Raw genomic sequence first — 57,671 nt, forward strand, 5'->3', positions numbered from 1 at the left:
AATATATGGGCGATTGCATCATGGCATTCTGGAACGCCCCGCTTGATGTTCCCCTGCACCCGGAAAAGGCCTGTGAAGCCGCGCTGGCAATGTTTGTATCCCTGCGGGCCTTAAATGCCGAACGCGAGGCCGAAGCCCATGCCGAGGGCCGCCCGTTTTTGCCACTGAATATCGGTATCGGGGTCAATACCGGCACCTGTGTTGTCGGCAATATGGGCTCGGACCAGCGGTTTGATTATTCGGTCCTGGGGGATGCGGTTAACCTGGCATCCCGGCTGGAGGGACAATCAAAAAACTATGGGGTCGATATTGTGATTGGGCAGGATAGTGCCGTCACAGTTTCCAACCGGTTTGCCGTTTTGCAACTGGACCTGATTGCCGTAAAAGGCAAAAGCGAAGCGGTTGAAATTTTCACCGTTCTGGGCGACCGCGATTTGCGCGATAGCAACGATTTTGCCGAACTGGCCCAAATGCATGACGCCATGATCAAGGCTTATCGCGGGCAAAACTGGGATCAGGTTGAAACGCTGTTGCTGTCGCTGCGGCAAAACCCGGTGCGCGATCTTTCAATTCTTTATGACATGTATGATGAACGCATCGCGGCATTTCGCAAATCGCCCCCCGGCCCGGACTGGGATGGTGTTTTTGTTGCCACAAGCAAATAAAGCACACTGCCCCTTGCCCCCGAACAGCAAGCCCGCCGCGTCATCCGCCGGCGGGTTTTGTTATGCTTGCATTTCAAACCGGTTGCGCCAATGCTGGATCAAATCTCGCCACCAGCTTCCAGTTCGAAAAACAGGCCCCCATGAATTTTTCATCTGACAATGTTTCACCGGTATGCCCGGAAATTCTTGCTGCTATCGCCAGCCAGTCCGATACAAGTGCCCTGCCCTATGGGCAAGACGATGAGACAGCCAAGCTTGATGCCGCCTTTTCAAACATGTTTGAAACCGATTGTGTTGTCGTCCCCGTTGCCACTGGCACCGCCGCCAACCTGATCGGCCTTTCCAACCTTGTATCGCCTTATGGCGGGGTGGTTTGCCACCACGAAGCCCATATCAACCAGACGGAATCAACTGGTGTCGCCTTTTATGGCGGCGGGGCAAAACTGCTGACAATGGACGGGCCATCCGCCAAAATCGAGGCTGACCGGCTTGATAAATTTCTAGCCGCGCAAAGCAACCGCGGTATTCACGCAGTGGACCCGGAATGTGTTGCCATCACCCAGGCCACCGAATTTGGCGCGGTTTACAGTGTTGATGAAATCAACGCTATTGGCCAGGTTTGCAAAACCCGTGACATGCGCCTGTTTATGGATGGCGCACGCTTTGCCAATGCCGTGGCATCGCTGGGCTGCCATCCAGCCGACATCACATGGAAGGCCGGGGTCGATGTGTTAACGTTCGGGGCGACCAAAAATGGCGCCCTTGCTGTGGACGCGATTGTCCTGTTTGATAAATCACTTCGCAAAAAAACCGAAAAAGCCCGCAAACGCGGCGGTCATCTGTTTTCCAAACATCGCTATCTGGCAGTGCAGTTGCTGGCTTATCTGGAAAATGACCTGTGGCTGAAAAACGCCCGTCACGCCAATATGGCAGCCAAACTTCTGGGGCAATCCCTGACTGGCATGGGTGCGCGCATGGCACACCAGCCCCAGGGAAATGAACTGTTTGTATATATGGACGACAACCTTGCCGCCATGCTGCAAGCGGCAGGTATTGTGTTTCGTCCATGGCCTGCGGTTGGGCCGGGGGCATACCGGTTTGTCACCGCGTGGAACAGCCCGCTGGATGCGATTACATCCCTGCCTGCCAGCCTGAACATGGCCTGACAAAATATTGCCAGTCACACAGCACGCGTGAAACAATAACACCAGTAATTGCCGTTCTGTGTATTGCCACCGGCATCAGCACGGCCCTTAACCCTATATAAAAGCGAGCCTTTGATGAATTTTGCGTCCGACAATGTAACCCCGGTTTGTCCTGAAATTCAGGCTGCCATCGATGCCCAGTGCCAGGGCAATGCCCCGGCCTATGGCGGTGATGATGTCTCGGGCACCCTTGACCGTGCCTTTTCCGAATTATTTGACCACGCGGTCGCCGTGGTGCCCGTCAGCACCGGAACAGCGGCAAACTGCATTAGCCTGTCAACGCTGGTGTCACCTTATGGTGGCATTGTGTGCCATCACGAAGCCCATATTAACGAAGACGAATCAACCGCTGTTGCCCATTTTACCGGCGGGGCAAAACTGCTGCCCATTGATGGCCCGTCTGCCAAAATCGAAGCCGCAACCCTAAGCCGCTATCTGGAAAGCAGGGTTGATCGCGGGGTACATTCGGTAACGCCGGAATGTGTTGCCGTCACCCAATCGACCGAACTGGGCGGGGTTTACAGTGCGGACGAAATTGGTGCAATTGGCGCTGTGTGCAAGCAGTTTGACAAAAAACTGTTTATGGATGGCGCAAGATTTGCCAACGCAGTTGCCGCCCTTGGCTGCCACCCCGCCGACATTACCTGGAAGGCAGGCGTTAACGCCCTAAGTTTCGGGGGCACCAAAAACGGGGCGCTGGCTGTGGAAGCCATTATTTTGTTTGACCCTGCCTTACGCGACAAGGCCGAACTGGCCCGCAAACGCAGTGGCCATTTATTATCCAAGCATCGCTATCTTGCAGCCCAGCTGGCCGCTTATATCGACAACGACCTGTGGTTGAAAAACGCTCGAACGGCCAATGCCGCGGCATCGGCCCTGTCCGACCTGCTGATCGGGCAAGGCGGTGAAATGTTGCTCGACAGTCAGGCCAATGAACTATTTGTTTCCCTGCCTGACAAAGCCGCACAAAATTTGCGCGATGCCGGTTTGCTATTTTATTCCTGGCCGTCCCTTAGCAAAAATGCCTATCGATTTGTGACCGCCTGGAATAGCGATACGAACGCAATTAACGATCTCAAAATAAAGCTGCAGGGATCGTAAGTTTCACTAATTACCTGAAACGACGCACGAATCCCTGTACGGTATAAAATATGAAAATGCGCCCCCGATCTACAGAGCGAGGGCGCATTTTTACGTGGTGGCACAAGCAGACCCGAAAAAAACACATGGCAGCCACCGAAAAAATTTATCGTCAATTTCATAAAAATAACAAACACTTGACATAAATTCATCTGTCGCGCGGTCGTGATCTGTCCGTAAAATCCCTCAGCAGGCGTTGACGGTACGCAAAAACCCTGATTACTTTCCCACGACGATTACCAACATGCGTGTTGGATCGGGTAAACCAGCCCGGACGGATCATGTGGTTTGCAAAGGGTGAGACTTGCAAATCATAAATGGCTGTTCGGGCCAGCCTTGAGGGAGGCATATAAATGAAAGCGACTTTCGTCAAAGCGGCTTTGGGCGCAGCCCTTGTTGCGACGACAGCCTGGGCCGCACCGACGGCCGCTTCGGCAAAAACCCTGGTTTATTGCTCGGAAGGAAGCCCTGAAGGTTTCAACCCGCAGCTTTACACATCGGGTACAACCTTTGATGCGACGTCAAAGAACGTCTATAACCGTCTGGTTCAGTTCAAGCGCGGCACGACAACGATCGTTCCTGGCCTGGCAACCAGCTGGGACATTTCGGCTGATGGCCTGGAATACACCTTCCACCTTCGCAAAGGTGTGAAGTTCCAGACCACCAAGGAATTCACCCCGACCCGTGAATTCAATGCCGACGACGTTCTGTATTCTTTTGACCGCATGTGGGACAAAGAAAACGCCTATCACGGTGTCAGCGGCGGTTCGTATGAATATTTCGACGCCATGTCGATGCCCGACCTGATCAAAGACATCGTTAAAGTTGACGATTACACCGTTAAATTCGTGCTGAACCGTCCGGAAGCCCCGTTCATTGCCAACATGGCAATGGATTTTGCATCGATCCTGTCAGGCGAATATGCCGACAACATGCTCGAAGCAGGCACCCCGGAACAGGTTGACCTTCTCCCGGTTGGCACCGGCCCGTTCCAGCTGGTTCAGTACCAAAAAGATGCTGTCATTCGCTATAAAGCCAACCCTGATTACTGGGAAGGCCCGGCCGCGATTGACAACCTGATCTTTGCGATCACCCCGGACAGCACCGTTCGTTACCAGAAGCTGAAAGCTGGCGAATGCCAGGTGATGCCGTATCCGAACCCGGCTGACCTTAAGGCGATGGATTCTGACGCGTCGATCAACCTGATGAGCCAGGAAGGTCTGAACGTTGGTTATCTTGGCTACAACACCCAGAAAGAACCGTTCACCAAAACCGAAGTCCGTAAGGCTTTGAACATGGCGATCAACAAGGATGCGATCCTTGAAGCGGTTTACCAGGGTGCCGGTTCCAAGGCGAAAAACCCGATTCCGCCGACCATCTGGTCCTATAACAACGACATCGTTGACGACCCGTACGATCCTGCAGCCGCCAAAAAGATGCTGGCAGATGCCGGTTATCCGGACGGCTTTGAGACCGATATCTGGGCCATGCCGGTACAGCGCCCGTACAACCCGAATGCGCGTCGTATGGCCGAAATGATCCAGGCTGACTGGGCCAAGGTTGGCGTTAAAGCCAAAATCGTTTCCTACGAATGGGGCGAGTATCTGGAACGCACCAAAAAGGGCGAACAGGGTTCGTTCCTGATGGGCTGGACCGGTGACAATGGTGACCCCGACAACTTCCTGGCCGTTCTGCTGGGTTGTGATGCCGTTGGCGGTTCAAACCGTGCACAGTGGTGCAACGAAGACTTCGACAAGCTGATTCAGCAGGCGAAGACCACTTCGGACGTTCTCGAACGCACCCGTCTGTACGAACAGGCACAGGTTGTGTTCAAGGAACAGGCTCCGTGGGCAACCATTGCACACTCTGTTGTTTTCGAACCGATCCGCAAGGAAGTTGAAAACTACAAGATTGACCCGTTTGGCGGTCACATCTTCTACGGCGTCGATATCAAGGAATAATCGCGCGCCCATTTTGTCGAGAGGCCCGGTTATCCGGGCCTCTTCGCATTCCCGGATAAAAATAAGAGAGAGAACGTTCAAGCGCGCAAACAGCGCCTGAATGAGCAAAAAAGGCCCCAAGGCATGCTAGGATTCCTTTTCCGCAGACTGGGTGACATTGTGCCGACATTCTTCGGCGTTACCCTGCTGGTCTTCTTCCTGATCCGCCTGATTCCTGGTGATCCCATCCTGATGATGGCCGGGGAACGTGGCGTTGATGCTGTCCGTTATGCCCAGTTAAAGGCACAATACGGGTTTGATCAGCCGGTCATTGTTCAATACTTCCATTATCTTCTGGGGGTATTCCAGGGCGACCTTGGCAAATCCTTTGTGACCAAAAAACCGGTCCTCGAAGAATTCATGACCCTGTTCCCGGCAACGGTCGAACTGGGTGTTATTGCCATTTTATTTGCCATTGTCGTTGGCTTGCCGCTGGGTGTTGTTGCCGCAGTGCGCCGGGGTGGCATTTTTGACTATACCACCATGACCATCTCGCTGGCCGGGTACTCGATGCCGATCTTCTGGTGGGCAACGATGTTGATCATGTTCTTTTCCGTATCCCTTGGCTGGACGCCGGTTTCGGGCCGTCTGTCGGTTCTGTATTACATTGAACCCACGACCGGCTTCATGCTGATTGATACGTTGCTAAGCGATCAGAAAGGCGCATTTGTCGATGCCTTGCAGCATCTGATCCTGCCGTCAATTGCGCTTGGAACCATTCCAATGGCCGTGATTGCCCGCATGACCCGATCCTCGATGCTGGAAGTTCTGCGCGAGGATTACATCCGTGTTGCGCGCGCCAAGGGCCTTAGCCCGACCAAGGTTGTGATTGTACATGCCCTTCGCAATGCCCTGATCCCGGTTGTGACCGTGATTGGCTTGCAGGTGAGTGTGCTGGTGGCCGGTGCCATTTTGACGGAAACGATCTTTTCCTGGCCCGGCATTGGCAAATGGATCGTCGAAGCGGTAAGCCGTCGCGACTATCCGACCATTCAGGGCGGTATTCTTCTGATCGCGATCATGATCATGATGGTCAATCTGTTTGTTGATCTGACCTATAGCGTGATCAATCCCCGCATTCGTCATACGCGCTAAGGGATGGCAAAGTTATGAGTACACAAACAAATCCCGCGACCACGCCCGATCAGGACGATGCAGCGCGCAAGGAACTTGAAGCAAGCCTGGTCGCCAAACCGCCCTCGCCGATGGCTGAATTCTGGCATTATTTCCGCCAGAATCGCGGCGCACTTGCCGGTTTGATTATTGTTGGCATTGTTGTTTTTTTAGCCGTGTTCGCCCAGGTCGTTGCCCCGTACGACCCGATCGTACAGGACCGTTCCGCCATCCAGATGCCGCCGGCATGGGAAGATGGCGGCAGCTCGCAATATTTGCTTGGCACCGATGCGGTTGGCCGCGACATGGTATCGCGCCTGATGTATGGCGCGCAGCTTTCGGTGTTTATCGGCCTGTTCGTTGTGATTATTTCGGTCATCTTTGGCGTGACCCTTGGTCTGGCATCCGGCTATTTCCGGGGCTGGGTTGAAATTGGCATCATGCGGGTGATGGACATCATGTTGTCCATTCCCAGCCTGGTACTGGCCCTTGCCATTGTCACCATTCTTGGCCCGAACCTGATCAATGCGATGCTGGCCATTGCCATTGTTCAGTTGCCCCATTACGTGCGACTGACCCGGGCGTCGGTGATTTCGGAACGTAACAAGGAATATGTCACCGCCTCGCAAATTGCCGGTGCCGGTGCCCTGCGCCAGATGTTTATCAACATTCTGCCCAACTGTGCCGCCCCGTTGATCGTGCAGGGCACATTGGGCATTTCCAACGCCATTCTGGATGCGGCTGCCCTTGGCTTTTTGGGCCTTGGCGCACAACCGCCGACGCCGGAATGGGGTTCGATGCTGGCAAACGCCCGCGAATTCGTTGGTTCCGCCTGGTGGATCGTTACCTTCCCCGGCCTGTGTATCCTGATCACCGTGCTGGCCTTTAACCTGATGGGTGATGGTCTGCGCGATGCCCTCGATCCCAAGATGAAGCGGTAAATCGTCATGGCATTGTTAGAAGTAAAAAACCTGACGGTCGAATTTGGCTCGGAAAACAACCCGTTTCGCGCGGTTGATTCCGTCAGCTTTTCGGTCGAACGCGGCGAAGTTCTGGGTATTGTCGGTGAATCCGGGTCGGGCAAATCTGTCAGTTCGCTGGCCCTGATGGGCCTGATCGACTATCCCGGCCGTGTCACCGCCGACAGCCTGACCTTTGACGGCGAAGACCTGTTGCGGATGCCCGCACGCAAGCGCCGCAACATTACCGGCAAAGACATCGCCATGATCTTTCAGGATCCGATGTCGTCGCTCAACCCGTGCTACACTGTTGAAACCCAGATCATGGAGGCCCTTAAGGTCCATGAGGGCGGCAACAAAAAGCAACGGCGCGAACGCACGCTGGACTTGTTAAACCAGGTCGGCATTCCCGACCCCAAATCGCGGATGAAGGCTTATCCCCACCAGCTTTCGGGCGGGATGAGCCAGCGTATTGTGATTGCCATGGCAATTGCATGTAACCCGCGCCTGCTGGTGGCGGACGAACCAACCACCGCACTGGATGTCACCATTCAGGCCCAGATCATTGACCTGTTATTGAAACTGCAATCAGACAGTGACATGGCCCTGATCCTGATCACCCACGATCTGGCCCTGGTGTCCGAGGCCGCAGACCGCATTCAGGTGATGTATGCAGGTCAGCTGTTTGAAAGCGGCCCGGCCGATGGCCTGTTTGCCGCCCCGCGCCATCCCTATACCCAGGCCTTGCTAGAAGCCTTGCCGGAACGCTCGGAAGGACATGACCGCTTGCGCACCATCCCCGGTGTGGTTCCGGGCGCTCATGACCGCCCGACCGGGTGCCTGTTAAGCCCGCGTTGCCGTTACGCCACCGATAAATGCGTATCGACCCAGCCGCTGGTAGAGGATTATTACGGCCGGGACGTGCGGTGTTTTTATCCGTTAGATGATAACGGGCAGCCCACCGGGAGGACTGTGTAAATGAGCTTTCTTGATACCAAACCCGGCGTTGCCCTGATGGAAGGTGACACCCTGGCGCGGCATTACACGGTGGGGGGCGGATTTGGCAAACCGACCGCATCGGTCAAGGCGCTGGATGGTGTTTCATTTTCGCTGGAAGCCAAAAAAACCCTGGCAGTTGTCGGAGAGTCCGGCTGTGGCAAATCCACCCTTGGCCGCCAGTTAACCTTGATCGAAAAGCCGTCTTCGGGCGCGCTTAAAATCAATGGCGAAGCTGTTGGCAATTTGTCAGAAAAAGACGCCAAGCTGTTTCGTCGCACGGTTCAAATGATTTTCCAGAACCCGTATGGTTCGCTTAATCCCCGCAAAAAGGTCGGCCAGATTCTGGAAGAACCGGTTTTGCTGAATATGGAAAAACTGAGCCGTAAGGAACGCCAGGAACGCGTGCGCGAGACCATGTCCAAGGTCGGGTTACGGTCGGAATTTTTCAATCGTTATCCGCACATGTTTTCGGGCGGGCAACGCCAGCGTATTGCCATTGCCCGTGCGCTGATCCTTGAACCCAAGGTCATTGTTGCCGACGAACCTGTTTCCGCACTGGACGTATCGGTGCAGGCACAGGTTTTGAACCTGATGATGGATTTGCAAGATGAAATGAACGTCGCCTATGTGTTCATTTCGCATGATCTGTCTGTGGTGCGCCACATTGCCGATGATGTGATGGTCATGTATCTGGGCCGGGTGGCCGAAAAAGGCCCGACCGAGGAACTGTTTAACCGCCCGCTTCATCCCTATACCAGGGCTTTGCTGGCATCAGCACCAAAAATTGACCCCGCACACCGGGTTAAATCCGACCCGCTAACGGGCGAGCTGCCATCCCCGATCAACCCGCCATCAGGCTGTGCCTTTCATAAACGCTGCCCCTACGCGACCGAGCATTGCGCCCAGGTTCGCCCGGAACTGCGCGTTATTGAAGGCCGAGAAGTCGCCTGCCATCGGGTTGAGGAAATCTTCTGATCCTGCCTTTCTTCGACAATCAACCGGTATGAACAAAGGGACGCATCCAAACAATGCGTCCCTTTATTTACAGGTTGTGCGCATATGGTGCCAGGTCGATAGAGCGTTCGTCGCCTTCTTGTGCCGCGCCGATTAACCGAAGGCTTAACCATCCAGCCATGCGGCAAGTCCGTCAAGAGTCTGTAGCCCGTATTCCACCGCACCGAAAGCAATAACCGCAGAGCGCCGTTCCCGAGTGGGATGGAGCTGGCGTAACGTAACCACAGTCTTGCCGTCGCTCTGCTCATCAAAGGTGACCGTCATGCGAAACCGTTCGGGGTCGTCAGGGTCAGGTGTGCCGTAATCCATAACGATCCGCTCGTTCGGCACGATCTCCAAAAAGCGCATATGGTTTTCGAAACGCTGCGGTTTGCCTTCAAATTCACCCACCATATCAAACCGCCAGACTCCTCCCTCCCGGATGTCCGCTTCCAGGGTCTCGATGTCGAGGCCGACCGGGCCATACCATTTCGCCAGCGCATCAGGGTCCGTCCAGGCCGCAAAGACCTTATGGCGCGGGTGGTTCAATAATTTGACCAGCACGATTTCCCGGTCAAGAGACCACGTCTCAATCGGATTTTTCGTATCATCCATCATCTACCTCCTTTTTGTCCAAGTAGACTTCCAGCTGATCCAGTTGGGCGGCCCAACGCCGACGCTCCGATTCCAGCCAGGTCACAGCCTCATCGAAACATTCCGGCACCAGTCGGCACCAACGGCTACGCCCGCGCTTCTCGCTGGTGATCAGACCGCAATCTTCAAGGACTTTAAGATGCTGCGCGAATGAGGGCAGGGCCATGTCGAAAGGTGCGGCCAGATCGCTCACGGGTGCCTCGCCCCGGGCAAGCCGCGAAACCACCGCCCGGCGAGTGGGATCGCTAAGAGCATGAAAGGCAAGGTCCAGGGGTGTAGAATGATAAGGCATATGCCTTAATAATCGACATTCCGGGCCTTTGTCAACAATACTAAGTCAATTACCTTAGTGTTTACACAAACATCAAAAGCCGACACCCCGAACCGATGAAACATCACACCCAGGTCGGTCCGGGGCTGCACGTTATTGAAGGTCGGAAAGTCACCCCGCATCGGGTAAAGGAAATTTGCTGATTTCTGCCCTCACTGGTGATGGATGCTATTTGCGTTGGGCATGCACCATCAGATCAATCTTTTCCTCAAAGGGGTGCTGCAAAATCTGCGCCCCTTCTTGCCGGGCTTTTGCTGCGCATGCACGCGGGAATGGTTATGTTTTCGGACCCATGAAATTTGTGGTTTCCCTGCACTTTCCTGTTTTCATAGAACCCGTTCCGGGTCATATATCCCCGGCATCGAGCTTCAAAACATAACAAAACAAAACAAACGCGGAGGATCATATGTTTATTATCTGGAGAGGATGGGGCATTTTGCTGCCCTTGGCTGCACTGATCGGTGCGCTGATTTCCATGCTTGTCTTTGGACTGGTCGAACAATACGTTCCCCAGCAAATGTTGCCTGCCTTCATCATGCTTGGCGCAACACTGGCTGTCTTTCAAACCGTGCGCTGGCTTGAACGTTCCGACAAGGGGCGCGAATTGTTAGATGAAAAAACCGGCGAAACCGTTTTGCTCAAGCGCGGCGACAGCATATTTTTCATCAAGGTGCGCTATTGGGCATATCTTTTTGCGATTTTAACACTGGTTATGTTTGTGACGTCTCTTTCAACCGTGTTTGGCAGCGGCAATTAAATCGCCGGTAAAACAACCACTCCCAAACGGGCTGCCCGCTTGCGCAGCCCGTTTTCATTTTGACATTAACATCAATAAAATACGCCAAAATCACCGACGTGCCACAGCCAGCAACGCCCCTGCCCCCATCAATACGCCACCGCTAACCCGGTTAAGAATGCGCAAATGGCGGGCAGACCGCACAAACCCCTTCACCTGCCCGCCCACCAGCCCGTAGGCCAGCAAAACGCAGGCCTCCATCAGCAAAAATGTCAGTCCCATAATGGCAAACTGTTCGCCATAAGGGGCTTGCGCATTTAAAAACTGCGGGAAAAAGGCGGTAAAAATCAAAATGGCCTTGGGGTTCCCCATCGCGGTCAAAAATTCACGCCGGGCCAGATCATAGGCACGCGGGCGGGCCTGAAATACCTTGTGCTCGCCCGAAATTGCCGCTTCTTCCGCCGATTGACCGGAAACCGGGCTGCGCCAGGTTTTAATGCCCAAATAAACCAGATACGCCGCCCCGGCATATTTGATAATGCCAAACGCCACTTCGCTTGCCGCCAGCACCACACCAAGGCCGGTTGCCGCAACCACAATCATAATAACAAAGGCCAGCAATCGGCCAATGCCGCCCGTGGCCGATGCCCCCACACCGTGGCGCGCACCATTAAACATCGCCATCAAATTATTGGGTCCCGGCGCCATCGAAAGCGCAAAGGCCGCCCCGGCAAAAACCAGCCACGTATCAAAGGACATCATCCACCCCGACAAATCATAATTTTGTTTGCCGATTGCGCCGCAAATTCAATCGCGCGTCAAGGCCGTAATCATGTCACGCGCATCAGGCCAGGTCGCCATCAGATCCGCCCGTTTGCCCATGGTAAAATCGGCAAAATCAAACCCCGGTGCCACCGTACATCCCAGCAGGGCAAATGCGCCGCCGGGTTTAAGGCGGGCCCCTTGCCACACATTTTTGGGCACCACCTGTTGCGGACGATGACCTGCAACTATGTCTGTTCCGATCTCGACCACCCGGTGGCTGCCATCGGCAAACAACTGTAATTGCTCTACTGTATCGCCCATATAGAAATGAAAAATCTCGTCCGAGGTTAAAATATGCATCCCCGAAAATGTATCCGCAGTCAAAAGATAATAAATCGCCGTGCCTGTCGCACGATCCGACGGATATCGCCCCTGCGGATTGGTGGGTTCCGTGGCGCGAAAGGTTTCGGCGTAATAGCCGCCCTCGGGATGGGGCAACAGGTTCAGCTTTGTGATCAGATCATCAATATTGGTCATGTTTCCCGCGCATCGCATTTTGGCAAAACACCATCATGACGGCAAAAGGGGCGCGGTTCAATCCGCACCCCTTGTCATTACCATTCATTCCTGACCGTGTTTTATACCTCAAACCGCGTGCAGGCCCAAAACGGAACCATACAGCGACCGAAGCTATAATCAGTTTTGCATTTGGCCCGCCCCGCCAGACGAACCACCCATGCCGTTTGATTTACCCATGGCGCCATCCTTGCCGGGTTTCATATCCATCTTCATCGCACCATGCTGTTTGCTGGCTGCATCCGACATGGAAATAACCGCGACCTCAACCGGCACCTCCCCGGCCTTTTCAAACTGCAAGGTCAGGGCAACATGCTGCCCGGCCTTTAACGGTTCGTGCAAATCCAGCATCATCACATGATAGCTGCCGGGTTTGAAGGCCAGCTCGCCGTTGGCAGGCACATCAACCCCGCCCTCGACCCGGCGCATCTTCATCACGTTATTTTCCATGATATGTGTATGCAGTTCGGTGCGATCAGCCAGATCCGAGGTCGCGCCAACAATTTTGTCTGCGCCCCCATCATTATGAATGACAAAAAAAGCCGCCCCGTTTGGCACACGACCAATGGATTCCTTGGCCCACGCATCGCTGATTGTGATGTCACCGGCAAATGCCGGAAGCGCAACTGCAATCCCTGCCACCATCGTGGCAATTCCCAAAAACCTGTTAAACATGATCTGGTCCATTTCTCTGATTGAAAATAAAACGCCGCCGAATTAATCGATCAGATGAAAACCGGGGGACCACGCGGCGCAAACCCGACAACGGCCAGAATAAAGCCTGCCTCCTGCCCCGCCGGAACAGGGGCAAACCGGGTTTGCAAAACCGGATGGGAATATATAAAGCCCGCTGCCAGCGCCGGGATGGCATGGCAAAAAGCACAATGGGCACAAAAAGCATGGGAAGGTGCGGCTTTGCCAGCCGAACCAGTGGTCGCAGCATTGGCATTAACAACGATATTATCATCGCTCGCCAGCGAAGATGATGACGCCGCAACACCACCTGCAACATTCGTGCTGCCAGCCTTTACCGGCCCAAGGCGAACCGGCTGAATACCACTTCCGGTGCAGATATAGATAATGTCGGACCTGGCCTGAAACGACCCGGGCCCGCTTCCACCGGCCCCATGCAACGCAAGCGGCACACCCGCCTGGGTCAGGGATGCCAGAATGACAACAAAAATCAGCCCCCACACCCGCAAACCAGTTCGCAGGGAGCCTTGAACACCGTTAAAGGTGCGGCGTAATCGTGCCATCGGCGCAGAAACCACCGTGGCAGGATACGGCAAAAATGCGGAATATTTTGCTGCCATACAGGATGATATGCCCAATCGCTGTTCAATCGGCAATGTTATATATCAAACCGGGCCGAGGAAAACCCGGCCCGGCCCATATTGATCACGTATTTTAACAAATCACCCCGAACGGATCGTCTGATGCTGCAACATCCCGGCACTTAACATGTTCTTGATACACCCGAAATCAGCTGATACGACAATTCCGTCACTCGGTATGTTCCGGGCATGATGGCAATATTTATGTCTCTGGACGTTCGAAAAAGGATCACCACGTGTCAAATGCAGCTGCTGTTCCGGTATCCTTGCCTCATATATCCTTTCCAACTGCCGACTGGGCCGATGCCTTCACAATCACAACGTCGGAGCACGGCATCACACCTGAGAATGCCGCACAAAAAATCATGATGTCGAGGCCGGACTGGATTATTCACCTGATGCGGTTGCGTGACCTTTTGGTAAGTCCGCTTGGTTTGAAATCGGGCGCAAATGACAGCGACAACCCGAACATTATTGGCATTTTCCCGGTGATTGACCGCACCGATACATCGATTACGCTGGGCCTGGATGACCGGCATCTTGATTTCAGGCTGGTGATTGAAATTGAACATATTGCCAATGATCAGACATTGATCCGTGCCATAACCCTGACAAAGCGCCACAACCTTTTTGGCCGGGCCTATCTGGCAACCATCATGCCCTTTCACAGGGTCATCGTTCCGACCATGCTTAGGGCTGCTTACCCCCGGTAAATTGACCGGGCGTCAAACGCCCGGCCAAATGTCGTTAAAACCGGTGCCGCAGCAAGGCACATCAGATCATATCGCGAGCCCGGACAAGTTCGTCAAATTTATCCCCGTCAAGAAAACCAAGCGCAAGGCAGGCTTCTTTCAGGCTGGACCGGTCCTTATGCGCCTTTTTGGCAACGGCAGCGGCGTTATCATAACCAATATGCGGAGCCAGGGCAGTTACCAGCATCAGGCTTTGTTCAACATAAAGATCGATCTTTTCCTGATCGGCTTCCAACCCCACAATGCAATGATCGGCAAAGCTGACGGATGCATCGGCAAGCAGACGAATGGATTGCAAAAGGTTATAGATAATGACCGGTTTGAACACATTCAGATCAAGGTGCCCGTTAGACCCCGCCACTGTTACCGTGACATGATTGCCCATCACCTGCGCGCAGACCATGGTCAGGGCTTCGGCCTGGGTCGGGTTAACCTTGCCGGGCATAATTGACGATCCCGGCTCGTTAGCAGGCAATATCAATTCGCCCAGCCCGCACCGCGGCCCGGAGCCCAGCAACCGAATATCATTGCCAATTTTCATCAATGATGCGGCCAGCACATTCATCACGCCCGACATTTCAACGCAGGCATCATGCGCGGCCAGGGCTTCAAACTTGTTGGCGGCGGTTTCAAAATTCAGCCCGGTCAGGCTGCTGATTTCGCGGGCGAACTGTTCGTCAAAACCGTCGGGCGCATTAAGCCCGGTGCCAAGGGCCGTGCCGCCCTGTGCCAGTTTGGACAGACGTTTAAGCGCATCTTCAATCCGCTCCAGCCCCAATTCGATCTGCATGGTGTAACCGGAAAATTCCTGCCCCAAAGTCAGGGGCACGGCATCCTGCATATGGGTCCGGCCAATTTTAACGATGTTTTCAAAGGCCCGGCTTTTGGCATCCAGCGTTTCACGCAAATGACGCAGGGCCGGTTTTAGCCGTTCTTCAATTTCAACCACCGCAGCAATGTGCATGGCGGTCGGAAAGCTGTCATTGGATGACTGGCCACGATTAACATGGTCGTTAGGATGAACCGGTTCGCGCTTGCCCAGCGGCGCCCCCATATATTCGCACGCCCGGTTGGCAATAACCTCGTTGGCATTCATGTTGGTTTGCGTGCCGCTGCCGGTTTGCCACACCACCAACGGAAAATGATCGGACAATTTGCCGTCGGCCACTTCACGCGCGGCTGCCTGAATGGCATCGGCGATTTTGGGTTCAAGATTGCCTAATACCCTATTGGTGCGGGCCGCCGCCAGCTTTTGCAAGCCAAAGGCCCTGATCAGGGCTTCGGGCATTGTTTCTCCGCCAATGCGAAAGTTTTCACGCGAGCGCTGGGTCTGCGCGCCCCAATAACGGTCGGCGGGTACGTCAATTTCGCCCATGGTGTCTTGTTCGGTGCGCGTTGTAGCGTGATCAGTCACGATATAAATCCTCCGTGTCAGAATAGATACTGACCGGGGCGGGAACCCGGCGGCATATGCGATACTGTTTGCGAATATGGGTGAGTTTCTTCGTCAGCGCAAAGCTGACAAGGTGAAAAAAAGCAAACCGGACCAATATTATGCAGCGGAAAAGATAAAAGACGGGACCGAAACAGGCAGGAAATGCCCAACAGAAGGCGGAAAGAAAAGGAGAGCAAGGGGAGAAAAGGAAAGACGACGGAGAAAGAAACTGATCTAGACAACAATACGAATATCGGAAAGCCCGGCTTCGGGATCGGCCACAATCACCTCGACACCGGCACGGGCCAGTTTTTCGCGTAAATTTTCCGGCGGGGCCTGATCTGTAATCACGCCACACAGGGTGCTAAACGGACCAATACTTTCCAGATATCGCTGTTCAAATTTGGTATGATCCACCAACAGCCATGTTTCGTCCGAACGTTCCATCATGGCACGTTTAACCGCCACCGCCTTGCGGTTTACATCGCTAAACCCGTGCGATGACAGGCCCGATGCGCCGATAAAGGCCCGGTTGGCATGAAAGCGGCGCAAAAAATCGACCGTATCATGCCCGTAAACCGCATTTTCACGCGGGTCAAACTGCCCTGGACACAAAATTACATCGTCGATCGCGGCCTGTTCGCCCATGCCATGCGCCACCGCATAACAATTGGTCAAAATGGTTCGATGCTGGCCCGGGTTATCACTGCTCAGATAAGGGGCAATCCGGGTTACGGTGGAGCCGGCATCAATCATGATAACCTCGCCGGGTTGCACCATTTTACCGGCTTGCGCACCAATGCGGCCAATGCCCGCAACCGCCCCTAACTGGCGTTGGGCCAAATCGGGCTGATGCCCCATTGGTTTTGCCGATGCCCCGCCAAACTGGCGCATCACCAACCCGGCACGTCCCAATGCATCCAGATCACGCCGGATGGTTTCCGTCGCCACATCGAATCGTTCGGCCAATGTGGCAACTCGCACATGGGGATGAATTTGCAATTCCTGCAGAATGCGGCTCTGTCGTTCTTTTTTTCCGATACGCAAATGCCAATCCTTCCAATAACTGGCCTGACTTCGGGGATTTTATGGATATTAGCAGTTGTTTTTGTAACTGTTTGTGACAGTTTTATGTTGCTTTCCAAACTTTTTAACGCTCTATAATGTTGGGAAAAACAACAATAATGCCAACAAAACCACTTTACGACGGCATAATTCAAGCGTTACAGGGAAGAAAGGCTCCACGAAAATGTTTTCACATCCGAAAAAAACAGAAACATCAAAAATAACCCTCATGCTGGCTGCACTTGGCATGATGGGCATGATGGGCATGATGACCCACACCGGCACGGCACGCGCCGCCGATGATTGCATTGCGCATGGCGATCTTGACCCGATGTATTGCGATATGGACGGCGATCTTGTGGCTGATGCCCCTGCCGCAGACCAGCAGGAAGACCCCGACACGCTGGTTTTCGCATATACCCCGGTCGAAGACCCGGCGGTTTACGCCGATATCTGGAAGCCGTTTCTGGAACATATGGAAAAAGTAACCGGCAAGGATGTGCAATTCTTTGCCGTACAATCAAACTCGGCCGAAGTTGAAGCGATGCGCAGTGGCCGCTTGCATGTTGCGGGTTTTTCAACCGGGCCAACCCCGTTTGCGGTTAACCTTGCCGGTGCGGTTCCCTTTGCCCTGATGGGTGGGGATGACGGGCGTTTTGGTTACACGCTGCAATTATATACCCGCGTGGATAGCGGCATTAACACGCTTGCCGATTTGAAAGGCAAACGTGTTGCCCATACCTCGCCCACGTCAAATTCAGGTAACCTTGCCCCGCGCGCCTTGCTGCCAGCCAAGGGCATAGTTCCGGAAAAGGATTATGAAGTTGTTTATTCCGGGTCGCACGACCAGTCGATCCTGGGGGTCGTTGCCGGCGACTATGATGCCGCCCCTGTGGCATCCGAAGTGGTTGAACGCATGGTTCAGCGCGGCCTGTATGACCCCAATGAAGTCAAGATCATTTACGAAAGCAAACCTTTCCCGACAACTTCGTTCAACTATGCCTACAACCTGAAACCCGAACTGATCGAAAAGATCAAGGAAGCCTTCTTTACCTTCGATATGAAGGGCACAGCCCTTGGTGAAGAATTTAAGGGTGTGTCGAAATTCATTCCGGTTACCTACAAGGAAGACTGGGATGTCATTCGCGAAATCCAGGCCGCCAACGGGGTTAAATACACCCCGGACAACCTGAAATAATCTTTGCCTTTTTATACCGGCCTGATGTTACCGGGGTCCTTTTGGGCCCCGGCCAGGTTGATTTTACCGGGGAAACGCAATGCTGCGTATCAAGGAACTTGTAAAACGTTATGGTGATGAAAAGGCAGTGTTGAAAAACCTGAACCTTGAAGTCCCTGGCGAAAGTGTTGTTGCCATCATTGGCGCATCGGGTGCGGGTAAAAGTACGCTGCTGCGCTGTATCAACAAACTGGTGGAACCGTCATCAGGTTCGATCGAGCTGAACGGCACCGAACTGACCAAACTTGAGGGCAAGGCCCTGCGCCTGGCACGCCGCCGTATTGGCATGGTTTTTCAGGGCTTTAACCTGATCAACCGCCTGACGGTGATGGAAAATGTGCAGTCTGGCCGCCTGGGGTATTTGCCCGCCTGGCGCGCCATGACACGTAACTATCCCCAACAGGATATCGACCGTGCATTCCATTTGATGGAACGTGTCGGCATTGCCCATTACGCCAACAAACGTGCCGACGAGCTTTCGGGCGGGGAACGCCAGCGTGTGGGCGTGGTGCGCGCCCTGATGCAGGAACCCGAAATTCTGCTCGCCGATGAACCAACCGCCTCGCTCGACCCGAAAACATCAAAACAGATTATGGAATTGCTGCGCGCCCTGGCATCCGAGCTGCACCTGCCGGTTCTGATCAACATTCATAACGTTAACGAAGCCAAGGAATATACCCAGCGCATCGTCGGCATGCGGTTTGGCCGCATCACATTTGACGGCGTCCCCGCCGATCTGAACAATGACGCCATGGATGAAATCTATGCCGGTGTCCCCGCCGAGGAACGCGGCGGTGCAGAAAGCAGCACCCATTTGCGCGAGGTAGCGGCAAGATGAACAGCACCGTTGAAACCACAACGGGCCGCACCTGGAAAAAACCGTCCTTTATCGCCAACCCGGTGTTGCGCTGGGCGCTGATTATCGGAACTGCGGCCTATATCTGGTGGGCACTGACCAGCCTGCCTTTCGACTGGGAGCGCATTCAGCAAGGTGTTCCCCGTGCGATCCGTATTTTCAAGGGCGCTTTCCCGCCCAGTTTTATCCGCGGCGAACTACTGTTTGACGGCTTTATGGAAAGCATCAAAATCGCCATTGTCTCGACCCTGCTGGGGTTGGGTTTGTCTGTGCCCATTGCTTTTGCCTCGGCACGGAATATTGCCCCGCGCTGGCTTTATATCATCGGGCGCGGCACTATCATTGTCGCCCGCAGCTTTCACCCGGTGATCGTCGCCATTATCTTTGTCAAGGCTGTCGGGTTTGGCCCGCTGGCCGGTATTTTAACACTGACAATCTATTCCATCGGTTTTGTCGCCAAAATGCTGGCCGAACGGATCGAGGAAATCGACTGGGGCCAGGTCGAGGCCATCAAGGCCGCCGGGGGTGCCACTTTTGTTACTCTGCTTTATGCCGTGATCCCGCAAATCATGCCCCGCCAGATCGGCCTTTCAATCTATCAGCTTGATAGCAACCTGCGTGCATCGGCCATTGTCGGCATTGTCGGGGCCGGTGGCATCGGGTCAACGCTTCTCAATGCGTTCGGGCGATACGACTATGATTTCGCCCTGGCAATTACGCTGTGCATCATTGGCGTCATTCTTGTCAGCGAGGCCATCAGCGGCCGGATCCGGAGGAACCTATGGTAGCTACCACGCAAAAATCCGGGCCGGATGCCATCGCACTGCGCGAATGGTCCCGATATACGTCGAAAGAACGCTGGACCCGCTTTGCCATGACCGGGCTGGTCGCCCTGGCTCTTGTCTGGTCACTTTCAACCATTAACATTATCTGGCCATGGCTATGGGATGCCCCCATGCAGATGGGTGATTTGTTTGCCCGCATGTTTCCGCCCTCGCTTGACGGCTGGAAGGATATTGCCTGGACTCTTCTGGAAACAGTCAACATCGCAACGATTGCCACGTTCTTTGCTGTCTTTCTGTCGTTGCCCATCGCCCTGATCGCGGCGCAAAACACCACCCCCAACAAGGCAACGCTGTGGCTGGGCCGGTTCATTCTGGTTTCGTCGCGTTCGGTGAATACCATCATCTGGGCATTGCTGTTTGTGGCTGTTTTTGGTCCCGGCGTGCTGGCAGGTATTCTTGCCATCATTTTTCGCTCGCTTGGTTTCCTTGGCAAATTGCTGGGCGAAGCGATCGAGGAAATAGACCGCGCCCCGATAGAGGCCCTTGAAGCTGTTGGCGCATCGCGCTTTAAAATCCTGATCTATGGGGTTATTCCACAGGTGATGCCGACTTTCTTTGCCGTATCAATCCTGCGCTGGGACATCAATTTGCGCGAAAGCACGGTGTTGGGGCTGGTTGGTGCGGGCGGCATTGGCATCATCCTTCAGGGCGCGATTGACACCTTTGCATGGCAAACCGTAGCAACGATCCTGCTGGCCATTATCGGCCTGGTGATCATCGGCGAGGCCATTGCTGCATATTTGCGTAAAAAGGTGATCTGACGTGTCTGAACATTACGACCTTCTGGTCGTTGGCGGCGGCATTAACGGGGCAGGTATCGCCCGTGATGCCGCCGGACGCGGCCTGTCTGTTCTGCTGGTCGAACAGCACGACCTTGCATCGGCCACCTCGTCATCCTCAACCAAACTGATCCACGGCGGATTGCGCTATCTTGAACATTACGAGTTTCGACTGGTTCGCGAAGCCTTGCAGGAACGCGAAGTGCTGCTGGCCGCGGCCCCGCATATCATTTGGCCGTTAACCTTTGTTTTGCCGCATCATCGGGGCCTGCGCCCCAAATGGATGCTTCGTGCCGGGTTGTTTTTATATGACCATCTGGCAAAACGAAAACGCCTGCCCGCCTCGCGCGCCCTGCCATTGCGCGGCACAAAAGAAGGCGAAGCCCTTAAACCCGCATTCACCAGCGGTTTTTCCTATTCCGATTGCTGGGTCGATGATGCAAGGCTGGTGGTGCTAAATGCGCTGGATGCCCAATCACGCGGGGCCGTTATTAAAACCCGCACACGCTGTATCGCCCTTTCGCGAGATGCCAACACATGGACATCCACCCTTTGCACCAGCGACGCTGGCAAGAATGGCAATTGTGACAATCGCCAATCCACCGTTACAGCCCGCGCCGTCGTCAACGCCGCCGGGCCATGGGTGACCGATATGGTTAGGCAGGCGGGCCTTGGTGACAAGGCGGCCGGCTTGCGGCTGGTTAAAGGCAGCCACATTGTTGTCCCTCGCATTCACCCGCACGATCATTGCTATATTTTTCAAAATGGCGACGGTCGCATTGCCTTTGCCATCCCCTATCAGGGCGATTACACCCTGATCGGCACCACCGATATTCCCTATGACGGCGACCCTGCCGACGTTAACATCAGCGATGGCGAGGTTGCCTATCTGCTGGATCTTGTAAACGGCTATCTTGCCAGGCCGCTAACACAGGCTGATGTGGTGTGGCATTATTCGGGCGTGCGTCCGCTTTATGATGACAAAAACAGCAATGCATCCGCCGTAACGCGCGACTATGTTTTTGACCTTGATACCGGCGGCCATACCGCCCCGGCAATCCTGTCGATCTATGGTGGTAAAATCACCACCTATCGCCGGTTAGCCGAACACGCCATGCAAAAACTGGCCCCGGTTTTAGGCAATAACAGGCCCGACTGGACAGCAACCGCCACCTTGCCCGGCGGCAACATGGCGGATGGCAATTTTCAGCATTTTTTAAACGATGTAAAAACCCGTTTGCCGTGGCTGCCCGGCCCAATCGTCGAACGCTGGGCGCATTGTTACGGCACCCGCCTGTTTGATCTGGTCGACACGGCACAAGAACCAAAAGACCTTGGCCCCCAAATCGCCCCCGACCTTTACGAGGTCGAACTTCGTTTTCTGGTACATCAGGAATGGGCCACATCCGCCGAGGATGTTTTATGGCGGCGCACCAAACTTGGCCTTGGCATGACAAACAAGGATATCGAGGCTGTTCGTAACTGGTTTTCCCGCAATACCGACCAGCTTGCGGCCCGGTAACACCGAATACACCAAGGTTGCAAAGACCTGCCTATTTGCGCAGGTCATCCCACTTCACAAATTCGTGGGCGATATAATCTTCCATCATGAAGCGCCACAGGCGTTCGGCGATGTTTTCATCTAACCCGTCGATTTTGCACTGGGCCTTAACCTTGGCGATCACGTCTTCGATGCGGGCTTCATCGCGTACAGCATCGCGCGATTGTTTAATGCGCGCAGCCTGTTCGATATAGCCCAGCCGTTCGGCCAGCAATCCGACCAAAACCCGGTCAAGACGGTCCACATTTTCGCGAACATCCTGCATGGTTTCGCACGGCACAGCTTTCATCGCTTGGGCATCCTTTTTTAGTGACAATCAGGTTTGATATCTTGCCTGATACAACAAGGGCGGTGGATTTACCACCGCCCTTGCACGTTTTTACGCCCTTGACAATCAGTAGGCGTACTCGCGAAACACCGGGTCAACCGATCCTTCCCAACGGGTTTCGTAAAGGTCCAAAAACTCGTCGGCAAGGGTGCGGCCACTTTGCGCCACATCTTCCAGACTTTCGATGAAATGGCTTTCATCGTCGCCATAACTGTCCAGCTTGGCGCGGTTTTTAAGGCCCTGTTTGGAAATCGCCAGGACTTCCTTCGCCAGATCCTGCATGGTGCCATTTTTAAACGGCGTCTGCATCCCCAATTTGGGCACATCATTGCGCAGGGCTTCGCGTTCCTCGGTGCTCAGATTTTTCACCAGGTTCCAGGCGGCATCAAGGCTGGCGCTGTCATACAGCAAACCAACCCAAAACGCCGGCAATGCACAAATACGGCGCCATGGGCCGCCATCGGCACCGCGCATTTCCAAAAACTTTTTCAGGCGCACTTCGGGGAAGGCCGTGGTCATATGGTCCGACCAGTCATTCATGGTTGGGCGTTCACCCGGCAGCACATCAAGTTTGCCTGCCATGAAATCGCGGAAGGATTTGCCCGACGCATCAATATATTTGCCATCGCGATAGACAAAATACATCGGCACATCAAGCATATAGTCCGTATAGCGTTCAAAGCCGAAACTGTCTTCGAACACGAACGGCAACATGCCGCAACGATCCGGGTCGGTATCGGTCCAGACGCGGGATCGCGCCGAAAGATACCCGCTGGGTTTGCCATCGACAAAGGGCGATGCGGCAAACAGGGCCGTTGCCACGGGTTGCAGGGCCAGCGAGGTTCTGAATTTGTGCGCCATGTCAGCTTCGGAGTCGAAATCCAGATTGACCTGGATGGTCGAGGTCCGCAGCATCATGTCCAGGCCCAGCGACCCGACCTTGGGCATATAATTGCGCATGATGTCGTAGCGGCCCTTGGGCATCCACGGAATATCATCGCGCGCCCATTTGGGCTGATGGCCAACGCCAAGCATATCAATATCCAGCCCCGAACAAACTTCACGAATTTCATGAAGATGCTGGTGCACTTCACCACAGGTCTGGTGAATGTTTTTAAGTGGCGCACCGGAAAGTTCGATCTGCCCGCCCGGTTCCAGCGACACCGAACATTTATCCTTGGAAAGGGCAATCACATTGCCGTTTTCCAAAATCGGGTCCCAGTCGAACCGTTCGGCAAGGGCGGTAAGCAGGGCCTTGACCCCGCGTTCCCCTTCATAGGGGATGGGGCGTAAATCTTCGCGGGTGAAGGCGAATTTTTCATGCTCGGTTCCAATGGCCCAGTCGCGTTTGGGTTTGCACCCGGACTCGAACCATTCAACAAGCTGCGCCCGGCTTTCAATTTCCGGGCTGTCCCCGGTAGCGGCACTGACACTCATAAGGGTCTTCCTTAATCTCTCGTAACGGGGCGGGCCGACCAGTCGCCAATCCGGTCCTGATAAACCGCCAATGCCGCAATTGCCGCCGTTTCAGCCCGCAAAATACGCGGGCCAAGGCTGACAGCCGTGGCAAAGGACTGTTTTCTGATCCGGTCAATTTCGTCTGGCGCAAAGCCGCCTTCGGGTCCAATCACGAGTGTATGGTTAACAACATTGTTGTTGTCGATAGCCGAGCCAGCGGCTTTTGCCAAGGATTCTGTCAGCACATCACCAATCGGTGATCCCGAACCTGTCTCGTCACAAAACAGCAAGTGGTTGTTTTCGGGCCAGTTTGCCAGCCAATCATACAATTTTACCGGCTGATCAATTTCTGGCACATCCAGACGTTCGCTTTGCTCGGCAGCCTCGATCACCTGGGCCTGCAAACGATCCAGTCGCACCTTGTCGGTAATGCTGTGTGCGGTAATGATCGGCATTAACCGCGACACGCCAAGTTCAACCGACTTTTCAATCAGAAAATCCAGCCGCTGTTTTTTGATCGGCGCAAAGGCCAATGCCGGGCCGTTGCTGTTTTGCTGATCGCGCAAACGGGTTTCAACGCTGACCATGCCTTTCTTTTTGCGCAACTCGGAAATGGTCGCCAACCATTCTCCATCCATGCCATTAAATATCTTTACCGACGTTCCGGGCTTGAGGCGCATGACATGTTCAAGGTAATGAGACTGTTCGGGTGACAGTGCAATTTCCGCCCCGGCGGTGATGGCATCGGCAACGAAAAGTCTTTGACGGGCGCGTGGTGTATCCTGATGCATCGATCGTCCCCGAAGCGGATTGAAAGTTTGTGATCATTTTGCAAGATGTAAAATCTTGCCAGCGTTAAACAGGGTTATTATGGCACAGGTCAACCAACCGTTAAATCAAACGAAAAACGATATGCCCGCCGATGGCTGGGTTGACAAATACATGCCCGTCCCTGTGCGCCCTTACCTGAAGCTGGCCCGTATGGACCGGCCCATTGGCACATGGCTGGTGTTGCTGCCCTGCTGGTGGTCCACCGCCATGGCATCGAACGGTGCGCCGGACTGGAAAATGTTTGTGTTGTTTGCCATTGGGGCCCTGGTCATGCGTGGAGCGGGTTGTGTGGTTAATGACCTGGCCGATCGCAATTATGATGGCAAGGTAGAACGCACCGCCACCCGCCCCATTCCATCGGGCCAAATTAAAATATGGCAGGCCTTTGCCTTTTTGGGGCTATTACTGCTGATCGGGCTTGCCGTGCTGGTGCAGTTTCGCATCGAGGCGATTATTGTTGGCATTTGTTCACTGCCGCTGGTCTTTACCTATCCATTCATGAAACGCATCACCTATTGGCCGCAGGCCTTTTTGGGGCTGACCTTTAACTGGGGGGCGTTTGTCGGCTGGGCGGCTGTCACCGGCACCATCGCCCCTGCCGCCGTTGCCATGTATGTGGCAGGTGTTTTCTGGACCCTGGGCTATGACACCATCTATGCCCACCAGGACAAAGAAGACGATATTAAAATCGGCGTTAAATCGCTGGCACTGCGCCTGGGCGATGCCACGCCGCAATGGGCCCTGGGGTTTTACTGTGTGACCACCGCCCTTTTGGCAGTATCGGGCGGGCTGGCCGGGCTACACTGGGTTTATTTCCCCCTGCTGGCCCTTTCCTGCCTGCATCTGGTGTGGCAGGTGCGCACGGTTAATATTGATGATGCGGCCAATTGCCTGAAACGGTTTAAATCGAACCGCGATTTTGCCTTGCTGGTTACAGCCAGCATTATCATTGCCAATATAGTTGGTCATAGCGGGGCATTTTAACGCCCCGCACCGGGCCCATATCCATCACGGCTGTTGCATGCCACCCCCAAAACACGTACTTGGGCGCAGGTTCATCGCGGTAACACAGGAAAACGCGCACAATGGAAAATGTCTTTGCCGATGCGCTGGTCCCCCAGGTTGACGACCCGCAATTTGCCGATCTGATTGCGACCTTTACCGTCCCTGCCCGCGTGCCGTTAACGCCCGAAATTGAAATGTACCTGGCAACCCATATCACCCCGCTGTGGCAAGCGACCGAGGATATTTTGGGCGTGCTGGACATTCCCCCGCCCTATTGGGCCTTTGCCTGGCCCGGTGGGCAGGCGATTACCCGATACATACTGGATAATCCCGACCTGGTACGGGGCAAACGGGTGCTGGATTTTGCCTGTGGTGGCGGCATGCAGGCCATTGCGTGCGTCATGATGGGCGCTGCCGACGTGGTTGCCAACGATATTGACCCGGTCGCCATTACCGCCACCCGGTTAAATGCCGCGCGCAATAATGTCGATTTTGTCACCCTGACCGACAATCTGGTGGGCACAAGCAGCCCTGAAAAACGCTGGGATGTGATTTTTGCCGGGGATGTTTGTTATCAGCAGGATATGGCCGATGCGGTATTGCAATGGCTGATGGCCGAGGCCCTTTTGGGCACCCGGGTTATTCTGGCCGATCCGGGCCGCACCTATGCCCCGACGCGCAATATCGACGAACTTGAAACCTATGACGTGCCGGTTGATGTCGCGGTAGAGGATACCGACACAAAATTCACCCGTGTATGGCAATTATTACCTGATCGCACCCGCTAGATTTCCCATAAAAAATCCCCGATCACCACACTGGCAATCGGGGATTTTTATACTGCGCCAACCGCTATTTATTCCGGTAACGGCTTGCCTTTGGTTTCAGGCAGGAACCACGGCACAATCAGGCCAATGACGTAAACACTGCCCATGATCAGGGCCGCATGGGAAAGACCGCCCATGGTAGAAACCATCACGCCTGCAATAATCGGGAATATCCAGGCGACCAGCCGGGCCGCGTTGAAAATAAAACCTGCTGCCGTGGCACGCACCACCGAGCTAAACAGTTCGACCAGATAAATCGCCATCCAGCTAAAGGCAAAACCAAGGGTGAAAACACCGTTGAAAAACGCGATCACCATAAAGGTTTCAAGGTCGCCCTGCCATGTATAGGTCAGAATGGAAAAACCCAGCGACCCGGCAAAAGTTAAAAACAGGTACAAACGCCGCCCCAAAGCATCGGCAACAAAACCCGACGCGACATAGGCACAAATAGCACCAATATTGTATATCAACGACATGCGCGGCGCCCACACCCCGGCCGGTTCGCCGTGCAAATGGGCCAGTTGTTCGGTATAGCCCGGCATCCAGCTTGAAACAGCCCACCAGCCAACTGTCGTTACAAATGACAGGATCGTGGTTAAAATCACCAGGCGGCGACTTTCGGCATTGCGGAAAATTTCGGCCAGGGTAAACGGCCGTGCCCCCTTGCCTTCCTTTTCGGCCTGGCGCTGCGCCTTGACCGCACTGGCCCATTTTTCAGACTCATCAAGCGCGCGACGTAAATACAGCACGCAAAAAGCCGGCAATGCGCCAACGGCAAAAATCAGACGCCAGCTTTCAGCACCCAACGGCTGATAATGCGACAGAAAATACCAGACCACTGCGGCAAGCAACGCACCGCCCCCAAAACCTGACTGCAAAAACCCGCAGCCCTTGGGGCGGGCTTTATCCGGCCATGTTTCCGAAACCAGGGCAATGCCCGTGCTCCATTCGCTGCCAATTGCAAGCCCGGTGACAAACCGCAACAATGCAAGGGTGGCGAAACTGGTGCTAAAAGCCGTCAGGCCGGTAAACAGCGCATAAAAGAAAATCGAAAACATCATCATGCGCTTGCGACCGATATAATCGCTTAACACACCGCCAATCAGGCCGCCAATGCCCCAGCCCAACAGGGTAATGCCAATCGCCAGACCGGCATAAAAAGATGGTGTTTGGGCCTGTTCCGGGGTCAGCAGGCTTTTCATGGCAAACGGCAATGACAGCACAAGGGCAAAGGCCTCGAAACCATCAAAAATCCAGCCTAGATAACTGCCCCACAGGGTCCGCCAGTGCTGTTTGGTCAGGCCGCGATACCAGGGCGAATTTACCCCTGAAGCATCCGGCGCTTGACCCTCTCTTTCCTGAAAATTCATCATCCTCCCTTTCATTCTCGCATTTGCGATTTTGTAGATTTGCGCCTTGCATGCACTATTTCTCTTAATATTACTGACCTTGATAGGTTATATTTCGGGCTGTACAAATGAAATTTCGTAACGCTAAATATGACAAATTTTCATACTTATGCCTGTCACTACAGCGAGGTTGCGCATGGTTAGCCGCTTGCCATCAATTGCCTGCCTGCGTGCCGCCGAAGCCGTTGCCCGACATCGCAGCTTCAGCCGGGCCGCGATTGAACTGAACCTTACACAGACGGCAATCAGCCATCAGATCCGCAAACTTGAAGAACTGCTGGGCACCGGGCTTTTTTTAAGGACCGGCCGCACCATTAGCCTCACGCCACAGGGCGAGGATTATCTGGCCGATATTCGCCCGTTGGTGGTGGGCATTTCCCATGCCACCGACCGCCTTGCCAGCGGCAAGCGCGACAATGTGCTTCGGATCGGGGCGCCTGGCACCTTTTTGCTTAAATGCCTGGCCCCGCGCATTGGCGAATTTATTGCCCTGCATCCCGATATTGATGTTCGGATGCTCACCCTTGACCCCTACCGGGTTAGCGACCGCGATGGCACCGGGGATTTCAAGGATCTAAGCCTGATTGTCCGCTATGGGCTGGGAACTTTTCCCGGCCATGACGCCTATAAAATCAGTACTGAACGGATTTTTCCGGTTTGCAGCCCGACCCTGATTGGCAACAGGCAGCCACCGCTTGACCCGGCTGAACTTTCGCGCCATCGGGTCATTCGCACCACAACCCCGTTATTACTGCGCGATGACTGGCCCTTGTGGCTGGAAACAGCAGGCGTGCCCGGCCTTGGCTTTGACAACGAAATTACCTGCGATTTATTGTATTCCTGCTTTGAGCTTGCCATTCACGGCGTTGGCATGGTGATGGGCCGCACCCCATTGATCGACGCAGACATCGCCGCTGGTCGCCTGATCGCGCCGTTTTCACAAAGTTTGCTATCTGCATCGGGGTATTTTCTAACCGCCCCCTATGGCAGCCGCGCCAACGAGCCGGTACGCCTGTTTCGCGACTGGTTTATGGGAACTTTTGCCAGCGAAGACCCCTATTTCAACAGTTCCGCCACCCCGGTCAGCTCCGATACCTCTGACGATGGGTTACGTTGAAACACCGAACAGGTCAGGGCGTGCGCAAACCATTTTGGGCAAAGCGAAATTCCGGGTCTTCGATCAGGCGGATGATAAAATCGGGATGCGGCACATGCCCGGCGCGCCTGGCAACATATTGCAGCATTTGCCACTGGTTGCGCGCCGGAAAACGCCGGTTTTGTGCTGCAATGTCGGCAATGGCAAACACATCGCCCGGTGAAAATTCGCACCCGTACCGCGCCACATAGGCACCAACGCGTGAAACAGCCTGCCCGCAATCAAGGGTAAGGCCCGCCGCCGGGATTTGCACATAGTCGTAATGTTTTCCCAGCGATTCAGTGGCGTGCATATGCGAAAGCTGGTCCGGGTTCAGCCAGTTAATTGCCACACGGACTGTTGCCCCCGCGCACGACGTTATGGTGGCAGGCACCGCGCCATAGCCGGTTAAATGGGCGCAATACACAATGTCGTGGTCGTGCATCCAGCCCTGCGTTACCGGTATATCGCCCCCCTCAAAGGGTTTGGCATATTTGCGCGCCAGTTGCAGCGGCGACCGGTTGGACCCGGCGGCCAAAACCGGCACCCGGCCATATAACAGTCTTTCAATGTCAGCGCCTGCATCGGCATCGGCATCGGCATCGGTGGCAAACCGGGTTACGGTGCCAGCGCGCAAGATAAAATCATAATCCGGGGCAGCATAAGGATATAAAAGCGCGCGCAGGAGGTCCTGCGCGCGCGGATGCTGTTCGACCTGCAAACGCAAATCGGCGTCCGCAATCAGGACGGTGTCAGAACGGGCAAACATCGACGGGATCAATCAGTTTTCGACGACCCGGTAACGGCAATTGCAGTTATCAACATTCTGCCATGCCAGCTTTGACCATTCCTTTTCGGCCTGCTCGAAGCTGGCGAAGGGGCCATGGCGTTCTTCCGAACCGCCAACCGGCTTTTCAAATTCGGTGTCTTCATATTCGCCACCAACAACCCAGTATTCGTCCAGGCGTTCAATGCGGTAACGTGAATTGGCATCGTCGACCGACTGCCAGGCCAGTTTTGACCATTCTTTTTCGGCATCTTCAAAGGTGCCGAACGGGCCTACTTTGGTTTCTTCGCCAACGGGCGCTTCAAAACCGGTATCCTGATAGGTGCCCCCGATAACCCAGTAATTGGCCATCTGTGCGTCCCTCGTTTTCTTGGTGAAGTGGAAATGCCGCATCTGTGGGCAATGCGACCGATTCTGCCCACTGTATATCCAATCGACATAAGAACCAAAACCGACAATTTCAATAATATTGCCATGCAACGGACGCATGACCGTCGTTTAATTGCCAGTTTTGGCGGCAAACCTGCTTTTCACGGCGCATTTGGGCAACCGCCCGCGCCCAAACTTGTTTCAAAACAGAACAAGGAGAACAACAATGCGAGCAAGCAAGATTAAAAACATCGGTATGGCCGGCATGATTTCACTGGGCGCGGCTTTGGCCCTGTCTGCCTGTGGATCAACCACCACGGTTAACAGCACCGATATCGATGTTGATAGCAACGACATGACCGAAGCAGGTACCGTATTGGTTAATCAGGGTTATCAGCCCTTAACCGGAACGTCGCTGGTTTCTGCGATTACCAATCATACATTTTCGTACCGCGATGGCGACAAGGACGCCAATGTCAATGTGACCTATTTTGAAAATGGTGTCGCCTCCATGACCTGGTCTGACGATGACGGCGACCGCGGGATGAAAAAACGCCTGTGGACGGTCGAACAAAGCAAATATCTGTGCCTGTGGGATAGCAGTGAGGAAGACGAGTGCGCCACGATATTTACCAAAGCAGGCCAGATCGCCACAATCGATAATGATGGTGAAATTCACTATATGACACAATCATAACAGCGTTGGGCCGTTACACGGCCATTTCAACATGATGCGTCCCGTGCAAACCTTGTGTTTGCACGGGTTTTTTGTCTTTAATTTGCTAATCCCGGCCCGATCTTAGCGGCATTTGCCGTCACCGGGTGTCGCCCTCGGCGCGCCACATACTGGACAAGTCCCCCATGGCGTATTACCACCTGTGACCATGTTTTTAATGCGGTCAGCCACATCTGCCCGCCCCACAAGATTGCGGTGCCATGCCCTATCAGTCTTTGCGCGACTTCATTGACGACCTGGAAAAAAAAGGCCAGCTGATACGTGTTAGCGAGCCGGTTTCGCCCCATCTGGAGATGACCGAAATTCAAACCCGCTTGCTGGCCGAAGGCGGCCCGGCGGTGATATTTGAAAATGTCGTCGGCGAAGATGGCCATAAATATGACATGCCGGTTCTGGTAAACCTGTTTGGCACCGTTGAACGTGTTGCCGCCGGAATGAACCGCAAGCCCGAAGAACTGCGCGAAGTGGGCGAAACACTGGCCTTTTTAAAACAGCCCGAACCCCCGGGAAGTTTGCGCGAAGCCTTTTCGATGCTACCGCTGGCCAAAACCGTGATGGCGATGAAGCCCAAAACGGTATCGAAGGCCCCCTGTCAGGAAATTGTGCTGACCGGCGATGACATCGACCTTGGCAAACTGCCCATTCAGGGCTGCTGGCCCGGCGAACCTGCCCCGCTGATCACGTGGCCGCTGGTGGTGACCCAAGGCCCGTCTGTGGGCGAAAAAGGTGGCGACAAACGCGATGTGTTCAATCTGGGCATTTATCGCATGCAGGTGCTGGGCAAGGACAAGGCGATTATGCGCTGGCTCAAGCATCGTGGCGGGGCACAGCACCATGCCCGCTGGAAAAACATCAAACGCGATCCGCTGCCATGCGCTGTTGTGCTGGGCGCTGACCCTGGCACCATTCTGGCCGCAGTTACCCCCGTGCCCGATACCTTATCGGAATATCAGTTTGCCGGGCTTTTGCGCGGGGAAAAGGTAGAACTGGTTGATTGCAAAACCATCCCGCTTAAGGTGCCCGCCACCGCCGAGATTGTGCTGGAAGGCCATGTATCCCTTGATGAATACGCGCCCGAAGGCCCCTATGGCGACCATACCGGTTATTATAATTCGGTCGAAAACTTCCCGGTTTTCACCATTACCGCCATCACCATGCGCAAAAAGCCGATTTACCTGTCAACCTTCACCGGCCGCCCGCCAGATGAACCATCGGTTCTGGGCGAAGCATTAAACGACGTTTTTGTGCCATTGTTACAACAGCAATTTACCGAAATCGTCGATTTCTGGCTGCCGCCCGAAGGTTGCAGCTATCGCATTGCCGTGGTGTCAATGAAAAAGGCCTATCCCGGCCATGCCAAGCGCGTAATGATGGGGGTGTGGTCGTTCCTGCGGCAATTTATGTACACCAAATTCGTGATTGTGGTGGATGACGACATTAATGTGCGCGACTGGAAAGACGTGATGTGGGCAATATCCACCCGCATGGACCCGGTGCGCGACATTACCACCATCACCGACACCCCGATTGATTATCTGGATTTCGCATCACCCGAAAGCGGGCTGGGCGGCAAACTGGGCATGGATGCCACCAATAAACTGCCCCCGGAAACCCACCGCGAATGGGGCGAAAAACTATATATGCCCGATGACATCATCGACCGCGTTGATGAAAAATGGGAACGCTATGGCCTGCCGGGCAGTGGCACCAAAATCTGGAAATAACAAACCGCATAAAACGGGCCGCTTCAAATGAACGGCCCGTTTTTGTATCTGGCCTGGCACATCTGTGTGTCACGTCTGCTTTGGCAAAATCGTTACACATAAATTCCTGACAGCGATAATCACGTCGTAAAGCCAAAAATCAGAAATCGGCTACCAGCCTGACAAAGAACAATCACTGGGCTTTTCTAATTACGATAAAATACCCAGTGATCGCCGTTTTCATCGGCTTTTTTGTTCCAGTAAAACTGGGGCGCATCACAAATAAAATCCTCAACCCGGACAGCAGTGGTGCATAAATTGGCATTGCCCACAACATCACGCACATAATCAGGTTCAACCTGTTGCCAGCTCATGGGGGGCGGGGCGGTATCATCGGCCACACACAAGGCAAACTGTTTATCTTGTGCAAAGGGAATCAGCTTCATTTCCGAGCTTAGCTTTCCGCCATCGCGCGTCACAAATAACACATCAAAAAACGGCCCTTCGGGATTATCGCGGTCAACCCAGCCGGCAATGCGGTCAATTTGGCCATCACAGGTAAAATCCCCGACCAGAATTTGATGCATGTTGCGGGCGGCATATTGACCGGCCTGCATACGCATCTCGCGATACAGGTCATTGTCGGTTACCGGGCCTGCCTGGTCATCGTGGTTTGTCTGTTTATCCGCAGGTGCGCTAATGGCGGCATTTGCCGTTCCCTGCGCGATACTTTTTGTGTCCGTTGCCGTCGACATCTTACCAGATGACGCCGTTTCCCCCGCAATCCCCGGTTTGTTCACGACGTGCCCGGGTTGAGCATTTCCCGCAGTTCCTGCAGTTCCCGCCTGAGCCTGGGAAATCTGGGTGGCAGCAACAAGACCGGTCAGGCCATAAAGAATATAACAGGTGGCAAGTTTCGGCATTGTTGTCTCCGTCAGGCGTGCCCGGTTTTGAAAGTACACTGCCAATCACGTCAGACGCATTTAAAGGCAGGCGCGTAAATGTTCGCGCCACTATGGCAGGGCAAGATTAAAATTTACAGATGCGCTAAAGTTACAGAATAAAATTATTCAGAACATGACCAATTTTGATTATGACGTACCACGGTTACATCCAGTCATCACGCATTTCAGCAGTAATAAACACATAGGCCCGTTCATGCGGCCCTGCATCACGTGGCTCTGATCCATGCAGGGCATGGATGCTATTGGGGAAAATAACCAATTGGTTGGCCCGGTAGGGCACATTAACCCGGCATTCGACGGCATTTTCGTCTATCTCGAAGGTTGTGCCGGCATTATCCGTCGGGCCGTTTTTCCAGGCAAACAAATCCAGCCCGCCGCCTTTTGTGTCATCAACCGCATCGCGAAAATACAACAATGCCGAAAACAACCGGTTTGGTGCATCAAGATGGGCGCGGCGATGGCTGCCATATACTTTGCCGGGGCTGATCAGTTCCAGCCGCGCATCACACAAAACATCGTAATGCTCAAAATCGTCTGCCTCCATCAGGCCAAACCGGGCATCAGCAGGCGATAATTGCGGCTGGTTTTCGGGCCATGAATTGCCAAACAGGGTGCGAATGGCAAAATAAATACCCGACTGAACATGTCGGGCGGTAAAGGCACGCCAACAGGACGGATAAAATTCCAGATCGCGAAACATACGGGCCGATATGGGCATTCGCACATTACCTTTGCGGCTGGCCCCGGCTTGCTGGTCCATCATGGTTGGGCGACTGGCCTGCAACGCATCGAACAGGACCGGATCAAGGGCATTATCAATCACCATATGCGGAAACGGTGCCTGGCGAATTTCGGCCCGGCCGGCATTTTCCAGAATGGTGCCCTTCATAACAATCCCCTCATTTGTCGCAGCAAGTTCAAACTATAGGCGAAATTTTCCCCAAAACCATCAAATTGGGCTGTTCCCCTTTGCGCATTGGCACTTGGCTACCTATAACGGTGATAAGACACTTTGTGTGAAAAGGAATATCAATGCCCAAAACTGAAATGACGCTTGATCGCATCAATGACCTGTTGGCCCGTGCGAAAAAGGCCGGCGCAGATGACGCGGATGCCGTTTATGTCGAAGGCACATCGCTTTCGGTGGCTCAACGGTTGGGCAAACTGGAAAAACTGGAACGCTCCGAAGGGGCCGATCTGGGGTTGCGGGTGCTGATTGGCAAGAAACAGGCTGTTGTTTCATCGTCAGATACCAGCGACAGCGCCCTTGACGAACTGGTCGAACGCTGTGTTGCCATGGCGAAAAATGCTTTGGACGACCCGTTTTGCGGCATTGCCGACCCGTCAGAGCTGGCCGAAACATTTGATATTGACGGGTTGGAATTGTGCGAACCGGGCGAAGTAGACCAGGATAAACTGATATCCTGGGCGGCAGCGTGTGAAGAAGCCGCGCGCTCGGTCGATGGCATTACCAATTCCGAAGGGGCGGATGCCGGATGGGGCCGCCACCAGATTACACTGGCCGCCACCAACGGCTTTGCCAACAGCTATGCCGGCAGCGGCAGCCACATTTCGGTATCCGTGCTGGCCGGGACCGGCACGGCAATGGAACGCGATTATGATTATGACAGTGCGGTTTTTTCAACCGACCTTCGCGACCCGGCCGATATTGGCCGCATGGCCGCCGAAAAAACCCTGCGTCGCCTCAACCCGCGCAAAATCAAAAGCATGCAGGTGCCGATCATTATGGACCCGCGGGTTTCCGCCTCCATCGTTGGGCATCTCGCCGGTGCCATTAACGGATCGGGCATTGCGCGCGGTACCAGTTTCCTGATCAGCATGATGGACAAGGAAATTTTCGGCCCCAACATCACCATTGTTGATGACCCACATCGTAAACGCGGCCTGCGGTCCAAACCGTTTGATGCCGAAGGGGTTGCCAATATGAAGCGCAATCTGGTTGAAAACGGGGTTTTGAAAACCTGGATCATGGATTTGCGATCTGCCCGCCAGCTGGGCCTGAAATCAACCGGGAACGCATCACGCGGGGCAGGCAGCCTGCCCGGCCCGTCGACCACCAACCTTTACATGGAACCGGGCACCATCAGCCCGGCCGACATGATCAAGGATGTAAAACAGGGCCTTTATGTGACCGAAATGATCGGCAGCAGTGTAAATGGCGTTACGGGCGACTATTCACGCGGCGCGTCGGGCTACTGGATTGAAAATGGCGAACTGGCCTATCCGGTTTCGGAAATTACCGTGGCGGGCAATTTGAAGGAAATGTTCAAATCCGTTACGCCAGCCAGTGATTTGACCTTTAAATATGGCACCAACGCCCCGACCCTGCGCATTGATGGCCTGACAATCGCCGGGCAATAACACCCCTGTGCCGTATTGGGTCAACCCGGGTCCACAAGGCCACTCATCGGCCCGGACCAAACGGTTGCGACCTTGATGGTGCAAGCCACGATGCCTGATGTAATAACAATCTCCCCGCATCACTGAAGGGTGCGGGGAGATGATCAAACGTCGTTTCAACGAAACACCCGAAAGCTAACGTTGCTCGCCAATCCCAAACACCACCACGGAACGGCATTTTATTGCCCCGAAATAAACCTATGCCGCGCGAATGGTTGTCATGAACTGTTCGGTTGCCCCGCGTAATTCGGTGAAGTTTTCCGACAGCATACTGGCCGCGCCCAAAACCTGCTGTGCAGCCGCCCCGGTTTCACTGACAGCTTCGCTAACCCCGGTAATATTGGCACTGACAATAGAGGTGCCCGATGCTGCCTGTTCAACATTGTGGGCAATTTCCCTGGTTGCCACACTTTGTTCCTCGATCGCGGATGCAATTGCCGCTGCTATACCGTCCATATCATGAATGGTTTTGCCAATATCTTCGACATCGGTCGCCGCACGCCGGGTTCGGGCCTGAACATTTTCCAGCTGATTACCAATATCGCCAATGGCTTTGGCGGTTTGTTCGGCCAGGTTTTTCACCTCGGTTGCAACAACGGCAAACCCGCGCCCGGCATCCCCCGCCCGTGCGGCTTCAATGGTTGCATTCAGGGCCAGTAAGTTGGTTTGCTCGGCGATATCGGAAATAATTTTCAAAACCTGGTCAGTGCTTTGGGTTGCATCCATCAATTCACGCATCGAGCCATAGGTTGATTGCGCCTGATCCACCGCCTTGCGCATCATATCGGTCGATAGCGTAACCTGCCGGTTAATTTCGCCAATCGCCATATTAAGCTGCTCGGTTGCGGCAGCCACCGAATTGACATTGCTGCTGGCTTCCTCGGTTGCCGAGGCAACCGCTGTCGTCCGGTGGGATGCACCTTCAGCAAGAGAGGACATTGAATTGGCAGTGGCCTGCAATTCTACCGATGCGGCGGCCACTGCCTCGACAATTTTGCCAACACTGGATTGAAAATCATCGGCAGTACGATGCATCAACTCACGGCGTTGTTCCGCCATGCGCGTTTCCTGCAACTTTGCCTCTGCTTCCAGTTCGTGATTGCGAATGGCACCTTCCTTGAAAACCTGAACCGCATTGCACATTTCCCCGATTTCATCCGACCGGTTGCGGGCCGGCACCTCGACGGCAAGGTCATTATCAGATAATCGATGCATCACCCCGGCAATGCCCATAATTGGTTGTGAAATGCGGGTTCCCAAAATAATTGCAATCGTGAACCCTAAAATCACACCAATTAGCGAGGCCGCAACAATTTCCTTTTCTGCCAAAGAAATACCAGCTGTCATCGACTGGCGGATTGCCTCTTCGCCAGCAGTCAGATGACTCAAAAGGCTTTCGGCATTTTCAACAATTGCCTGGGTGGCCTTTGCCATATCATTATTAACAAGCAATGCAATTTGCACCTCGTCATGGCGCACGGCTTCAAATACATTGCGGTAATCGCCCAACAGGCTGGTAGCACTTGCTACCACCTTGTCTTGCCCGATCACACCTGCCGATTTTCCAAGAACATCAAACGATTTTTCAAGTTTGGCAAATTCGGCGGCGGCCTGTTCTCCAAAACTGTCATCCTGGCGACCAATAAGGATATTGGCATATAGCCTTGCCAGTAACGCATGTTCCCGCGCCGCTACTGCTTCGGTAATCGTGGCAGTGTCCCCGCTGGCTATTGCTGCGGCAATAATCTGGCCAAGCTCGGCAACAATTTTTTCACCGTCCGGTTCCATTTTATCCAGGATCAGGCCGTGATATTCATCGCTTAGCGCTCTGGCACGGGAAAAATCACTGATATAAGACGCCAGATCAGCTTCCATCTGAGCAATACGGGCAAGATCTTCAGGATCGGTCAGGCGGGACCGGGCCTGCTCCAGCATTGGTAAAATTCCGTCGGCCAGTTGAAAAACAGCCTCGGCATCGGCATCATTCGCGGTATTGGCAAATTCCCGCGCATGCAGCCCCAAACGGATAAATCGCGATTCAATGCGCGCGGTTAAGCTCGCCTGATCAACCTTCTCTGAAAACTCTCCGACGCCATGCGACACAACAACAAAGCTGGCATAGGAATAAACCAGCGCAGCAAGCAAAACCAGTAACACAACAGAAAACCCGAGAACGATTTTCGTCCTGATTCTTAGATGCGCAAACATATAAGGCTTTCCCCCGAAAACTTACCGCGAATGCGGCCCAACCGAGCCCGTCGCCGCTTCGCCAATACGGCGTTTTTGTATGAACAATTGCCATCAAAGGTTATATTTGACGTCGCTAACCTATATTTCAATACATGCCGGTTGGCGCATAAGGATAGGAAGCGCACCTATCCAGGAGGATGGATCGCATAAAAAAATCCAGCTGCTTTCGCAGCTGGATCAAGGTTCAGGAGACAAAATCGGAAATAGATATTTAACCCGGGTTCAATCCCTATGCTGCCTGGATGACGGAAACAAATTTGTCGGTTGCCTGTCGCAGAACCACAAAGTTCTTTGACAGGCTTTCGGTTGCCGCCTGAACCGCTTCGGATGCCGCACCGACTTCGTTTACCGTGGAATTAACATTGCCGATATTTTCACTAACAACCCTGGTGCCTTCCGCAGCCTGGCTGATGTTATAAGCGATCTCACGGGTGGCAACATTCTGTTCCTCGATCGCTGCGGCAATATTTGACGAAATTCCATCCATCTCTGCGACTGATTTGCGTACAATACTGACCATGCTGACAGCATCACCGGTTCGTTTCTGAACGTTCACAATCTGATCGGAAATTTCCTGTGTCGCCTTGGTTGTCTGAACAGCCAATGCCTTGACTTCGCTTGCAACAACCGCAAATCCCTTACCGGCCTCGCCTGCACGTGCGGCTTCAATTGTGGCATTTAGCGCCAAAAGATTTGTTTGTTCGGCAATTTCGGTAATCAGCTCCAGAACAGATGCAATACCATTGGCCGCGTTGGACAATTCTTCCATTGTCTTCTGCGTTGACGATGCCTGGTCAACCGCTGTCTGCATCAACTTCGAAGACAGGCTGACCTGGCGGTTAATTTCGTCAATTGATGCATTCAGTTGTTCGGTTGCCGCCGCAACAGAACTGACATTGCTGCTGGCTTCCTCGGTGGCACCGACAACGGTATTGGATTGACTGCCAGCTTCGACAACCAGGCCAACCATGCTGGCCGATGTCGCTTGCAGTTCGGTCGAAGCGGCCGCAACAATGTGCAAAATTTCGCCTACACTGATATTAAAGTTTTCAGCGGTACGGTTCATCATTTCCCGGCGCTCGATAACAGCCAGACGTTCCTGTTCAACCGCCTGTTCTTCCAGTTCTCGCGCCCGTAATGTATTTTGGCGAAACACCTCAACCGACCGCGCCATGCTGCCAATTTCATCTTTCTGGTCGGTCGCCGGAATGACAACGTCGAAGTCATTGTTCGCCAGCCGGCGCATGGTTTCGGTAATCCGCATGACCGGCTGAGACAACCGAACCCCCAATACCAGGGCAAGAACCACACCAACAACAAGACCCGCAAGGCCTGCGATCAGCATGTCAGTCATTGTTGACTTAATTGTAGTCTCGGTTGATTGACGAATATTTTGTTCAATACGTTGAAAATCGTCCAGTAAAGCTTCGGCATTATAAACAATAACCTCGGCCGCTTTGGCCATATCGCCATCGATCAGTTCAACAATCTGGCGTTCGTCACTGCGTATAATGTCAAAAGCCTTGCGATATTCGTCAAAGACCTGCCGGGAATCATCCAGTGCCTTTTGTTGCTCCTGCTCAATCCCCTGTTCGGATAATTTATCAAAACTTTTGCTCAGGGCTTCGAACTCGTTTGCAGCACGTTCCCCAAAGCTGTCATCTTTGCGCCCGATCAGGATGTTGGCATATAAGCGCGCCAGAAGTGCGTGTTCCCGGGCTTTTGCAGCCTGGTCCATCATACCGGTGTCATCCCGGTTTTTGGCCAGATCAACAATATGACCAAGGTCGGCAATCATACGTTCGCCGTTCGGCTCCAGCCTTTTAAGGATAACAGATCGATATTCGTCGCTAAGTTCTTTCGCCCTGTCAAAATTTTCCAGGTAGGCGTTCAGATCCCGCTCCATTGTATCAAGTGCATCGATGTGAGCCTTGTTGATAAAAACCGCGCGGGCCGCCTCAATAAGAGGCTGCAAATCACGGGCAGCCTTGCGTACGGCTTCGGCATCCTTTTCGCGACCGGAATAGGCAAACTCGCGGGCATGTAGCCGCAGTTTTACAAAATTTGCCTCGATATGAGAGGTCAGGGTCGCCTCTTCAACGCTTAGGGCATATTTTTTCACGTCCTGGGAAACCGTAAAAAAACTGTAGCCAGAAAAAGCCAGCGCCGAAAGAAGAACGGCTAGGACAACGGCAAAGCCAATAAATATTTTGGTGCGAATTTTTAAATTCGACATTTGATTGTTCGTTGTTTCTGCCGCTATCCGCATATCGCCGTTGCAGGCAATCACCATTCACCTGGCCAATCTATACAGACGCATAGTTTCGCAATATCCACATTTAGGGAGTGTCAAAACCCGCGCAAAAAAAAGACCGCACTTCACGGGGATAAAGTGCGGCCGAGTCAGAGGCAAAGCCCGGAAATATCCGAATGCCTGTCCGGTTTACAAAAACGGATAAGGGAGGATCACGGCACATATCAGCCGGCTGCCGGCGAATTCTCTTTAACGGTAAAACCCGCTGCCAGCGTGACTTTCGCTGTGGTGACGGTCTTATGTCTATCCTGTTTCGCAACCCGGCACAGTCCCCATATTGGGACTGTAAATTTACCCTGATTGCCCCTGAAAAAAAAGCACCGCCACCTCGCGTAAAACCCCTTCCAGCCTGATAGCACCGCGCCCGGAACACCCCTTAATGGTTATGGAACAAAGCTGTTATTGCTCGCGTTCAGGAATAAGGGAGCCTCTGACACAAACCTGAAAACGTTTGAGCAACCGTTGCAACGTGCCGGTTGGGTCCATGTGGCAGGGGAGATGTTTCGATACACGTTGAGGCAGCAAAACGGGCGCTATGCCCGACCGGCAACACCCTGCCAAACGTGCATCAAAGGCGAAACCATTCCCAAAGAACGGCGAACCGCGTCGGCCCCGCCGGGGCCTGTCGAAAAACCGAATATTTGGAGAAAATTGAATGTCATCGTCCGACAACGACGTGGCTGAAAAACCCAAATCGCAACTATGCCCGCCTGTTTTTTTCGGGTCTGCGATTTTGATTTTTCTGGTGGTTTTATTCACCATCACTATGCCCGAAACCGCCAAAGGTACCTTTGACAACGTACAGTCATGGTTAACCGGTAATTTTGGCTGGTTCTATATGCTCAGCGTTGCTGTGTTTTTGTTTTTCTCGTTGGGGCTGGCCGTCAGCTCCTATGGTGAAATCAAGCTGGGACCCGATGATTCCGAACCTGATTACAGTTACACATCCTGGTTTGCCATGCTGTTTAGTGCTGGCATGGGCATCGGGTTGATGTTTTACGGGGTTGCCGAACCGGTATTACATTACGACAACCCGCCCATTGGCGATGGTGGCACCATGGATGCTGCCCGCGAAGCCATGTCGATTACATTTTTCCACTGGGGCATTCATGCATGGGCGATTTACGCCGTTATGGGCATGTCGCTGGCCTATTTCAGTTTTCGGCATAATTTACCGTTAACAGTGCGTTCAGCCCTGTATCCGTTGATCGGCGAACGCATTCGCGGGCCGATTGGCCATACGGTTGATATTTTTGCCGTTCTTGGCACCATGTTTGGTGTGGCAACCTCCCTGGGGCTGGGGGTTTTACAGGTTAATTCCGGGCTGCATTATCTGTTTGATGTTCCCCAATCCGAAATTACCCAGTTAATCCTGATTGCCGTTATTACCGGCTGTGCAACCATGTCCGTGGTTGCGGGCCTGGATAGCGGGATCAAACGCCTGTCTGAACTGAATCTGTTTTTGGCGCTGGCCCTGTTGCTGTTTGTGTTGCTGGTTGGCCCGACAGTTTATCTGCTGCAAACCCTTGTCCAAAATGTTGGCCTGTATCTTAGCGAGGTCGTCAATAAAACCTTTAACCTGTTTGCCTATGAACCCAATGACTGGATTGGCGGCTGGACCCTGTTTTACTGGGCCTGGTGGATTGCGTGGTCGCCGTTTGTGGGCATGTTCATCGCCCGCGTTTCACGGGGCCGGACCATTCGTGAATTTGTTATCGGCGTGCTGTTTGTACCGGTTGGCTTTACCTTTATCTGGCTAACGTTTTTTGGTAATGCCGCGATGTGGCTTGATATGGGGCCTGCGGCCGGGGCCATTTCCGACGCCGTCGGTGCCGATATTTCAACAGCCCTGTTCAAATTCCTCGAAAACTTTCCGTTCGCCAGTGTTTCATCCCTGCTGGCAACCATTCTGGTGGTGACCTTCTTTGTCACATCATCGGATTCAGGTTCATTGGTGATTGACATCATTACATCGGGTGGTCAGGAAGACCCGCCAGTTTGGCAGCGGGTTTTCTGGGCCGTTACCGAGGGTGTTGTTGCCGCTGTGCTGCTGGTGATGGGGGGGCTGAATGCCTTGCAAACCGCATCGCTTACTGCAGCACTGCCCTTTTCCATTGTCATGTTGTTTGTCTGTTATGGCCTGCTAAAAGGGCTAAGGCTGGAAAAGCTGAAGAAATACAGCATGGGACTGGCACCGGTAACATCGGTGCATGGCGCGCATGTGCCGTGGAAAACCCGGTTACAAACCATTGTCAGTTACCCGCGGCTGGACAGATGCAAAACATTCCTGGGTGAAACAGCCATTCCCGCCCTTGATGCCGTTGCCATGGAATTGCGCGGGTCGGACCTGAACGTAAATGTTAGCCATGATGACATGGAAGTTCGGCTGGAAATATCCCATGGCGATGTTCAGGATTTTGTCTATGGCGTACGTTTGCGCAGTTATTCACTGCCCGATTTCGCCTTTCCTGAAAGCAAATCGCCGGCAAAAACAAACAAATACTATCGCGCCGAGGTCTTCCTGCTTGATGGCGGGCAGGATTACGACGTGTTTGGTTACAACAAGGAACAGGTTATCGCCGATGTGTTGAACCATTACGAAAAACACCGGCATTTCCTGCATTCGTCTGCAACAGCATAACATCTGAAAACCCGGCATCCATATCTGAAGGATGCCGGGTTTTACCCCGCCAGCAATAACAGAGATGTCGTATAGCCTGACAAATGCCTGTCAATACCGTTTTCCGACTTGATACCCAACCTTAAGATGATTAAATCATAATTAACTATAATAAAAGTGGCCATTTCTTATTTGGTGTCTCGGTAGACGATTAATCAGCATTTTCACACCTTCCATATCGGGGACGACACATGCAGCTGGGAAAATTTGGTATAGCAACCAAGATATTCGCCATTATTGCCGTTCTTGGCATCGCGATTATTGCCATATCTGCCAACGGTTATTACAGCCTCAACACCATGAATCAGTCGTCCCGGGTGCAGGAAGCTGCCGGCAACGAGGCCCTTGATGGGCTGCGACTGACAAAGCTGGTGACATCCCTGAACCGGGCCGAATTTCGCATTGCAGCTGACCCCTCCCCCGAGACCATCACCGAATTGAACAAAACCATTACCCGCGAAAGCGCGGAGTTCAAAAATATTCTCGCTGAAACATCGAAGACAGCAGGCCCGAAACGTCTTGCGCTGCTGGAAGATGTTCAAAATCGCTATCAGGTTTATCGCCAGGGAGTGGGAAAGTTGCTGCAAACGGCAAACAGCAGCCTCACAGACACTGATAGCGGCAACCTTGCCGGTTCACTGGTTGGTATTGCACGTGCCAACCGCGAAGGGGCCCGCGACCTGAACAATAGTATCCGTGCCTATGTTACCTATGCCGAAAAACGCCTGGACACATCCATTGCGGCGGCAAACACGGCATTTGGCACTGGTGTTACAATTACCATAATTGTCGCCATTGGCGGCCTTGCCCTCGGGCTGGGTTTGGGGATCATCATTGCCAGATTTGGTATCGTATCGCCGATCCGCAAAATTGTCGTCGCCTTGAAAGAACTGGCCAACAACAACCTGGATATCGAGGTTTACGGCACGGACCGGGCTGACGAAATTGGCGAGATTGCCGGTGCAATGGAAATTTTCAAAACCAATATGGCCCGCAACCGCGAAATGGAAGAAGCCGCCGAACGTGCCGAGCAACAGGCACAAGAGGACAAGCGCCGGATCATGGAAGATCTTGCCAACCAGTTTGAACAGACAGTTGGCGCGATTGTGACCATCGTGGCATCGACAGCGACCGAACTGGAAACAGCCGCTCAAGTCCTGACAGGGACGCTGGATGAAACCAACAGCCAGTCCAGTAATGTGTCCGCCGCGGCCACACAGGCCAGCACCAATGTTGAAACTGTTGCGACCGCCTGCGAAGAACTGGCCGCATCCGTGCGCGAAATTGGTGAACAGGTTTCAAATTCGTCTGATGTGACACAAATGGCCGTCGAAAAAGGCCTCGAAACCCAAAAAACCGCCGAAAGCCTGGTCGAATCGGTTCAAAAAATCGGTGAAGTCGTTAATCTTATTCAGGATATTGCCGCCCAAACCAACCTTCTGGCCCTGAACGCCACCATCGAGGCCGCCCGCGCCGGAGATGCCGGCAAAGGCTTTGCCGTGGTGGCATCCGAAGTAAAAAATCTGGCCACTCAAACGGCAAAGGCAACGGATAACATTACCAGCCATATCGCCGAAGTTCAAAATGTCACTCAGACCACGGTCGATGCCATTCGCGATATTTCCGATGTCATTTCACGCACCCGCGAAACATCGTCCTCAATTTCATCGTCTGTTGAGGAACAAAACGCCGCCACCGAGGAAATTGCCCGCAATATTGCCCAGGCCTCGGCTGGCACACACGATGTTTCCGCTGCGATATCGCAAGTCAGCGAAGCCGCGAACGAAGGCGGAGCTGCAGCAGGGCAGGTTTTATCAAGCGCACGCGAGCTTTCAACCTCGGCCGAAAATTTACGCCGCGAGGTCGATAACTTCATTGCCAAGGTCCGCGCAGGTTAGGGCAAAATCAGGCCCGACACAGGGCTACGCACATAATCGAAAAAACCGGACCGTAGCAGTACGGAAAAGACCATCAATATCGGGGAACATGACAGGGACTGTTTGCGACAAAAGCAGATGTCATGTTTCCTGTCAGGCCACCTGCCGCCGCCCCAGATGAAATGTGACTATTGGGCGGTACCGGCTATTTTTAGCGGCTCGGCCTGCGTGGAAGAGGACCCTGCGGTGACCCCGGGATAGGCGCGAGGCACCATCAGCCGCACCGGATAGGGCGACAGGCTGATTTCACAGGGCATTTGCCCGGCACTTTCCCCGTCGATCTGCACGGGGGCGGGGCCACAATGGCTGGTGATTGTTAACCGTTCGGTGCGGATCACGCTGACGTCGGATTGGCGAAAAAGGCGGTTCATTGTTAAGGCTAGCCCATAGCGTGCGGTTGCCAGGCTGCCGCTGGCGGGCATTAAAACCACATCCAGTTTGTTATCGGTCAGGCTGGCCTGCGGCGAAATGATAAACTTGCCGCCATAATGGCTGGCATGGGTGGCAACCACCCCGGCCACCCGGTATTGGTCACGACCGATATTAACCTCAAAATCGCGATGGCGGGGAAAGGCAATATTGCGCAGCCCTTCAAGCACATAGGCCCCCTTGCCAATCAGCCGTTTTAATTTCAGCGATACATTTGCCACCGTGTCGGCATCGGCACCGATACCGACCATCAGAAAAAACGCACGCCCGTTTACCAAACCGGGCCGCACCCAGACATGAACCGGGTCGTTGATATAGCTGGCAACCGCCCGCGTATTTACGCCCAGCCCAACTTCCACAGCCAGCACATTTGCCGTTCCCAACGGAATGATTCCCAATGGCGGAACGTCGTGACCCTCGATTTGCGCATCAAGCAAACCATTCAAGGCCTCGTTTAACGATCCATCACCACCCGCGACATATAACCGCCGCCCGGCGCGTACCCGCTTTGCCAGTTCTCGGGCATGACCGGGATGAGTTGTTTGTAATAATTCAACTTTTACCCCTGCCCGCTGAAGTATAGATGACAAAAACCGCTGTTTGTTACCACCGGCACGCGGGTTGAAAATAATCGTGATGCCATCATCAGACATGAAACAAATATTACCTGTAATAAAAATGAAAAATAGTTTCTTTACCCCCTTATACAAAAGTAAACATGTAACAAAATCCTTTCAATACTGATAAATTTATGTGAACGGGTTATGTGTTCGCTCTTTTTGTTTTATTCAGATAGTGGTCGAGCCCAATAAAACGGTGCCTGACCATCCTTTGAATGGGGACATGGAGGGCAACGATGACAGCAATGAACACGAAACCGCATTACCGCACGGTGTGGATTTCTGATGTACATCTGGGAACACGCGGTTGCCAAGCAGAATTGCTGGTAGATTTTTTAAATGAAGTCACGGCCGATACCTACTACCTGGTCGGCGACATCATTGATGGCTGGCGACTGAAAAAAAGCTGGTACTGGCCGGAAAGCCACCATGCCGTCATCACCAACATCATGGAAAAGGCCAAAAATGGTGCGAAGGTTATCTTCGTGCCTGGCAACCATGATGAATTTGCCCGTGAATTTGTCGATATGACATTTGGTCATGTCGATGTCCGCATGAACGACATTCACACCACCGCCGATGGCAAACGCCTGCTGGTCATACATGGCGACGAATTTGACGGGGTTGTCAAATATGCCCGCTGGCTCGCCTATCTGGGCGACACGGCCTATAACCTTGCCATCATGCTGAACCGGTATTTCAACGCTGCCCGGCGCAAACTGGGTTACGGCTACTGGTCGCTATCGGCGTATCTTAAAAACCGGGTTAAAAACGCGGTTCAGTTCATTTGCGACTTTGAAACCGCCGTGGCCCACGCCGCAACCAAACGCAAGGTTGACGGGGTGGTTTGCGGCCATATTCACCACGCCGAAAAACGCATGATCGGCAAGGTTCTGTATTGCAATGACGGCGACTGGGTTGAAAGTTGCACCGCCCTTGTCGAACACAGGGATGGCGAGCTTGAATTGCTGCACTGGGCTGAAATGCGCAATATGGCGATGTCCTATATTGGCCCGCCCGATGCCAACAGCAGCACCCCGGCAAGCCTGGGCCTGGGACGGTTAATGTCCCTGTTTCGAAGTGCCACACCACAATCCACGTCCGCACATTCGGGGAAAGGCCGCGCTTCGGGCGCGCAAACGCAAAACACCCCCATGGGAAAAACAGCATGAGAATTCTGATTGTCAGCGATGCCTGGCGCCCGCAAGTCAATGGCGTTGTCAGAACGCTGGAAACCGTGCGTGACGAACTGATTGCCGACGGACACGACGTTCGCGTCATTTCGCCCGATCAGTTTACAACCATTCCCTGCCCGACTTACCCGGAAATCCGGCTGGCCATTTTTGCCCGGCGCAAATTGTCGCGCATGATTGACGCGATGCAACCTGTTGCCATTCATATTTCAACCGAAGGCCCCCTTGGCCAGGCGGCGCGGGCCTATTGCCTGAAACGTAAATTACCGTTTTCAACCGCCTATCATACCCGGTTCCCCGAATATCTTCACGCGCGGACCAAATTGCCGCTTTCCATTTCCTATCGCGGGATGCGCCGTTTTCATGGCAAATCACAATCGGTAATGGTCGCCACAGATTCCCTGCGCGATGAACTGACCCAATGGGGGTTTGACAATTTGCAAATCTGGTCACGCGGGGTGGATTTATCGCTGTTTCACCCGCGTGAACATGCCAGCTTTGGCGATTTTCCAAAACCACACTGGCTGTTTGTTGGCCGGGTCGCAGTCGAAAAAAATATCGGCCATTTTCTAAACCTTGACCTGCCCGGCACCAAATTTGTCGTCGGGGACGGCCCCCAGCTAAACGAATTGAAACAAAAACATCCCCAGGCGCAGTTTCTGGGCAAAAAAACCGGCGAAAGCCTGGCTGTTGCCTTTGCCTCGGCCGATGTTTTTGTCTTTCCCAGCAAAACAGATACCTTCGGACTGGTCATTCTTGAAGCCCTGGCATCGGGCACACCGGTTGCCGTTTTCCCGGTGCAAGGCCCTGCCGACATTGTACGCGGCACCAAGGCAGGCGCCATCAACGACGATTTGCGCCAGGCCGCCCTTGATGCCTTAAAACTGAACCGCGCCGATGCCCGCGCCCTGGCTGAAAAATATAGCTGGCATCATTCGGCTCAGCAGTTTTTGCACAACCTTGCCCCGTTTTCGGGCGGGTTTAATGGCGAAGTCGCCGCCAGAATTACCCTTTCCGAAGGCCTGGGCACCGGCACGGCACAAGATAGCCCCCTCATCGCAGGAGCGACAAGCGCCCCGCAAAGCGATATTCCGCAACCCCAGCCTGCCCAATAATTTTATTGGATTGTGCTGTTGTTGCTATTTTCACCAATGCGCGGGTTGCCCGCAAGTGACCCGACATCGCGATACAGGGTTTGATATGTTTGCAACGCGGTAATGGCATCGGTGCCCAGCCAGCGGCGGAACAATAGCAGCAATAAATAGACCGGGAAAATCCGATGCAGCACCGTTGCCAGTGGCCGCAAGGGCGCTGCATTGCGACCTGCATGCAACTGATATTTATGCCATCCCAGTTGTAAAAGATCGGGCCGTTTTTTTATTTCACGCTGGATTGAAAACAAAAACAGCAAAACGTCACGTGCCTGCGCATCGGCGATCGGCATGCATCCTTCCGGGTCTTCTTCAAAATCGATAAACCCGGTGCTGCCATCCTTGCAAATCGTGATGTTACGCAACAATGGCGCGCCATGGGCGCACTCACGGGCATGTAAATCGGCCAATCCGGTTGCGGCCCTTTCAATCAGGTCACAGGTTTTAGCTGTGTCACCCGCTGCCACCGCCGCCTTGATCTGATCTTTCAGGATGTGGCCATTATCGCGCAGCACAATCCAGTCATCATCGATCATAACCAGTTCAGGAACATGAACGCCGTGGTCGCGCATGCGCAATAAATGGCTGGTTTCAAAACGCAACCCGCGACAACCGCCAGGCGAAACAGTAGGGCGCAACATTGGAACCGCCAATATACCGGCGGCAGCACGTTGAAAACGGTGCCATACCTTTTGTTTCGGGGCGACAGCCTGTTTGACCCACAAACGTTGGCCGTGCCAACACAATGGAAACACACGGGCACCCGGCCCGTGCGACAGAGTACATTCAATCGTATTTTTAAGGTGTTTGCTCATTTCTTATTTTTTTAAACGAACCATATAACCTGCAATGCGGTGCATGACTTTTGCGGTGCTGTACGAATTTCCCGATGCCAGCCTGTGCCTGGCGACATACGGATACTTGCCGTCAAGCCATCACCGTGGTAGCAAACTGCACGGAAAATCGGGCAGAATTGGGCCTTGATAAAAGGCAAAACAGGGGCAACCCACCGGAAAAATCCGGTTTCACCAAGCTGTGCCACAACAACCAGGAATATCTTCTTGTCCAAGCAAAATATCGACCATACCAGCGATCATTGGAATACATGGCCGATGGTCAAACGGATCGTTCGTGAGGCGGTTCGCCCCTATATCGGTAAAATTGTTCTGGCCCTGTTATTCATGGTGGTCGTCGCGGCGACAACCGGCGCGTCTGCCTGGCTGATGGACCCGGTAATCAATGAAATTTTCATCAACAAAAATGGGGCCATGCTGTTTCCGGTCGGGGCTGCGGTTTTAATCACCTTTGCCCTTAAGGGCTTTGGCAATTATGGGCAGGCCGTGATGATGAGCTATGTCGGCGGGCGCATTCTGGCCGACATTCAAAACCGGCTTTATAATCATGTCATGAGCCTGGATATTGGTTTTTTCCATGGTACGAACAGTGGCAAGCTGATTGCGCGCTTTACCAGCGACGTTGGCGCCATGCGATCCGCCGTATCCGAAAGCCTGACCGGGTTTGGCAAAGACCTGATGTCGGCAATTTTTCTGATCGCGGTGATGTTCTTCAAAGACTGGCAACTGGCCTTCATTGCCATTTTTGTGTTCCCGATCGCCATTCTTCCCATTGCGCGCCTTGGCAAACGCATGCGGAAAGTGTCGGCAAACACGCAGCAACAAATTGGCGAATTTGCCACCTTGCTGGAACAAACCTTTCAAGGCGTTCGTCATGTCAAAGCCTATGGCATGGAAGAATATGAAAGCACCCGGGTCGGCAAACTGGTTGATTATATTTTCCGTCTGAATTTCAAGGCACAAAAAGTCCGGGCGCGGTCATCCCCCATTATGGAAACACTGGGGGGCGTCGCCGTCACCGCCATCATTGTTTATGGTGGTTACCGGGTGATCGAGGGCAGCAACGACGCAGGCGGTTTTTTTGCGTTCATTACCGCCCTGTTAATGGCCTATGAGCCAGTCAAACGCCTGGCCAATATCAACATGAATTTGCAGGCTGGCCTTGCAGCATCGCAACGGGTTTTCACCATTCTGGATATCGAACCCGATATTAAAGACAAACCCGATGCAAAGGCACTGGCTGTTTCGGGGGGGGCCGTTCGGTTTGATAATGTTGATTTCACCTATGGTGAAGACGGCGAAAACAATGCCCTTAGCGGCATTAACCTGGATATCGCCGCCGGACAAACCGTGGCCCTTGTCGGACAATCGGGTGCCGGGAAATCAACCATTCTGAACCTGATCCCGCGGTTTTACGACATCAACAATGGCAGTATCTCGGTTGACGGGCAGGATATTCGCGATGTGAAACTTGCCAGCCTGCGCCAGGCAACAGCGCTGGTCAGTCAGGAAATTTCCCTGTTTGACGATACGGTTCGCTCCAACATCGCCTATGGCAGATCCGGTGCCAGCGAAGCCGAAATCGAGGAAGCGGCACGCAATGCCGCAGCCCACGATTTTATCATGCAGCTTGAAAACGGCTATGACACCATTGTTGGGGAACATGGCGTCAAACTTTCGGGTGGGCAACGCCAGCGCATTGCCATTGCCCGGGCGATGCTTAAAAACGCGCCGATCCTGCTGCTTGATGAAGCAACCTCGGCACTTGATACAGAGTCCGAACGCCACATTCAAACAGCCCTTGCCCACCTGATGAAAGACCGGACAACGCTGGTGATTGCGCATCGCCTCTCGACGATTATCGATGCTGACAAAATTTGTGTTATTCATCGTGGCAAGCTGATCGAACAGGGAAAACACGAAGAGTTACTTGCCCTTGGCGGCGCCTATGCCAACCTGTATAACCTGCAATTTTCCGAAGAACCGGGTAAAAACCCGCAGATGGTGGCAAATCAGGACTGAGACGCGTGAAGTGGTATAAGGGAATTATCAAAAGCCAAATGGCACGGGCAACCCTGTGCCATTTGGCGGCATTTTATATTCGTGTCATTCGCCATACAGGGCGCTGGCGCCAAAACGGCACCGACTTGCCACGCCAGATGCTGGAAAACGGGCAACCCTTTATTGTTGCTTTCTGGCATCAACGCCTGTTGATGATGCCCTATACCTGGAAAATTGTGGGGGGGAACACCCCTTTTAACATGCTGATTTCATCACATCGTGATGGCGAAATCATTTCGCGTATCATTGGCCATTTCGGCATTGCGACCATTGCCGGATCCACTGGCAAGGGCAAAGGCGGGGCCAATGCCCTGCGCAGCATTTTGAAATCCCTTAAGGCTGGCGAAGTTGTTGGCATGACCCCCGATGGCCCGCGCGGTCCGCGCATGCGTGCCTCAAGCGGCATTATCACTGCCGCCAAAATGAGCGGCGTCCCCATCTTCCCGCTGACTTATTCCATAACCAGCCGCCGGGTTATGCGTAGCTGGGACCGGTTTGTATTACCATTTCCATTTTCCAGCGGGTCCTTTTCCTGGGGGGATCCAATTTACGTGGACAAGGGGCTGGACAATGACGGGCTGGAAGCAAAACGCCAGGAACTGGAAGACAAACTCATCAGCCTGACCCAGAAATACGACCGTGAATATGGTCTGGACATTATCGAACCGGCAGGGCTTGATGAAGTGGCCAAACAAAAACGGCCCCGCCGTGACGCCGGAGACGCCACACAATGAGCCTGTTTTACGCCTATCGCGCGGCAACGCGCATGTTAGGCCCAATTGTTGGGCTTTATCTGCATCGGCGTAAAAACCGCGGCAAGGAAGACCCTGGCCGCATTGGCGAACGTTTTGGTCACCCCGGCCAACGGCGCCCCAACGGCCCTTTGGTATGGATCCACGGGGCCAGTGTGGGGGAATCCCTTTCAGCGCTTCCGGTTATTGATCGCCTGCAACGCGACCATCCCAAATTTCACATACTGGTCACAACCGGAACGGTTACCTCGGCGCGCATGATGCTGGAGCGCCTGCCCGAAGGGGTTATTCACCAGTTCATCCCGGTTGACCGGCAGGTTTATGTTGCCCGGTTTTTGCACCACTGGCGGCCTGATATCGCCCTGTGGCTGGAAAGCGATTTGTGGCCCAATATCCTGACGCGGGCACGCAAGTCGGGAACAAAAATTGCCCTGCTAAATGGCCGCATTTCCGAACACAGTTTTAAAAGCTATCGCCGGTTTTCGTCTTTCATTCGCCCGGTCATGGCCTGTTTTAATGTTGTTCTGGCGCAAACCAGCGAAGAATCCGCCCATTTCACCGAACTGGGCGCACCAAACGTTATGACCACCGGCAATCTTAAATTTGCTGCCCTTCCGTTGCCGGTTGATGAAACAGACCTTCAAAAAACCCGCGAACAACTTGATAACCGGCCGGTCTGGCTGGCATCAAGCACCTTTGAGGGCGAAGAAACCATCGCCGCAGAAATCCACGTAAAACTGCGCGAAAAACACCGTGGCCTGTTAACCATTGTCGTGCCGCGTCATCCCAACCGCGCCCCCGCCATTGAGGCCGCCCTGATGGCAAAGGGCCTTCGCGTAGCCCGGCGTAGCATGGGACACATCATTACCCGCGATACAGATATATTTCTGGGCGATACCATTGGCGAAATGGGGCTTTATTATCGGCTGGCGCCAATCTGCTTTATTGGCAAAACCCTGGCTGTCGGCGGCGGACAAAACCCGCTGGAACCCGCCCGGCTGGGCTGTGCGATCCTGCATGGGCCAGATATGAGCAACTTTAGCGAAATAAGCCGCGAAATGCTGGCCGAGCGCGCCTGCCGCCCCTGTACGGATGCCGAAGATCTCGCCCGCCAGCTTGACCAGTTGCTGACAAACCCGGCAGCCTGCACGGCGCTAACCCAGGCAGCCAGCACCTATGCCAGCAGCAAGGCCGAAGTACTTGATCGTACCATGACTGCGATCAACGACCTGTTCGTGGCGTGCCGGGGGCCCCATGCACGCCCCTGACTTTTGGCAAAAAAACGGTTTCCTGGCCCATATACTTAGCCCGGCATCATGGATATGGCGTGCCGGTGCAGCGTGGCGACAGGCAACGACAACGGCCTTTCACCCCGGCTGCAAGGTCATTTGCCTGGGAAATTTCACAGTGGGCGGAGCAGGCAAAACGCCGTCGGCCCAGGCATTACAGGCCATTTTGCGCAACCTTGGCCATACCCCCCATTTTTTAAGCCGGGGATATGGCGGAAGCCTGACCGGGCCACATCAGGTTGCCATTAAAACCGATACCGCCATGCAGGTTGGGGATGAACCCCTGTTGCTGGCGCGTTTAGGCCCGGCATGGATTTCGCAAAATCGTGCGGCGGGTGCGCGCGCAATCAAACAGGCCGGTGCCGATGTCATTATCATGGATGACGGGTTGCAAAACCCCGGCGTAATAAAAGATTTGGGCATTGTTGTTATTGATGGTGCCACCGGTTTTGGCAATGGCCGGGTGATGCCAGCCGGGCCAATGCGCGAAACATTGCAAAGCGGTTTTGCCAAAGTCGGCGCGGCCATTATCATTGGCCATGATAAAACCGGTGTCCAAAAACATATTCCGGCCCATATACCGGTTTTCACCGCCAAAATCGTTGTGCAAAACCCCACTGATTTTGCCGGGCAAAAAGTTGTCGCTTTTGCCGGCATTGGACGCCCGGAAAAGTTTTATCAAAGCCTGCGTGATTGTAATGCCGACATTGTTGGCACACATGATTTTGCCGACCATCACATGTATAAACCTGACGAAATACAGGCATTACAAGGGTTGGCACAAAAGCATGGCGCGCATCTCGTCACCACAGAAAAAGACCTGGTGCGCTTGCCTTTCGCCGCTCAAAACACCATAAAGACCCTGCGCATTGCCCTGGAATTTGACGATATGGCTGGCGTGATAAATTTGATCAAAACGGTATTTGCCAATGGCGCATAAGAACAGCAACATCAGTAATTTTCAGCGTTTTTTCAGCTATCCCCTGCAGGGGTTGATTACGCATATCTTTTTCTGGTTGTTTGCGGCCCTGTCGATTGACAAGGCATCGGCCTTTGGTGCCCGTATTGGCCGCTGGATTGGCCCCAAACTAAGTGTCACGCGACGTGCCCGCAAAAACCTGGAACGGGCCTTTCCCGAAAAAAATACCGCCGAGATCGACGAAATTATCGGCGATATGTGGGAAAATCTGGGCCGCAGTGTTGCTGAAGTTCCCCATATCCATAATATCCGTCCCGGGTCGGAACGACTGGAAGTGGTTGGGCTGGAAAACGGCCTTGCCCTTAAAAACGACGACAAACCCGGCCAGTTTTTTACCGCGCATGTTGGTAACTGGGAAGTTGCCATGTTGCTGGCCCGGGCAATGGACCTTGACATGATGTGCGTATACCGCGCACCCGATAACCCCTGGGTCGACAGGATTTTCACCCGTGCCCGGCGCGGTTTTCAGGGCGAACTGGTCCGCAAGGGGCCGGAAGGCGCACGCAAGCTAACGGCCTTTATGCGCAAAGGCGGCCATGCCGCCATGCTGGTTGATCAGAAAATGAATGACGGCATTGCCGTGCCGTTTTTTGGTCGCGATGCCATGACGGCCCCGGCACTGGCGCAATTTTGTCTGCGTTATGATGCCCCGGCCGTACCTGTACGCTTGGAACGCCTGCACGGGGCGTATTTCCGCATGACCTTTTACCCGCAACTCGATATTGTTAAAACCAGCGATCGCCATGCTGATATTCTTGCAATCATGACGAACGTAAACGCCATCATGGAAGGCTGGATCCGCGAGCGTCCTGCACAATGGCTGTGGGTACATCGCCGCTGGCCTGACTGATCCTGACCTGGAACTTCCGCTGACCCGAAGATGGCCTACCGGAATGCGATGAAGGACAATGCCGTGCGCATGCGACTGCTGACCGGTATGGTGCTGGTAATCCTGTTTGTGATGCCTTTTGCCCACAGCGGTATGGCATCGGAACAAAGCGACATTCGCAACAACGCGATACAGTTACGCCTGACGATTGCCCGCTTTGATCTTGATTTGCAAAAACGCATCCGGGATGCCCTGCAAGCTGCGCCAGACCGTGTTATTCACTGCAAAAACGGCCCCGATACCCTGGCAAACTGCTTTGCCGGGCCGTATCGCAACCTTGCCCGGCCCGCTGTTACCCTGAAATCGGGCAGCATTGATCAGGATGCTGCATCAACACCTTTAAATGATGTGCGCACCGCCGAGGAACGTTATGCGCTTTATAACGAACGCATGAACAAAACCAATGATCTGCTATCGCGGGCCGGGTTACCCCTGTACATACCGCAGCGCGACCTGACCCCCGATATTGACGATTTACGCAAGCGCATCCTGACTTATATGGAAAACCGCCAGACCAGTGATCTGCGGTACGAAAAGTTTTATCTTATTCTTGGTGTCCTTGCGGTATTGTCGGCAATATTTGGCGCATTATATTTATTATTGCGCCGCTTTAAGGGATAGACTGGCAACGAATAGCCGCCATGACCGTTTGGGGTAGCAAATTATATTCAATTTAATTGATTTTCACCCCAAAGACCGCTAACCGGTAACCCTTAGATGGCCCGTCGCGGCCTTTAAGATCACGTCTTGGTTCCGACGGGTTTGACCCTACGTTCTACAGTACAAAAGGTTTTACATTGGAAAACCAGCAACCATATTGGCAGGATGTTCTGGTAACCTTGCGGCAGATTATTCGCGCTACCGATTTGCATTCCAAACGCATGATGAAAATTTGCGGACTGACCATTCCGCAGGTGATGGTTTTACGGGCGATTGATGAATTGCAAAATGTAACCGTACGCCGCATTTCCAATCATGTTTCGCTAAGTCAGGCGACCGTCACCACCATATTAAACCGCCTTGAACAACGTGGTTTAATGGAACGGCGCAGATCCACCACCGACAAACGCGTGGTAAATACCGTACTGACCGATAGCGGACGCGAAATCATCGCCAATGCCCCCGATCTGTTGCAGGAAGAATTTATTCGCCAGTTCGAGGAAATGCCAGCCTGGGAAAAAACCCAGATGCTGTCCTCGCTGCAACGGGTGGCAACCATGATGCATGCTGAAAAAATAGATGCGTCGCCGCTTCTTGATGTTGCGGCCGTTATTTCGCCCGATCAAAACAGCTCGGCAGCATAAAACATTTACCGACGATCAAAACCGACAACCATAAACGTAGCCACACACAGGATGTGTTCAGGGCACGATAAAATGGTGACCATTGCGCCGTGAATCACCCGCAGCCACCAGCTTGTCGCCTTTTGCGTTTAAAGCCGCCGCATGTACGCCGCCAAAAAACATATCGCTTTCCTGCCAGCGATGTTGTTCGTTCAGGCGCAACTGGTCCAGAATGGCAAGGTCGAAGCCCGGTTCAATGGACAACAATCCGTCGTCAAAATGCATTCTGGGTGCGGCAATCGCATCTTCCAGTGACATGCCAAACACATCAAGGTTCAACAATACCTGCATCATGGTCGAACGGATACGGTTTGACCCGCCAGACCCCAACGCCACCGCCGTGCCATCCTGCGCCAAATACAAGGCTGGCGTCATCATTGATGTCATGCGTACGCCACAAGGCCAGGTGTGAAAGCCGTCGGGCGATAAATCAGCCTCGCCCAGCATGTTATTAAGCAAAACACCTCGGCCCGGTATCATCCGCCCCGAAGTCGAGCCATTTGACAAGGTTGCTGCCGCCAGATTGCCAAACTGGTCCACCACTGAAATATGGGTGGTACCGTTTTGGGTTAAGGGCCGGTCGCCGATCAGGCTTCGATACCCTTCACAAAATTCATCCCCCAATATCGACGGGGCAGCCCCGTATTCGCCCCGGACAACCGACGTTGTTCGCAAAATTTCGGATATCGCATCAAGATGGCGGGCATCGCCAAAATCACCCAGTTCCAAATCGCGCGCCAGTTTCAAACCAAACCCGGCCAAAACCCCGCCCGATGCCGGCGGCGGGTTTAAAACAAAACGCCCGTTACGCCCGCTGACCAGCAACGGGTCGCGCACCAAAACGCGATACGACGCCAAGTCATCGCCGGTAATATAACCACCATTGTCACGACAGGCCGAAATCAGGGTTTGGGCAATATCGCCCTGATAAAAGCTGCCCGCACCGCTTTTTGCCA

General features: G+C 53.7%; 53 protein-coding genes (2 of these 53 running past the window's edge). 32 read left to right on the forward strand and 21 right to left on the reverse strand.

What is annotated here, in order from left to right:
• The 8 genes from J4E05_RS07080 to J4E05_RS07115 form a co-directional block, all read left to right on the forward strand.
• A protein-coding gene (locus tag J4E05_RS07080) for a CHASE2 domain-containing protein (protein WP_349593752.1) crosses the window boundary here: on the forward strand, positions 1-665 show its 3' portion. The gene continues 1,603 nt to the left of window position 1, outside the view; the window shows 665 of its 2,268 coding nt (coding positions 1,604-2,268); its start codon lies off the left edge, out of view; its stop codon occupies positions 663-665.
• A gap of 62 nt (positions 666-727) precedes the next feature.
• Positions 728-1,831 carry a threonine aldolase family protein gene (locus J4E05_RS07085; RefSeq protein ID WP_349593754.1) on the forward strand — a complete coding sequence of 368 codons (1,104 nt, stop codon included), beginning with the start codon at positions 728-730 and terminating at the stop codon, positions 1,829-1,831.
• Between the two features lie 114 nt (positions 1,832-1,945).
• The gene (locus J4E05_RS07090; RefSeq protein ID WP_349593757.1) at positions 1,946-2,971 is read left to right on the forward strand and encodes a threonine aldolase family protein; all 1,026 of its coding nucleotides are present in this window, start codon (positions 1,946-1,948) and stop codon (positions 2,969-2,971) included.
• Between the two features lie 392 nt (positions 2,972-3,363).
• Positions 3,364-4,971 carry an ABC transporter substrate-binding protein gene (locus J4E05_RS07095; protein ID WP_085592605.1) on the forward strand — a complete coding sequence of 536 codons (1,608 nt, stop codon included), beginning with the start codon at positions 3,364-3,366 and terminating at the stop codon, positions 4,969-4,971.
• Between the two features lie 123 nt (positions 4,972-5,094).
• Positions 5,095-6,105, forward strand: coding sequence for an ABC transporter permease subunit (locus J4E05_RS07100; RefSeq protein ID WP_085592604.1), 1,011 nt, complete (start codon positions 5,095-5,097; stop codon positions 6,103-6,105).
• Between the two features lie 14 nt (positions 6,106-6,119).
• Entirely contained in the window at positions 6,120-7,064 is a 945-nt protein-coding gene (locus J4E05_RS07105) for an ABC transporter permease subunit (RefSeq protein ID WP_085592602.1), read from the forward strand.
• Positions 7,065-7,070: 6 nt separating this feature from the next.
• Positions 7,071-8,060 carry a dipeptide ABC transporter ATP-binding protein gene (gene dppD / locus J4E05_RS07110; protein ID WP_085592600.1) on the forward strand — a complete coding sequence of 330 codons (990 nt, stop codon included), beginning with the start codon at positions 7,071-7,073 and terminating at the stop codon, positions 8,058-8,060.
• Positions 8,061-9,056: a peptide ABC transporter ATP-binding protein gene (locus J4E05_RS07115; RefSeq protein ID WP_085592598.1), complete on the forward strand. Its 996-nt coding sequence runs from the start codon at positions 8,061-8,063 to the stop codon at positions 9,054-9,056.
• 144 nt (positions 9,057-9,200) lie between these two features.
• Here the strand turns inward: J4E05_RS07115 and J4E05_RS07120 are convergent, their stop codons facing one another.
• On the reverse strand, positions 9,201-9,692 hold the full coding sequence (locus J4E05_RS07120) for an SRPBCC family protein (RefSeq protein WP_210402922.1): 492 nt from the start codon (positions 9,690-9,692) through the stop codon (positions 9,201-9,203).
• Positions 9,682-10,020 (reverse strand): ArsR/SmtB family transcription factor, encoded by a 339-nt coding sequence (locus J4E05_RS07125; RefSeq protein ID WP_349593763.1) that lies wholly within the window; start codon positions 10,018-10,020, stop codon positions 9,682-9,684. The genes J4E05_RS07120 and J4E05_RS07125 overlap by 11 nt, the downstream gene beginning before the upstream one ends.
• Before the next feature lie 445 nt (positions 10,021-10,465).
• Between J4E05_RS07125 and J4E05_RS07130 the strand changes: the two genes are divergently transcribed.
• Entirely contained in the window at positions 10,466-10,816 is a 351-nt protein-coding gene (locus tag J4E05_RS07130; RefSeq protein ID WP_349593765.1) for a hypothetical protein, read from the forward strand.
• A gap of 90 nt (positions 10,817-10,906) precedes the next feature.
• Here J4E05_RS07130 and J4E05_RS07135 read toward each other — a convergent pair whose 3' ends face one another.
• The 4 genes from J4E05_RS07135 to J4E05_RS07150 form a co-directional block, all read right to left on the reverse strand.
• Entirely contained in the window at positions 10,907-11,557 is a 651-nt protein-coding gene (locus J4E05_RS07135; RefSeq protein WP_349593768.1) for a LysE family translocator, read from the reverse strand.
• A gap of 45 nt (positions 11,558-11,602) precedes the next feature.
• Positions 11,603-12,097, reverse strand: coding sequence for a cupin domain-containing protein (locus tag J4E05_RS07140; protein WP_349593770.1), 495 nt, complete (start codon positions 12,095-12,097; stop codon positions 11,603-11,605).
• Positions 12,098-12,256: 159 nt separating this feature from the next.
• Positions 12,257-12,811: a copper chaperone PCu(A)C gene (locus tag J4E05_RS07145; RefSeq protein WP_349593773.1), complete on the reverse strand. Its 555-nt coding sequence runs from the start codon at positions 12,809-12,811 to the stop codon at positions 12,257-12,259.
• Between the two features lie 50 nt (positions 12,812-12,861).
• Entirely contained in the window at positions 12,862-13,449 is a 588-nt protein-coding gene (locus tag J4E05_RS07150; protein WP_349593776.1) for a hypothetical protein, read from the reverse strand.
• Between the two features lie 257 nt (positions 13,450-13,706).
• Here J4E05_RS07150 and J4E05_RS07155 point away from each other — a divergent pair, with 257 nt between their 5' ends.
• Positions 13,707-14,183 carry a DUF2867 domain-containing protein gene (locus J4E05_RS07155; RefSeq protein ID WP_168184917.1) on the forward strand — a complete coding sequence of 159 codons (477 nt, stop codon included), beginning with the start codon at positions 13,707-13,709 and terminating at the stop codon, positions 14,181-14,183.
• Positions 14,184-14,244: 61 nt separating this feature from the next.
• Here J4E05_RS07155 and fumC read toward each other — a convergent pair whose 3' ends face one another.
• Positions 14,245-15,636, reverse strand: a complete 1,392-nt coding sequence (gene fumC, locus J4E05_RS07160; RefSeq protein ID WP_349593779.1) for a class II fumarate hydratase — start codon at positions 15,634-15,636, stop codon at positions 14,245-14,247.
• A 255-nt stretch (positions 15,637-15,891) separates the two neighbouring features.
• Positions 15,892-16,704, reverse strand: a complete 813-nt coding sequence (locus J4E05_RS07165) for a DeoR/GlpR family DNA-binding transcription regulator (RefSeq protein WP_349593782.1) — start codon at positions 16,702-16,704, stop codon at positions 15,892-15,894.
• A 247-nt stretch (positions 16,705-16,951) separates the two neighbouring features.
• Between J4E05_RS07165 and phnD the strand changes: the two genes are divergently transcribed.
• The 5 genes from phnD to glpD all read left to right on the forward strand — a co-directional run bounded on the left by phnD (position 16,952) and on the right by glpD (position 21,961).
• Positions 16,952-17,920 carry a phosphate/phosphite/phosphonate ABC transporter substrate-binding protein gene (gene phnD, locus J4E05_RS07170; protein WP_349593785.1) on the forward strand — a complete coding sequence of 323 codons (969 nt, stop codon included), beginning with the start codon at positions 16,952-16,954 and terminating at the stop codon, positions 17,918-17,920.
• 79 nt (positions 17,921-17,999) lie between these two features.
• Positions 18,000-18,797, forward strand: a complete 798-nt coding sequence (phnC, locus tag J4E05_RS07175) for a phosphonate ABC transporter ATP-binding protein (RefSeq protein ID WP_085592575.1) — start codon at positions 18,000-18,002, stop codon at positions 18,795-18,797.
• On the forward strand, positions 18,794-19,603 hold the full coding sequence (gene phnE / locus J4E05_RS07180; protein ID WP_085592573.1) for a phosphonate ABC transporter, permease protein PhnE: 810 nt from the start codon (positions 18,794-18,796) through the stop codon (positions 19,601-19,603). The genes phnC and phnE (J4E05_RS07180) overlap by 4 nt, the downstream gene beginning before the upstream one ends.
• Positions 19,597-20,421 carry a phosphonate ABC transporter, permease protein PhnE gene (gene phnE / locus J4E05_RS07185; protein ID WP_085592571.1) on the forward strand — a complete coding sequence of 275 codons (825 nt, stop codon included), beginning with the start codon at positions 19,597-19,599 and terminating at the stop codon, positions 20,419-20,421. Before phnE (J4E05_RS07180) ends, phnE (J4E05_RS07185) begins: the two co-directional genes overlap by 7 nt.
• 1 nt (position 20,422) lies before the next feature.
• The gene (gene glpD, locus J4E05_RS07190) at positions 20,423-21,961 is read left to right on the forward strand and encodes a glycerol-3-phosphate dehydrogenase (protein WP_349593788.1); all 1,539 of its coding nucleotides are present in this window, start codon (positions 20,423-20,425) and stop codon (positions 21,959-21,961) included.
• Between the two features lie 31 nt (positions 21,962-21,992).
• Here glpD and J4E05_RS07195 read toward each other — a convergent pair whose 3' ends face one another.
• The 3 genes from J4E05_RS07195 to J4E05_RS07205 form a co-directional block, all read right to left on the reverse strand.
• Complete coding sequence (locus J4E05_RS07195) at positions 21,993-22,289, reverse strand: chorismate mutase (protein ID WP_085592567.1); 297 nt, start codon at positions 22,287-22,289, stop codon at positions 21,993-21,995.
• Between the two features lie 105 nt (positions 22,290-22,394).
• Positions 22,395-23,765, reverse strand: a complete 1,371-nt coding sequence (locus J4E05_RS07200) for a glutamate--cysteine ligase (RefSeq protein ID WP_349593791.1) — start codon at positions 23,763-23,765, stop codon at positions 22,395-22,397.
• 11 nt (positions 23,766-23,776) lie between these two features.
• Positions 23,777-24,577, reverse strand: coding sequence for a 16S rRNA (uracil(1498)-N(3))-methyltransferase (locus J4E05_RS07205; protein WP_349593794.1), 801 nt, complete (start codon positions 24,575-24,577; stop codon positions 23,777-23,779).
• 79 nt (positions 24,578-24,656) lie between these two features.
• On the opposite strand from J4E05_RS07205, the gene ubiA reads away from it, so the two are divergent.
• Positions 24,657-25,601, forward strand: a complete 945-nt coding sequence (ubiA, locus tag J4E05_RS07210; protein ID WP_349593796.1) for a 4-hydroxybenzoate octaprenyltransferase — start codon at positions 24,657-24,659, stop codon at positions 25,599-25,601.
• Positions 25,602-25,702: 101 nt separating this feature from the next.
• Positions 25,703-26,410 carry a class I SAM-dependent methyltransferase gene (locus J4E05_RS07215; protein ID WP_085592559.1) on the forward strand — a complete coding sequence of 236 codons (708 nt, stop codon included), beginning with the start codon at positions 25,703-25,705 and terminating at the stop codon, positions 26,408-26,410.
• A 68-nt stretch (positions 26,411-26,478) separates the two neighbouring features.
• Here J4E05_RS07215 and J4E05_RS07220 read toward each other — a convergent pair whose 3' ends face one another.
• Positions 26,479-27,822, reverse strand: a complete 1,344-nt coding sequence (locus tag J4E05_RS07220) for an MFS transporter (RefSeq protein ID WP_349593799.1) — start codon at positions 27,820-27,822, stop codon at positions 26,479-26,481.
• A 172-nt stretch (positions 27,823-27,994) separates the two neighbouring features.
• Between J4E05_RS07220 and J4E05_RS07225 the strand changes: the two genes are divergently transcribed.
• Positions 27,995-28,975: a LysR substrate-binding domain-containing protein gene (locus J4E05_RS07225; RefSeq protein ID WP_349593802.1), complete on the forward strand. Its 981-nt coding sequence runs from the start codon at positions 27,995-27,997 to the stop codon at positions 28,973-28,975.
• 13 nt (positions 28,976-28,988) lie between these two features.
• On the opposite strand, the gene J4E05_RS07230 is transcribed toward J4E05_RS07225, so the two are convergent.
• Both J4E05_RS07230 and J4E05_RS07235 read right to left on the reverse strand, forming a co-directional pair.
• A complete protein-coding gene (locus tag J4E05_RS07230; protein ID WP_349593804.1) occupies positions 28,989-29,762 on the reverse strand; it encodes a hypothetical protein in 774 nt (257 codons plus the stop codon).
• A gap of 12 nt (positions 29,763-29,774) precedes the next feature.
• On the reverse strand, positions 29,775-30,131 hold the full coding sequence (locus J4E05_RS07235; protein ID WP_085592551.1) for a DUF4170 domain-containing protein: 357 nt from the start codon (positions 30,129-30,131) through the stop codon (positions 29,775-29,777).
• A gap of 244 nt (positions 30,132-30,375) precedes the next feature.
• Here J4E05_RS07235 and J4E05_RS07240 point away from each other — a divergent pair, with 244 nt between their 5' ends.
• Both J4E05_RS07240 and J4E05_RS07245 read left to right on the forward strand, forming a co-directional pair.
• Positions 30,376-30,846 (forward strand): hypothetical protein, encoded by a 471-nt coding sequence (locus J4E05_RS07240; RefSeq protein ID WP_349593807.1) that lies wholly within the window; start codon positions 30,376-30,378, stop codon positions 30,844-30,846.
• Positions 30,847-31,085: 239 nt separating this feature from the next.
• Positions 31,086-32,609, forward strand: a complete 1,524-nt coding sequence (locus J4E05_RS07245; RefSeq protein ID WP_349593810.1) for a UbiD family decarboxylase — start codon at positions 31,086-31,088, stop codon at positions 32,607-32,609.
• Between the two features lie 185 nt (positions 32,610-32,794).
• On the opposite strand, the gene J4E05_RS07250 is transcribed toward J4E05_RS07245, so the two are convergent.
• Together J4E05_RS07250 and J4E05_RS07255 are read right to left on the reverse strand one after the other, a co-directional pair.
• Positions 32,795-33,511, reverse strand: a complete 717-nt coding sequence (locus J4E05_RS07250; RefSeq protein WP_349593813.1) for a hypothetical protein — start codon at positions 33,509-33,511, stop codon at positions 32,795-32,797.
• A 184-nt stretch (positions 33,512-33,695) separates the two neighbouring features.
• A complete protein-coding gene (locus tag J4E05_RS07255; protein WP_349593816.1) occupies positions 33,696-34,442 on the reverse strand; it encodes a 2OG-Fe(II) oxygenase in 747 nt (248 codons plus the stop codon).
• A 143-nt stretch (positions 34,443-34,585) separates the two neighbouring features.
• Between J4E05_RS07255 and J4E05_RS07260 the strand changes: the two genes are divergently transcribed.
• Complete coding sequence (locus J4E05_RS07260; protein WP_085592539.1) at positions 34,586-35,935, forward strand: TldD/PmbA family protein; 1,350 nt, start codon at positions 34,586-34,588, stop codon at positions 35,933-35,935.
• 237 nt (positions 35,936-36,172) lie between these two features.
• On the opposite strand, the gene J4E05_RS07265 is transcribed toward J4E05_RS07260, so the two are convergent.
• Both J4E05_RS07265 and J4E05_RS07270 read right to left on the reverse strand, forming a co-directional pair.
• Positions 36,173-38,131, reverse strand: a complete 1,959-nt coding sequence (locus tag J4E05_RS07265) for a methyl-accepting chemotaxis protein (RefSeq protein ID WP_349593818.1) — start codon at positions 38,129-38,131, stop codon at positions 36,173-36,175.
• 322 nt (positions 38,132-38,453) lie between these two features.
• Positions 38,454-40,460: a methyl-accepting chemotaxis protein gene (locus J4E05_RS07270; RefSeq protein ID WP_349593820.1), complete on the reverse strand. Its 2,007-nt coding sequence runs from the start codon at positions 40,458-40,460 to the stop codon at positions 38,454-38,456.
• A gap of 733 nt (positions 40,461-41,193) precedes the next feature.
• On the opposite strand from J4E05_RS07270, the gene J4E05_RS07275 reads away from it, so the two are divergent.
• Positions 41,194-43,179 carry a BCCT family transporter gene (locus J4E05_RS07275; RefSeq protein ID WP_349593822.1) on the forward strand — a complete coding sequence of 662 codons (1,986 nt, stop codon included), beginning with the start codon at positions 41,194-41,196 and terminating at the stop codon, positions 43,177-43,179.
• 230 nt (positions 43,180-43,409) lie between these two features.
• Positions 43,410-45,116, forward strand: coding sequence for a methyl-accepting chemotaxis protein (locus J4E05_RS07280; RefSeq protein WP_349593824.1), 1,707 nt, complete (start codon positions 43,410-43,412; stop codon positions 45,114-45,116).
• Between the two features lie 167 nt (positions 45,117-45,283).
• Here J4E05_RS07280 and J4E05_RS07285 read toward each other — a convergent pair whose 3' ends face one another.
• A complete protein-coding gene (locus J4E05_RS07285; RefSeq protein ID WP_349593826.1) occupies positions 45,284-46,237 on the reverse strand; it encodes a diacylglycerol/lipid kinase family protein in 954 nt (317 codons plus the stop codon).
• Between the two features lie 203 nt (positions 46,238-46,440).
• Between J4E05_RS07285 and J4E05_RS07290 the strand changes: the two genes are divergently transcribed.
• Positions 46,441-47,376 (forward strand): UDP-2,3-diacylglucosamine diphosphatase, encoded by a 936-nt coding sequence (locus J4E05_RS07290; protein WP_349593828.1) that lies wholly within the window; start codon positions 46,441-46,443, stop codon positions 47,374-47,376.
• Positions 47,373-48,512 carry a glycosyltransferase family 4 protein gene (locus J4E05_RS07295; protein ID WP_349593831.1) on the forward strand — a complete coding sequence of 380 codons (1,140 nt, stop codon included), beginning with the start codon at positions 47,373-47,375 and terminating at the stop codon, positions 48,510-48,512. Before J4E05_RS07290 ends, J4E05_RS07295 begins: the two co-directional genes overlap by 4 nt.
• 2 nt (positions 48,513-48,514) lie before the next feature.
• Here J4E05_RS07295 and J4E05_RS07300 read toward each other — a convergent pair whose 3' ends face one another.
• On the reverse strand, positions 48,515-49,189 hold the full coding sequence (locus J4E05_RS07300; RefSeq protein ID WP_349593833.1) for a BUD32 family EKC/KEOPS complex subunit: 675 nt from the start codon (positions 49,187-49,189) through the stop codon (positions 48,515-48,517).
• 471 nt (positions 49,190-49,660) lie between these two features.
• Here J4E05_RS07300 and msbA point away from each other — a divergent pair, with 471 nt between their 5' ends.
• The 7 genes from msbA to J4E05_RS07335 all read left to right on the forward strand — a co-directional run bounded on the left by msbA (position 49,661) and on the right by J4E05_RS07335 (position 56,676).
• Positions 49,661-51,424: a lipid A export permease/ATP-binding protein MsbA gene (msbA, locus tag J4E05_RS07305; RefSeq protein WP_503012333.1), complete on the forward strand. Its 1,764-nt coding sequence runs from the start codon at positions 49,661-49,663 to the stop codon at positions 51,422-51,424.
• Positions 51,425-51,429: 5 nt separating this feature from the next.
• Positions 51,430-52,197 carry a lysophospholipid acyltransferase family protein gene (locus tag J4E05_RS07310; protein WP_168184913.1) on the forward strand — a complete coding sequence of 256 codons (768 nt, stop codon included), beginning with the start codon at positions 51,430-51,432 and terminating at the stop codon, positions 52,195-52,197.
• Positions 52,194-53,483 carry a 3-deoxy-D-manno-octulosonic acid transferase gene (locus J4E05_RS07315; protein ID WP_349593838.1) on the forward strand — a complete coding sequence of 430 codons (1,290 nt, stop codon included), beginning with the start codon at positions 52,194-52,196 and terminating at the stop codon, positions 53,481-53,483. The genes J4E05_RS07310 and J4E05_RS07315 overlap by 4 nt, the downstream gene beginning before the upstream one ends.
• Positions 53,470-54,444, forward strand: a complete 975-nt coding sequence (gene lpxK, locus J4E05_RS07320; RefSeq protein WP_349593841.1) for a tetraacyldisaccharide 4'-kinase — start codon at positions 53,470-53,472, stop codon at positions 54,442-54,444. The genes J4E05_RS07315 and lpxK overlap by 14 nt, the downstream gene beginning before the upstream one ends.
• The gene (locus J4E05_RS07325) at positions 54,434-55,333 is read left to right on the forward strand and encodes an LpxL/LpxP family acyltransferase (RefSeq protein ID WP_349593843.1); all 900 of its coding nucleotides are present in this window, start codon (positions 54,434-54,436) and stop codon (positions 55,331-55,333) included. Before lpxK ends, J4E05_RS07325 begins: the two co-directional genes overlap by 11 nt.
• A 63-nt stretch (positions 55,334-55,396) precedes the next feature.
• Positions 55,397-55,993: a hypothetical protein gene (locus J4E05_RS07330; RefSeq protein ID WP_349593845.1), complete on the forward strand. Its 597-nt coding sequence runs from the start codon at positions 55,397-55,399 to the stop codon at positions 55,991-55,993.
• Positions 55,994-56,169: 176 nt separating this feature from the next.
• On the forward strand, positions 56,170-56,676 hold the full coding sequence (locus J4E05_RS07335) for a MarR family winged helix-turn-helix transcriptional regulator (protein ID WP_085592509.1): 507 nt from the start codon (positions 56,170-56,172) through the stop codon (positions 56,674-56,676).
• Between the two features lie 57 nt (positions 56,677-56,733).
• Here J4E05_RS07335 and J4E05_RS07340 read toward each other — a convergent pair whose 3' ends face one another.
• Positions 56,734-57,671, reverse strand: partial view of a gamma-glutamyltransferase family protein gene (locus tag J4E05_RS07340; RefSeq protein ID WP_349593848.1) — the 3' portion only. The gene runs 652 nt beyond the window's last position; only the last 938 of its 1,590 coding nucleotides appear in the window; its start codon lies off the right edge, out of view; the stop codon is at positions 56,734-56,736.

The sequence above is a fragment of the Thalassospira sp. NFXS8 genome, from assembly GCF_040148805.1.
Taxonomy (GTDB): Bacteria; Pseudomonadota; Alphaproteobacteria; order Rhodospirillales; family Thalassospiraceae; genus Thalassospira.

Excerpts from the sequence above, each read along its gene's own strand:
- J4E05_RS07130 (WP_349593765.1), top strand. The coding sequence starts at position 10,466 with ATGTTTATTATCTGGAGAGGATGGGGCATTTTGCTGCCCTTGGCTGCA.
- J4E05_RS07300 (WP_349593833.1), bottom strand. The coding sequence starts at position 49,189 with ATGTTGCGCCCTACTGTTTCGCCTGGCGGTTGTCGCGGGTTGCGTTTT.
- J4E05_RS07150 (WP_349593776.1), bottom strand. The coding sequence starts at position 13,449 with ATGGCAGCAAAATATTCCGCATTTTTGCCGTATCCTGCCACGGTGGTT.
- J4E05_RS07255 (WP_349593816.1), bottom strand. The coding sequence starts at position 34,442 with ATGAAGGGCACCATTCTGGAAAATGCCGGCCGGGCCGAAATTCGCCAG.
- J4E05_RS07085 (WP_349593754.1), top strand. The coding sequence starts at position 728 with ATGCTTGCATTTCAAACCGGTTGCGCCAATGCTGGATCAAATCTCGCC.
- J4E05_RS07250 (WP_349593813.1), bottom strand. The coding sequence starts at position 33,511 with ATGCCGAAACTTGCCACCTGTTATATTCTTTATGGCCTGACCGGTCTT.
- J4E05_RS07145 (WP_349593773.1), bottom strand. The coding sequence starts at position 12,811 with ATGTTTAACAGGTTTTTGGGAATTGCCACGATGGTGGCAGGGATTGCA.
- phnD (WP_349593785.1), top strand. The coding sequence starts at position 16,952 with ATGCTGGCTGCACTTGGCATGATGGGCATGATGGGCATGATGACCCAC.
- J4E05_RS07200 (WP_349593791.1), bottom strand. The coding sequence starts at position 23,765 with ATGAGTGTCAGTGCCGCTACCGGGGACAGCCCGGAAATTGAAAGCCGG.
- J4E05_RS07240 (WP_349593807.1), top strand. The coding sequence starts at position 30,376 with ATGCGAGCAAGCAAGATTAAAAACATCGGTATGGCCGGCATGATTTCA.
- J4E05_RS07315 (WP_349593838.1), top strand. The coding sequence starts at position 52,194 with ATGAGCCTGTTTTACGCCTATCGCGCGGCAACGCGCATGTTAGGCCCA.
- J4E05_RS07120 (WP_210402922.1), bottom strand. The coding sequence starts at position 9,692 with ATGATGGATGATACGAAAAATCCGATTGAGACGTGGTCTCTTGACCGG.
- J4E05_RS07295 (WP_349593831.1), top strand. The coding sequence starts at position 47,373 with ATGAGAATTCTGATTGTCAGCGATGCCTGGCGCCCGCAAGTCAATGGC.
- J4E05_RS07205 (WP_349593794.1), bottom strand. The coding sequence starts at position 24,577 with ATGCATCAGGATACACCACGCGCCCGTCAAAGACTTTTCGTTGCCGAT.
- J4E05_RS07235 (WP_085592551.1), bottom strand. The coding sequence starts at position 30,131 with ATGGCCAATTACTGGGTTATCGGGGGCACCTATCAGGATACCGGTTTT.
- J4E05_RS07215 (WP_085592559.1), top strand. The coding sequence starts at position 25,703 with ATGGAAAATGTCTTTGCCGATGCGCTGGTCCCCCAGGTTGACGACCCG.
- J4E05_RS07125 (WP_349593763.1), bottom strand. The coding sequence starts at position 10,020 with ATGCCTTATCATTCTACACCCCTGGACCTTGCCTTTCATGCTCTTAGC.
- phnC (WP_085592575.1), top strand. The coding sequence starts at position 18,000 with ATGCTGCGTATCAAGGAACTTGTAAAACGTTATGGTGATGAAAAGGCA.
- J4E05_RS07100 (WP_085592604.1), top strand. The coding sequence starts at position 5,095 with ATGCTAGGATTCCTTTTCCGCAGACTGGGTGACATTGTGCCGACATTC.
- J4E05_RS07230 (WP_349593804.1), bottom strand. The coding sequence starts at position 29,762 with ATGTTTGCCCGTTCTGACACCGTCCTGATTGCGGACGCCGATTTGCGT.
- J4E05_RS07195 (WP_085592567.1), bottom strand. The coding sequence starts at position 22,289 with ATGAAAGCTGTGCCGTGCGAAACCATGCAGGATGTTCGCGAAAATGTG.
- J4E05_RS07325 (WP_349593843.1), top strand. The coding sequence starts at position 54,434 with ATGGCGCATAAGAACAGCAACATCAGTAATTTTCAGCGTTTTTTCAGC.
- J4E05_RS07280 (WP_349593824.1), top strand. The coding sequence starts at position 43,410 with ATGCAGCTGGGAAAATTTGGTATAGCAACCAAGATATTCGCCATTATT.
- J4E05_RS07140 (WP_349593770.1), bottom strand. The coding sequence starts at position 12,097 with ATGACCAATATTGATGATCTGATCACAAAGCTGAACCTGTTGCCCCAT.
- dppD (WP_085592600.1), top strand. The coding sequence starts at position 7,071 with ATGGCATTGTTAGAAGTAAAAAACCTGACGGTCGAATTTGGCTCGGAA.
- J4E05_RS07275 (WP_349593822.1), top strand. The coding sequence starts at position 41,194 with ATGTCATCGTCCGACAACGACGTGGCTGAAAAACCCAAATCGCAACTA.
- J4E05_RS07095 (WP_085592605.1), top strand. The coding sequence starts at position 3,364 with ATGAAAGCGACTTTCGTCAAAGCGGCTTTGGGCGCAGCCCTTGTTGCG.
- msbA (WP_503012333.1), top strand. The coding sequence starts at position 49,661 with ATGGTCAAACGGATCGTTCGTGAGGCGGTTCGCCCCTATATCGGTAAA.
- lpxK (WP_349593841.1), top strand. The coding sequence starts at position 53,470 with ATGCACGCCCCTGACTTTTGGCAAAAAAACGGTTTCCTGGCCCATATA.
- J4E05_RS07285 (WP_349593826.1), bottom strand. The coding sequence starts at position 46,237 with ATGTCTGATGATGGCATCACGATTATTTTCAACCCGCGTGCCGGTGGT.
- J4E05_RS07225 (WP_349593802.1), top strand. The coding sequence starts at position 27,995 with ATGGTTAGCCGCTTGCCATCAATTGCCTGCCTGCGTGCCGCCGAAGCC.
- phnE (WP_085592571.1), top strand. The coding sequence starts at position 19,597 with ATGGTAGCTACCACGCAAAAATCCGGGCCGGATGCCATCGCACTGCGC.
- phnE (WP_085592573.1), top strand. The coding sequence starts at position 18,794 with ATGAACAGCACCGTTGAAACCACAACGGGCCGCACCTGGAAAAAACCG.
- J4E05_RS07290 (WP_349593828.1), top strand. The coding sequence starts at position 46,441 with ATGACAGCAATGAACACGAAACCGCATTACCGCACGGTGTGGATTTCT.
- J4E05_RS07220 (WP_349593799.1), bottom strand. The coding sequence starts at position 27,822 with ATGATGAATTTTCAGGAAAGAGAGGGTCAAGCGCCGGATGCTTCAGGG.
- J4E05_RS07115 (WP_085592598.1), top strand. The coding sequence starts at position 8,061 with ATGAGCTTTCTTGATACCAAACCCGGCGTTGCCCTGATGGAAGGTGAC.
- J4E05_RS07135 (WP_349593768.1), bottom strand. The coding sequence starts at position 11,557 with ATGATGTCCTTTGATACGTGGCTGGTTTTTGCCGGGGCGGCCTTTGCG.
- J4E05_RS07270 (WP_349593820.1), bottom strand. The coding sequence starts at position 40,460 with ATGTCGAATTTAAAAATTCGCACCAAAATATTTATTGGCTTTGCCGTT.
- J4E05_RS07245 (WP_349593810.1), top strand. The coding sequence starts at position 31,086 with ATGCCCTATCAGTCTTTGCGCGACTTCATTGACGACCTGGAAAAAAAA.
- J4E05_RS07105 (WP_085592602.1), top strand. The coding sequence starts at position 6,120 with ATGAGTACACAAACAAATCCCGCGACCACGCCCGATCAGGACGATGCA.
- ubiA (WP_349593796.1), top strand. The coding sequence starts at position 24,657 with ATGGCACAGGTCAACCAACCGTTAAATCAAACGAAAAACGATATGCCC.
- J4E05_RS07260 (WP_085592539.1), top strand. The coding sequence starts at position 34,586 with ATGCCCAAAACTGAAATGACGCTTGATCGCATCAATGACCTGTTGGCC.
- J4E05_RS07090 (WP_349593757.1), top strand. The coding sequence starts at position 1,946 with ATGAATTTTGCGTCCGACAATGTAACCCCGGTTTGTCCTGAAATTCAG.